Here is a 57,671-nt window from a genome sequence, read left to right on the forward strand (position 1 = left end):
GTTAAGATTTTATATAAATGTATTTTTTACACTTGTCAACAAAAATTTAGAATCGGTTAGAAACGGTTTTACAGAATGATTTTGGGAATTTATTTGTTGCCTCCACCTGATGAAATTACCAGTAAAAACATTAAATCAGTATGAACGCAATGTTAAAATTATGTTAAAGTTTAACATTTGAATATTTTAAAAATCAGCAGAATACTTTTGAAGCCTTAATCTTAAAAATACGATAAGTAATTCAGGTATTTTTTAAATATTTGAAAGCAATCTTCCGTATTCATTTTATATACAGTCAATTTTAGCTCATTACCATGATCTCATCATTGCTTTCTAATCTTATTTTTTATGATAAGGTGAAGCTGCAAAAATGCTGTTAACACCTTTTTTCGAGCCTTTAATTTTTCCTGTAACTAACAGAGATTAGTCTATTGTTTTGTATGTAGATTCTTTCTGCTATTTTTAGAAATGTTGAAATAACATTTATTTATGAACAAAAAAGCACTGATTTTATTCCTTGGTTACACTACATTTTCATTCGGTCAGGCAGGCCGTCAAGTCAGTTATTTTCCACTGAATACCGTGCAATTGACAGAAAGTGTCTTCAACAAAGCCATGCAGGCGGACAAAGGATACATCATGGCGATGGAACCGGACCGGTTGCTGGCGCCTTACCTGAAAGAGGCCGGCCTTTCTGCTAAAGCCGTGAATTATCCCAACTGGGAAAATACAGGACTGGACGGACATATCGGCGGGCATTATCTTTCAGCGCTCGCACTGATGTATGCTTCCACGGGCGATGCCAAAGTAAAGCAGCGTCTCGACTATATGATCGATGAGCTTGAACGTTGCCAGAAAGCTTCAGGGAACGGCTATGTTTCCGGGGTTCCGAACGGTAAAAAGATCTGGAACGAAATTGCACAGGGAAACATCCGGGCTTCCGGCTTCGGACTGAATGACCGTTGGGTACCTTTATACAATATCCACAAAACCTATTCCGGACTGCGGGATGCCTACTGGTATGCAGGAAGTGAAAAGGCAAAAGAGATGCTGATACGATCAACGGACTGGATGGCCAATGAAGTATCCGGCCTTTCCGACGAACAGATCCAGGATATGCTCCGAAGCGAGCACGGCGGATTAAATGAAGTCTTTGCTGATGTTTACGATATTACTAAAAATAAAAAATACCTTCAGCTGGCGCACCGGTTTTCGCATCAGGCGATCCTGAACCCTTTGCTGAGTGGTGAAGATAAACTCACGGGAATCCACGCCAATACGCAAATCCCGAAAGTCATCGGCTATAAACGCATTGCCGATCTTGAACATAATGCTTCCTGGAATGCCGCGACCGATTTTTTCTGGCACAACGTCACTGAAAAAAGGTCTTCCGTCATCGGAGGGAACAGCGTAAGCGAGCATTTCAATCCGGTCAATGATTTCAGCAGTATGATTAAAAGCATTGAAGGTCCTGAAACCTGCAATACTTATAATATGCTGAAGCTGACAGGACAGCTGTTTGCCACTCAGCCCAAATCCTATTATATGGATTATTACGAGCGGGCACTGTACAACCACATCCTGTCCACGGAAAATCATGACAAAGGCGGCTTCGTGTATTTCACACCGATGCGTCCCGGACATTACCGGGTGTATTCGCAGCCGCAGACCAGCTTCTGGTGCTGTGTCGGTTCGGGAATGGAAAATCACGCCAAATACGGCGAAATGATCTACGCCCATACGGATAAAGACCTGTACGTAAACCTTTTTATTCCATCCGTTCTGAAATGGGCGGAAAAAAAAATGGTGTTGAAGCAGGAAAACAGCTTTCCACAGAATCCTTCCACAAAATTAATCTTTGAAGTCGCTCCGAAATCCGAAATCAACCTTAAGCTGAGAGCGCCGGAATGGACGAATGCTTCACAGATCATGATCTCCGTCAATTCAAAGAATATAAATATACCTGTTGATGCCGACGGCTATATCAATATCAACAGGAAATGGAAAAAAGGCGATGCCGTAGAAATGAAAATGCCGATGCACCTTACCGCAGAGCAGCTGCCGGACCAGTCGGATTATTATGCTTTTAAATACGGTCCTGTAGTTTTAGCGGCACCTTACGGAAAAGAAAACCAGCAGGGACTTCTGGCTGATGACAGCCGCGGCGGGCATATTGCCCACGGTCCGCAGATTCCTTTAAACGAAATTCCTGTGATTGAAGGCAATGCTTCGGAAGTGCTCAATCACGTTCAGCCGGTAAACGGTACAAATCTTTCGTTCAGCATCAACGGATTATATCCTTCCGATAAGTTCGGGAAAGGGCTTCAGCTGGTTCCGTTTTACACCATTCAGGAAGAACGCTACATCCTTTACTGGCCGCAGGCAGACCGGGACAAGATACAGGCCGTACAAAAACAAAGAATGCAGGAAGAAGCCGAAACCAGAAAGCTTGACCTGATTACCGCCGATAAAATCCAGCTGGGCGAACAGCAGCCGGAATCCGATCATTTCTTTGAAAGCAAAGATTCCAACACGGGATATATGGAAGACCGCCATTTTCGTGATGCCAAAGGCTGGTTCAGCTACCGCATGAAGAATCCCGGAAAAAATGCAGCCTTCCTGTATGTTCTGTACTTCGACAACAATGCCGGACGTACACTGAATGCCGAGATCAATGGTAAAAAAATCGTCGTTAAAAAATTGGAAGGTAAAGCCGGGAATGCACCGCAGTATCTGCTTCTACCGGTACCGGATTCTGATAAAAACAAAGAAAGCCTCACGGTAAAATTCTCTGCAGATGATCAGGCCATGACCTCAAGGATCATTGAAGTCCGTCTTCTCACCCAAAACTATGAACCGATTAAGTAAATTGAATAACAGATCATATCTTCTATGAATATCCATAAGTCTAAAACCGCCTCTTTTCTGATTGTCAGTATCTTCAGTCTTTCCATGATGGAAGCCAAAGTGAAGCTTCCTGCCCTGGTTTCGGACGGGATGATCCTGCAAAGGAATATGCCACTGAAGATCTGGGGTTCTGCCGATGCAGGCGAAAAGGTAAATGTTAAATTTTTAAACAAAACCTATACCACCAGTGCCGACAAAAGCGGGAACTGGAACATCATGCTTCCCGAACTGAAAGCCGGCGGACCGTACGTCATGACCATCAACGAAATTACGCTGAAAGACATCCTGATCGGTGATGTTTGGGTGGCTTCCGGACAATCCAATATGGAACTTCCGATGCGCAGGCTGACCCCTTTGTACGGTGATGAAATAAAGAAGGCAAACAATAAAAATATCCGCTTTTTTACGGTACCGCAAAAATACAATTTCAAAGCACCACAGACGGAACTCGATGGCGGTAAATGGGAATCTACCGATCCGCAGACCATTCTTGATTTTTCAGGGGTAGCGTATTTTTTTGCCAAAGAAATCAATGCTGAAAATAAAGTTCCGGTTGGCATCATCCACACCAGTCTCGGCGGATCTCCGGTTCAGGCCTGGATGGATACCAATTCCCTGAAAAAATACCCCGAATATCTGGAAGAAGCCAGGAAATGGCAGAACGATGATCTGATTAAATCCACCGAATCCGGCGAGCAGGCAGCCAGTAGAGCATGGTATGCAGAGCTTGACCAGAATGATCCCGGATTGGCACAGCACTGGGAAAAAACGGACGTTGATGACTCCGGATGGAAAACCATGACGGTTCCGGGATCCTGGGAAGACCAGGAAGGGTCATTTGACGGAACGGTCTGGCTGAGAAAAGAAATCCATGCGCCGACCGGATCAGCCGGGAAACCTGCATTTTTAAATTTAGGAAGGATCAAAGATGCCGACATTACCTATATCAACGGCGTCAAAGTTGGAAATGTAACCTATGAATATCCGCCGCGCTGGTACGATATCGCGGCAGGCGTACTGAAGGACGGAAAGAATATGATCACCGTACGGATTACCAACGGAAGCGGGAGAGGGCAGTTCATTGCCGATAAACCCTATTACCTGGAAGTCGGAGGGCAGAAAATAGATCTTACCGGAACCTGGAAGTATAAAGTGGGTGCAAAAATGTCGAGAGTTGCTCCCGGACAGACTTTTATCCGCTGGAAACCGACCGGATTGTACAATTCGATGATCAATCCGCTGACCAATTATAAAGTAAAAGGATTCCTCTGGTATCAGGGCGAAAGCAATACCGGAAAACCGAAAGAATACGGCGATTTGCTCACGACAATGATCAACGACTGGCGTTCCAAGTGGCATGAACAAAATGCACCGTTTATGGTTGTTCAGCTCGCCAACTTCATGGAAACAAAAAGCCAGCCCATAGAAAGCAACTGGGCGGAACTGAGAGACCAGCAGCGCATGGTTTCCCAGACCGTTCCGAACACCGGACTGGCCGTAACCATCGACGTAGGAGAGTGGAACGACATCCATCCGCTGAATAAAAAAGCAGTCGGCGACCGGTTGGCGTTCCAGGCTTTGAAAATCGCTGATAAAAAGAATATCGTCGCAGACGGACCAGTGTACCAGTCGATGAAGACAGAGGGAAATAAAATCACACTTTCTTTTAAAACCGGGACAGATGATCTTGCACGGATTGCCGAACTTAAAGGCTTTGCCATCAAAAATTCAAACGGAAGCTGGGCGTGGGCTAAAGCAAAAATCGAAGGTAAAAAAGTAGTGGTCTGGAACGACCAGGTCAGTAATCCGGTAGCCGTACGTTACGACTGGGCAGACAACCCCGACGGAAACCTGAAAAACAAAACCGGACTTCCGGCTTCTCCTTTCACAACGGAATAATAAATTATCAATAATCATTTATCAATTATTAGAATGAACAATCATCCACAGAAAATATCCGTATCCGAAAAAATAGGCTACAGCTTAGGTGACCTTGCGGCCAATCTTGTTTTTCAGACCCTGGTTACCTACCTCGCTTACTTTTATACCGATATTTACGGACTGAAGCCGGAAGATGCTTCCATTATTACCCTGATTGTAGGCCTTATCGCAGGATTCGGATTTAATCCGGTAATCGGTGCGTTGGCAGACCGTACCAAAACCAAATGGGGGAAATTCCGTCCTTGGATTTTATTTACAGCCGTTCCTCTGGGAATTGCGGCATTGCTCGCATTCAGTACACCCGGTTTTTCATACAAAGGAAAAATGATCTATGCAGCGGTTACTTATTCCCTGCTTTTATTGCTGTATGCAGCCAACAACCTGCCGTACGCCGCATTGAGCGGGGTAATTACCGGAGACATGGGAGAGCGGAACAGCATTTCTTCTTACCGCTTCGTGGCGGTGATGTTTGCGCAGTTTTTTGTACAGGTATTCATGCTTCCGATCATTCTGTCTGCAGGGCATGGCGATAAAGCAGCGGGGATTGAAACGGTAATGACCTGGCTGGCTGTGATTGGCTCGGTGATGTTGCTGATTACTTTTTTCACTACGAAGGAAAGAATCATTCCGACTTCCGATCAGAAATCAAGTTTAAAAGAAGACCTGAAAGACCTTTCCAAAAATAAGCCGTGGATTATTATGCTTACCGTAACGGCATTGATCTTCATTACCCTGGCGATGAAAGGAGGTTCTTATGTTTACTATTTCAATAATTATGTGGATGAACCGGCTCTGGCTTCGTTCATTTCACCGATTACCAACTTTTTTAACTCTGTCGGGATGAATTTCTTCGGGGAAGACCCGCGGTCAGCAGGATTCGGTTTGTTTAATGCCGGCGGAATTATCATGATGATTGTCGGAATCACTTTCTCCAAAAGATTTGCCGATAAATATGGAAAGAGAGATGCGTTTATCGCTTCCCTGTTTATTTCCACTTTATTTATTGTCGCTTTTATATTCTATCCGCCGAAGTCGGTAGGCCTGATGTTTCTGTCTCAGATCGTTCACGGATTCTTCTATGGGATCAGCACGCCGCTGCTTTGGGCCATGATTGCCGATGTAGCCGACTATTCCGAGTGGAAAAACAACAGACGTGCAACAGCGATTATTTTCTCCGCCATGATGGTGGGGTTAAAAGTTGGATTAAGCATCGGAAGCTCGCTGGTTTCTTCCATCATCGGACATTACGGCTATATTTCTTCTGAAGGAGCCCAAAATGTAGTACAGCCGGAAACGGTGGCTGCAGGTGCCAAAATGCTGGTCAGCATCTTCCCGTCTATTCCGTTCTTCCTGTCCTGCGGCCTGCTTATGTTCTATAAGATCAACAAGAAAATGGAGGTACAGATCGAGCAGGAGCTTAAAGAAAGAAGGAAAAGAGAGAATTGATACTAATCCTTTTTATTTGAGCTCCGTAGGAGCGATCTGTTAATAGAAATAATATCAAACAACCCATCAAGCCTCGTAGAGGCGACCTGTTAATAGATAAAATATAAAAAATTGATTATGAAGAAAGCCATTGCAGTATTAGGAATTTTAGCCCTTACAGTTTCGTGTAAAACAGCACAGACTGCATCAGGCGATTCCCTGAAAGATGCCTTTAAAAATAAATTCTATATCGGAACCGCGATGAGTCTTCCGCAAATCGACGGGACTGACGTAAAATCTGACGACATCATTAGAAAACAGTTCAGCTCCATTGTGGCCGAAAACTGTATGAAATCCATGTTCATTCAGCCGCAGGAAGGGAAATTCTTCTTCGGCGATGCCGATAAATTCGTGGCCTTCGGAGAGAAAAACAAGATGTTCATCATCGGGCATACGCTGATCTGGCATTCCCAATTACCGAAATGGTTTTTCGTAGGCAAAGACGGCAAAGACGTTTCACCCGAAGTTTTGAAACAACGGATGAAGAGCCATATTTCCACGTTGGTAGGCCGGTACAAAGGCCGTGTAAAAGGCTGGGATGTGGTGAACGAAGCCATTATGGAAGACGGGACCTATAGAAAATCCAAATTTTACGAAATTCTGGGTGAAGAATTTATCCCTCTGGCTTTTCAATATGCACAGGAAGCAGACCCTAATGCTGAATTGTATTACAACGATTACAACGAATGGTTCCCGGAAAAAGTAAAAACCGTTAATAAAATCGTCAGAGATTTGAAATCACGAGGAATCCGGATCGATGGTGTCGGAATGCAGACCCACGTCGGACTGGATAATCCGAAACTGGAAGAATATGAAAAAGCCATCACCGATTACGCGGCCGCCGGCGTAAAGGTAAACGTTACCGAGATGGAAATCAGTGCCCTTCCTTCTCCGTGGGGAACCTCCGCCAACGTTTCTGATAAAGTGGAATACGAGGCGAAAATGAATCCGTATACCAAAGGGCTTCCGGAGAACGTTCAGAAAGAATGGGAAACCCGGTACCTGGATTTCTTCAGATTATTCATCAAACACCAGGACAAAATCAGAAGGGTAACCCTTTGGGGCGTTACCGACAACCAGTCCTGGAAAAACGATTTCCCGGTAAGGGGAAGAACCGATTATCCGCTTCTTTTTGACCGCAATGACCAGGCAAAACCTGTCGTTAAAAAAATCATTGAGTTAACCAAATAAATTAATTAACCACAAAAGCTACAAAAGAAATGCTTGAAAACAGAGTAGTTCAAAAGAACAAAAAAGCGATATGTTAATTTATTATTCTTCTTTGAACTTTGAAAAGCTTTATGCAGAATTAAATCTTTTGTGACTAAAAATCTAAAAGTTTAAACTATAAAAAATGAACAAAGCAAAATACCTTTTCCCAAAAGACTATATGGCCGATCCTTCCGTGCACGTTTTTGAAGGCAAACTCTATATTTATCCGTCCCACGACCGTGAAAGCGGAATTGAAGAAAACGATAACGGCGACCATTTCGATATGAATGATTACCATGTTTTCTCCCTTGATAATGTGGAAAACGGAGATATCACGGATCACGGGGTTGTTCTTTCGGTAAAGGATGTTCCATGGTCGGGGAGACAGTTGTGGGATTGTGATGTAGCATTTAAGGACGGAAAATATTATATGTATTTCCCTTTAAAGGACAAAAACGACATTTTCAGAATCGGGGTAGCGGTGAGCGATAAGCCTTACGGGCCGTTTGTTCCGGAAAAGCATCCCATGATGGGAAGCTACAGCATCGATCCTTGCCTGTTTGAAGATGAGGGGAAACATTATATGTATTTCGGAGGCATCTGGGGCGGACAATTGCAAAGATACCGAAACAACAAGGCTTTGGAATGTGCCGTTATTCCGAATGATAACGAACCGGCGATCCCGTCAAAAGTAGTAAAGCTGAGCGATGATATGCTGGAATTCGGTGAAGAACCAAAAGACCTTCTGATTCTTGATGAAAACGGAAATCCTTTATTGCATGGCGACAAGCACCGCTTTTTCGAAGCTTCCTGGATGCACAAATACAACGGGAAGTATTACTTCTCTTATTCAACGGGCGATACGCATCTGATCTGCTATGCGACCGGTGATAATCCGTATGGACCGTTTATCTTCCAGGGCGAAATCCTGACCCCGGTTGTCGGCTGGACCACCCACCACAGCATCGTGGAATTTGAAGGGAAATGGTACCTGTTCTTTCACGATTCCGTTCCAAGCGGCGGCAGAACGTGGCTGAGAAGCATGAAAGTCGTGGAAATCGAATACGATAACGACGGCAAAATAAAAACCATCGAAGGGCTGGAAGAAAATCAGTAAACCTAAGATCAGCCTTCCGGGTTTTCCGGCGATCAACTTTGTCAAAGTTCAGAGCTTTGACAAAGTTTGTTTCCAGCAGAACCCAAAGGGTTCAACAACAATAGCCATGGGTGAAACCTATGGGAAAAATCAAATAGTTGACATCAAACATAGGAAAAACCTAATAGTTGGAAACTCTTTTCAAATTCAAATTCAAATTCAAATCAAAATTAAAAATCCGATGCAGCATTTCCGAACTTATCTTATCTTATTCCTGATGGTTCCGATGATGATTTTCGCGGAAGACGGAAGTCAGCTCTGGCTCCGGTTTCCTTCAAAAAACGGAATATCCTCTGAAAAGATCATGGCTAAAGGTAACAGCCCGATGTTGAACATTGCCCGAAAAGAACTGGCCGGTCACTGGCAGGGACAAACGGTGGAACTCAGGCTGGAAAAGTCATTGAAAAACCTGAAAGACGGTTACCGGATAACCTCCTCGCCTGAAAAAATTATTGTTTCAGCACCGAGGGAATCAGGATTGCTGTACGGGGTGTACCACATGCTCAGGCTGCAGCAGACCAACTCGAACCTCAACAACCTGAATATTACCGAAAAGCCGTCTTATGATGTACGGATCCTGAACCACTGGGACAACCTGGACGGAAGCATCGAACGTGGGTATGCAGGGCACTCGTTATGGAAGTGGGAAGACCTGCCCAACACCGTTTCGCCGAGATATGAAGAATACGCAAGAGCAAATGCTTCCATCGGAATCAACGCCACGGTACTGAATAACGTGAACGCTTCTCCGAATATGCTCCGCGAAGATTACCTGAAAAAAGTAAAGGTACTGGCGGATATTTTCAGGCCTTACGGGATTAAAGTGTATTTGTCGGTAAATTTCTCTTCCCCGAAAGTATTGGGCGGAACAGAGAATTCGGATCCGTTGAATAAAGACGTTCAGAAATGGTGGAAAGAAAAGGCTGCCGAAATTTATAAAATGATTCCCGACTTCGGCGGATTCCTGGTGAAAGCCAATTCCGAAGGACAGCCGGGACCGCAGGATTACGGAAGAACCCACGCCGATGGCGCCAATATGATGGCCGATGTCCTGAAACCTTACGGCGGAATCGTCATGTGGAGAGCGTTTGTGTATAGTCCGAGCAAAGAAGACCGCGCCAAACAGGCCTACCTGGAATTTGTTCCGCTGGATGGAAAATTCAGGGACAATGTGATCATCCAGATCAAGAACGGTCCGGTAGATTTCCAGCCGAGAGAAGCTTTCAATCCTTTATTCGGAGCTTTGAAAAAAACGCCGGAGATGGTGGAATTCCAGATTACCCAGGAGTACCTGGGGCAGGCCAATCATCTGGCTTACCTGGCTCCGTTGTTTAAAGAAACCCTGGAAAGCGACACCTATTCCGACGGAGAAGGATCGACCATCGCCAAAATTACCGACGGTACTTTAAGACCCGGAAAAATCACCGCTATTTCAGCGGTGGCCAATATCGGAGAAGACACTAACTGGACCGGTCATCAGTTTGCCCAATCCAACTGGTATGCCTTCGGAAGGCTGGCCTGGAATCATGAACTGACTTCAGAGCAGATTGCCGACGAATGGATTAAAATGACGTTTACCGACAAGCCGGAGTTTGTCAATCCGGTAAAACAGATCATGCTGACTTCCCGCGAAACGGTGGTGGATTATATGATGCCTCTGGGACTTCACCACATCTTTGCCGGAAACCACCACTACGGCCCGGAACCATGGGGCGATTACAAAGGCGGAAGACCGGATTGGTCGCCGGTGTATTACCACCGCGCGGACGCCAACGGAATCGGCTTCGACCGCACCAAAACCGGAAGCAATGCCGTTTCGCAGTATTTCCCGCCGTTGAATGAAATGTACGGAAACATCGAAACCTGCCCGGAAAACCTGATCCTGTGGTTCCATCATGTACCGTGGGATTATAAAATGAAAGACGGCAAAACCCTGTGGGACGAGTTGTGCTACAAATACGATTCAGGCGTTCATCAGGTAAGGGAATACCAGAAAACCTGGGACCGGATGCAGCCTTATATTGATGAGCAGCGTTTCTCCGAGGTTCAGTCCAAACTGAAAATCCAGGCTAAAGATGCGGTTTGGTGGAAAGATGCCTGCCTGCTGTATTTCCAGACGTTTTCTAAAAGACCGATTCCATATGACATCGAACGTCCGGTGAACGAGCTGGAAGACCTGAAGAAGATCAAGCTGAATATGGGACACCATAATTAATAAAAAAATGAGGCAACTCTTTCTCCGTGATTAAAAGAAGAGTTGCCTCAAAACTTGACTGTACGTAAAATTTTGTCCTGTTGTATCAAGAACGAATGTATATAATAATAGTTATGGACTATCTGAATGAAATGATCTTATTGAATACATTGCCGTTTTCCTCCACCCGGATGGTATAGGATTCGGCAATCTGCGGATTCAGGTCGAAGGTTAAGTCCACCGATCCGTCTTCAGCAACTTTGCTTCCGCTATAATGGATGTTGTTGGATGAATCGGAAACCGAAACGTTAACAGGATACTTCGGTCCATCCATATGCAGCTTCACCATATGTCCGGAAACGGTAAATTCCGGTTTGGTAATACTGCTTACCGGTGTCTTATCCATATCAATAATATTCGCTTTACTGATGGTAAATTTATATTTTTCAACCTTGGATTCAGATTCAGCAACCAGGTAATAAGTTCCCGGAGCCAAAGCCTGGAGATCATATGATTTGGCAACCTGGCCTTCATCACTGAGGTTCTCAGCATACAGTTCCCCTTCGGAATCATTATAAATGAACAGGGAAAGGTTTTTTGCATTCGATACTTCAAAGTGCAGCGTCTTGGCTTCTGCCTTTTTTACCGACAGGGAAAAATCTCTGTCTTTACTCATTAATCCTGCTGACATCAAAGAAAAAGCAAGAAGAAAACCGGATTTTAAAACTGCATTCATGATTATATTTTTTATATCGGTTAATATGGTACAAATGTACAGCGGTAAAATAAGGTAGCCTACCATACAATTTTCACATATATGCTTTATATTAACCTATATTGTGTGTTAATTAAATATTAATTGTTAATTTTGTGCATTATTTGATCAATATACCATAATTGTAGAGGTTATGAAACATTCACATCCTTCATTTGAAGCCATAAAACCCAATATCGGAAGCAGCTTTACCAGCCTGAAATTCCTGACCAATGAAAACATCAAATCGCATGTATGGCATTACCATCCGGAAGTAGAACTGATTTACGTCTGCAAAGGTTCTGGAAAAAGACAGATCGGGAGCAATATTTCCTATTTCTCTGATGGAGACCTGGTGCTCATCGGCAGCAATCTGCCGCATTGCGGGCTTACCAATGAGAATACCAACAATGAATATGAAATGGTTATCCAGTTCAAACCGGATTTTTTAGGAGAGGCCATCTGGGAAACCCCGGAAATGCAGCGTATTGTCAGCCTGCTGGAAAAATCAAAAGCGGGAATTGTATTCGGCGACCATATAAAGAAGGAAATTGGGGAAAAAATTCTTGACATGCATGAATCCTCATCCCTGGACAGGCTGATCAGGTTCCTGGGAATCCTTGATGAGTTAGCCCTTACCCAGGACTTCCGGATCCTGAACGCAGGTAAATACTACCTTCAGACGCAGGTGGAGGACAATGACAGGATCAATGTGATTTTCAATTATGTAAAAGACCATTTCAGGGAACAGATGACCCTGGAGGAAATCGCCGATCTTGCCAATATGAAAGTGCCTTCTTTCTGCCGGTATTTTAAGAAGATCACCAATAAGACTTTTACCCAGTTTGTCAATGAATACAGGATCACCCATTCTCTAAAGCTGCTGGCGGAACAGCCGTTAAGCATCACAGAAGTCTGTTTTGAAAGCGGGTTCAATAACTTCAGCTACTTTAACAAGACGTTTAAAGAATATGTAAAGAAAAGTCCGTCACAATACAGGAAAGAGTTCAATTACTTCATTGAATAAATGATCTGTAGTTGTTTTACATGTAACGCACTGATGTGTTTACCTGTACATTCACTGGGCTGCTGATTCAAAGTGACTGCTGAAACTGTAAAAATTTTGCTTTACCGTATACGATCGGCAATGATGGATTATAAAGCTTTCAATTGAACGGTACCATAGTGTAAATCCCGGAATTTAGCTGTATTTTTAACACTTAAAAATGAAAAGATTTAAACACATCAGTGTATGCAGAGAAAGTTAATTGAGAATACCAAAGCAGCGTTCCGGAAAGCATTTCATACAGAACCGGAGCATCTGTTTCTGGCTCCCGGCAGAGTTAATATCATCGGTGAACATGTGGATTATAACGATGGTTTCGTCCTTCCGGCTGCCATCGATAAATACATCTGTTTTGCGGTTAAAAAAGAAAATGACTCAGATATCTGTACATTTTTTGCTGCAGACCTTGATCAGTTTTTCAGCTTTAATACCAAAGAAAAGCAGGTGCCGGTTGAAAAACAGTGGGCAAATTACCTGCTGGGTGTTTTCAATGCCATTCAGGAGAGCGGTAGGGATACCGGAGGACTTCGGATTGCTTTCAGCAGCACCATCCCAATGGGTTCCGGGCTGTCCTCATCTGCTGCGCTGGAATGTGGGTTTGCCTACATCCTGAATACCTTATTTGATCTCAGGCTTTCAAAAAGTGAAATGGCCTTGATCGGTCAGAAATCCGAGCATACTTTTGTCGGGGTAAACTGCGGGATCATGGATCAGTTTGCATCGGTATTCGGTAAAGAAAATAAAGTCATCATGCTGGACTGCAATTCTCTGGATCACCACTATTACGATGCAAAGCTGGAAGGGTATGCCTGGGTGCTGTTCGACAGCTGTGTCAAGCATACCCACCTGACTTCGGGATATAATGACCGCAGAAGAGATGTAGACAAAGGAAAAGAAGTATTGCATAAAAAATTTCCGCAGGTACAGAAGTTCAGGGATTTTACTTTGGCAATGCTGGAGGAATGCAGGGAAGACATGGGAGCTGTACCGTATATCCGGTGCCGTTATCTTTTAAAGGAAATCAGAAGGGTAGAACAGGCCGTTCAGGCGCTTTCTGAAAGCCGTCCTGAAGAGCTCGGCAGGCTGATGAACGAAACCCATAACGGACTTTCCCGTGAATTTGAAGTCAGCTGTGAAGAAATTGATTTCCTCGTTGAAGAAACCCAGAAGGAAAAAGGAGTATTAGGCGCAAGGATGATGGGAGGAGGTTTTGGTGGCTGCAGCATCAACCTTATCAGGGAAGACAGCGTGGAAGATATTACCGGTAAAATCAGCAAAAAGTATCAGGACCGGTTTAATATTCAGATGAAGATATACTCCGTTAAAATTTCAGACGGAATCCAAGAATATACAAGTGATGAACACATTCAATCCTAAGAAAAATCCGCACAGGCGCTACAATCCGCTTCTGGATGAGTGGGTCCTTGTTTCGCCGCAGCGTTCCGACAGGCCGTGGCAGGGACAGACTGAAGATTCCGGCCATGATCAGCAGCCTTCCTATGATCCGGGCTGTTACCTTTGTCCCGGCAATCTGAGGATCAGTGGCGAAAAAAACCCTGATTACAAAGGTGTTTATACCTTTGATAATGATTTCGGATCATTGATGAAAGAAGAGGTCGGGCAGCCTGACCAGACAGCTGACTTTTTTGCCATGAAGCCGGAAAGAGGAATCAACAGGGTGATCTGTTTTTCGGATGATCACAGCCTTACGCTCCCTGAAATGGAGGTGAGCGATATCCGTAACGTAGTGGAAATGTGGCAGCAGCAGTACAGGGAGCTGGGTACGATGGATTTCATCAACCACGTCCAGATCTTTGAGAACAAAGGCCGGATCATGGGGTGCAGCAATCCGCATCCGCACGGACAGATCTGGGCACAGTCATCAATTCCGACGCTGGTCCAGAGGACCCAGAACAACCTTAAAAAGTATTTGGATACCCATGGAAAATCCCTGCTGGAAGATTATATTGAACAAGAACTTAAAACCGGTGAACGGGTAATTCTCACTAATGAACATTTTGTGGCATTGGTTCCGTTCTGGGCATCCTGGCCTTATGAAACCATGGTGGTCAGCAGGCGGAAAATTTCTGATATCAGCCAGTTTTCCGAACCTGAAAAAACAGCAATGGCAGAAATCCTGAAGGGGCTTACAGTGAAATACGATAATATATTCCAGACTTCATTTCCGTATTCGGCAGGAATCCATCAGGCCCCTACAGACGGGAAAGATCACCCGGAATGGCATTTCCATATGCATTTTTACCCGCCCCTGTTAAGGAGTGCAGAAATCAAAAAATTTATGGTGGGATATGAAATGCTGGCAGAGCCGCAACGTGACCTTACACCGGAGCAGAGTGCAGCTGTCCTGAAAAGCCTTCCTGCCATACATTATAAGGACAAAGATCGATAGGGACCGGGATTTGGCAAGGTTTTAGGATCCCTGTAAACCGTCCCGCAAACGGGAACAACCAAGAAATCATTTATGAAAGACATCAGACTTATAGTAACCGATATGGACGGGACCTTCCTGAATTCCAATTATGAAATCAGTCCCGAATTCCCTGCCATCTACAGCGAACTGAAAAAGAAGAATATTTTATTTGTCCCTGCAAGTGGAAGGCAGATGCCGGGCATTACCCAATACTTCGGCGATATCGAAAATGAAATAGGATTCATTGCAGAAAACGGTGGCTATGTCATTTATAAGAATGAAGAGCTGTTTGCCGACCGGCTGGAGCATAAGCATATTGTGGATATCATCAAGACTGTTCGTGAAATTCCAGGGGCTAAAGCAGTTCTGTCTGCAAAAAAGACGGCTTACTATGAAACGGATGACAAGGAATTTGTAGACTTCTTTTCAAAATACTATACGAAGAACCAGAAAAAGGATGACCTTACGGAAGAGGTCAATGACAGTGCGTTCAAAATTGCGGTTTACCATCCGGATGGTGCAGAAGAGCACCTGTACCCTCATGTGAAAAAGTTCGAGCAGTATGACCTTGAAATCGTTATTTCCGGAAAACACTGGCTGGATATCATGAACAAGGACATCAATAAGGGAAATGCGTTGGAGAAGCTGCAGCAGGCCCTCAATATTTCTCCTGAGCAGACCATGGCTTTCGGAGATTATATGAATGATATTGAGATGCTGAAAAACGCACAATATTCTTACGCGATGAAGAATGCACACCCTTCAGTTAAAGAAGCGGCAAGCTTCGAAGCGTGTTCCAATGATAATTTTGGGGTACTGGAAACCATTAAAAACCTTCTGAATCAGTAAAGTACTCATTTACCTACCACAAAAACACCCGTGTCATTTTGCAGATATCGTAATTTTACTACCTAAAATGTAGAAAAAATTCTACATTTTTATTTGAAGGTTATAAATATTTGTATTTTTTCATGAATTTATAGTTAATTCTTACATTATTTTTTGCGTGTCTGCGAAAAATAATTACCTTTGCACCGAATTTATTAACCCGTTTGTTCTAATCTAAAAACCAAATATGGAAATGAGAATTTACCGTATTGCGGCATTTCTTCTATGCAGCATTGCCAATGCCCAAGTAGGGAATGTTGGCATCAATACAACCACCCCAAGAGTAAAGCTTGATGTTAACGGAACGTATAAATCTCAGGAAATTATTTCAGGAAACATTTCTAACATAAGTTCCACTGAGAAAAACCGTTATCTGTTATTAAGCCAGAGCACTATTGATAACAGTGTGAGAAAAGTAGACCCCAGCCAGGGAAATGCTCCCGGCATCGCCAGCATTATTACGTATAAACTGACCAACGCCAATCTGGACTGGGTGGAGAGTTTCAACACCAAAATCAATTCAACGGATTATTCATTAATGGTTTTGTCTGCTTATTTTGACAGGGACGTAGTAGGAACCGTTACGGCTATTCCTTCTTACGGGGTTAAAAGTGTAAACAATGAATGGATTATCTATGCCGATTACTCACAGCTTGCTTCCAACAGTAATGGCACATGGACAATTGTTTGCGCAGTCTATCCTAAAACCTATGTTAAAATATATCCTGAAAAGGGACCTTTCAACCTGAACGGTACTTCAACAGGAACTGATTCTTCTCCAATCCTTCAATAATACAATCATGAAAAATATTCTTTTAATGGCAATTCTGGGACTTGGATCCCAGATGCAGGCACAAATAGGTATTGGAACTACCACGCCTTCACAGAAACTTGAGGTAGCAGGAAGTACAGCAGTGAAATCCTCGGTTTACTTGGATCCCGTAGATTATGTAAATAATTCCTCAGGCTTTACCATTCTGGGGACAGATCCGCAATCCAGCGTGGTGAACGGGAAGGTTCTTGCAGTAGAAAACCTGTACACCCCACTGGTCATACAGCCGTATTCCGTAACCAATATCTACAGGGATGATCTCACGGATCTTAACCTGAATATCTCTACTGATAATTTCTTTATTACGGTCGCTAATTTTGAGGCTATCCCAAGCAACGGCAACAATGGTATTTATACAGATACTTCGGCTAATCCTGTTAATAAAGGGCATTTTGTATTCAATATTTTTGAATCCGGAGGATCATGGCACATCAACATATCTTATCCAACACTGAATACGCAGAATACTACCGACAGGTACACCTATAATTTTGATGTGGTAATGTATTCAAAAAGATTTTACAAAAACCTGGGTACGGTTACCTATGACCTCGGAGGGAACAATAGTGGGAGTGCACCGGCTGCACCTAGTGGAATTTAATGATTTAAACACATGAAAAATATTATAACTTTAACTGCATTGATCTTTGCTGCATTCACCGGCAAGGCGCAGACCAACGGGGTAGGCATAGGAACCAGTACTCCTACGCACACGCTTGAAGTAAATGGGAATATGAAGCTGAGCGGTGACCTTTATTTTGAGAATCCCGGGAATCATACCGGTAATTCTGCCGACTCTTACCTTCTGGTAAGGGATAACAGCGATAAAGTCCTGAAAAGATATGTGCCTGCTACATCAAAGTACAGTGCGATCAACAGTACCGTGTACTTTATCAGCAATATCAATACACAGGGGCTTTCCAATTTTGATACCGGCGTTTCTGCTACTGATTATTATATGGTAATCGGTGGATTCATCATCCGTGGTGTTAACAACAACTCCAATATTAACCTGACACAACCGGGAAATACCAATCAGTATATTCCGCAGTACTCATGCCGCGCATTTGTACAGAACAATACTTGGCGTATCGAATTCATGCCCAATAACGGCCGTGTATTTGATCAGAATCCTGAAATAAGGCTCAGTGTAAGTGTGTACAGGAGAGATATGCTTACCACTGTCAATAATACCATTACGGTAGATATGGGCGCGAATACGGCAGGAACGGGTTCTGCACCGGCTCCATTATTACCATAAGGACAATTGTTTTATCAATATAAAGAATCCGGAATAAGGCTATTATTCCGGATTTTTATATGGGTTCCTCAAAGGATCAGATTAAACTTTTTTCACGATTCACTGTCTGAAAGCCCCAGCTGCTTAATGGCTGCTGAATTCAGGTAAATTCTGTCGAAATAGAGCAGCGATTCCACATCCCTGAATGTTTGGGATAGCATATCCGATTTATTGAATGACAGCTCAATAGACTCGTCATACGAGGCCGTAATCCTGACCACGGAATAACCATTGTATGCAATGGTAAAGCCATGAAAAAAGCACCGGCGTTCTGCTTCCCGGTAGATCCTGTATTCCCGGAATGCGGAAGTCTCAGGTTCCGTACCGGAAGGTGCTTTATTATGTTCAAGGGTTTTCCATGCAGAATAATTCTTCGGTTCTTTCAGGATGTTGCCCTCGGTATCTACCGGAACAAACATGCCGAGCAGCAAAGGTTTTTTAAGGAATACCGCATAATTATTCATCAGGTTCAGGGTCTGAAGATCGGCATAGCCTTCATTGGCATAATATTCAATGACGAAATCGGTCATAGGGATCAGCTTGTGCAAGGAATCGTCTGGCATACGAAGGTTATTGGTTTGAAGTCATTATGAAAGGGACAAATATACGGATTTCCCGTTTTTGAAAATATATGAACATGATGTAAAATTTCGCCTCTGCGTATAATGGTTTCAGCGCGTGTTTAAGATTCCGTTTTCAGCCTTCTTCCGTTTTGAATATCCGGTCCAGAGCCATATGCAGAAAAGTCCGGCAATGAGCTGTGCCGGAAGGAATACTGCCCGGACGAAATCGCTGAAATCATTGGAAGTCTTGTAAATATACGGTACGAAGTGAACCTCCGGTTCGCTGTACCAGTACAGGTAGTAATCCAGGAAAGCCCGTCCGGCAGTCATGAGTGTTATCAGGCTAATGACTGTTGCAGGCTTTTTATTTTCCGTATTCAAAAGCATCACCAATCCAAGCGTGAGTGCTGTAAAAACGATCAGTTCAACCATAAAAAAAGCCACATGCACGATATCATAGGTAGGATGGGTTCCCGGATCCGGAGTGTGGAGCATGGCCAGGAAATCAATGCATTCTATAAGAAGGAACACGGCATACAGCCCATACAGATAGGCACACAGTTTAATGGCATTATTTTCAGAACCGTACAGGTTATAGAGAAATGTCGTTAAGTTTTTCATAATCTGCTTTAGATAAAGGGTGTTACCGGTATTGCTTTAGTCTAAATTACAAAAAATGGGCAGATTATGGAGAATGGAGCAGTTTTCAGCTGTTAATTTTTTTTGATCTTTGATGGGGAGTGGGAGATTTAAGAATTTAAAGAGTTGAAAGTTAAGGATTTAAAAATTTAAAGATTTAAAGATTTAATGATTGGTATAAACTACAGATTTTGGGTTTGATAGGGTGATGGGGTGATATTTCGAAGGCCATTGGTTATTTATTTCTGACACGAAAAGTTTTTGGGGAGATCTTCATTTTTTTCTTGAAGAATTTCCCGAAAAAAGACTGGTCACTGAAATTCAGTTCTTCCGAGATCTGGGCAACCGAAAGGCTTGAATTGAGCAGCAGGTCCCTGGCTTCCATAATCACAGAATTGGTAATGATCTCACGTGTAGAATCACCCGATGCTTCCTTGATCACCCGGGTCAGGTAGCTTGGGGTTACAGACAGCTGCTCTGCATAGAATTCTACGGTACGCTCTTTTCTGGAATGTTTGGAAAGCAGGTCCAGGAACTGATATACAATTTCCTTTCTCCGGGAAGTCGTAGGATCAATCATTTTCTTTTCTGTGTAGCGGTAAATCGTCATGATTTCGAGGACGATCGAATTGAAATAATGATTGATCAGGTCTTTTGAATAATAATCATCACGGTCATCCGCTTCATCGATCTGGCGGATTAAAAATTTGAAAGTCTCCCGGTCTCTGTCTGTAGGATGCAGGACCGGAGTATTTTTTTCTGAAAAAAATATGATCTCGTTGACGTAATTCATATACCGGATATTTTTCTGGACGAAAATATCACTGAATACAATGCCGCTTATCTTAACATTTTCTTTATTGTCACTGGGATAAATGGTCGCATTGGCCGGAATAATCAGCATATCATTCGGCTTCAGAGCAAGGGTTTCGAAATTGATCTGTAATTCAGAATTTCCTTCCATAATCAGGATAATGGCAGAATTATCCGTTCTGAAGGGATACGGATAGGGTGTAGTACAGAAATCTGAGGTTTCATCAATAATGAAAAAATCATTTTTAATATGCTTGTGATCTGTATTTTTATTCAGCGTCTTCAGCAGGTCGTTAATGTTATGAAAAGCAACAGGACTGTTCATCATAGCTGTTTTTTGGATAAATGGATATAAAGTTAAAAAATAAAATGGGATAAAATTCCATGCTCATAAGATCATCATATTCTTGCCGGGTTAAGGAGCAGTCCGAGGAACCTTTTTACATCCGGCCCGGTTTGCTTTTCCGCTGTCAGGTACTCCTGCTTTTTTCTGAAGAAATCCAGAGAAATGTAGTATCCGCTGATCATTGACATCAGATGGGCCAGGAAATCGGCAGGGTCTGTATACTCAGTATTGTTTTTCCTGATCCAGATCATGATGTCAGGAATCAGGTCCTCAAAGGGATATAACATCTTTTCTGCAGATTCACTCTTATCATGATGAGTGATAAGATAAACATCCAGGTAAGGGTATTTTTTATATTTTGCCGAATAATAATCAATATACCGTTCCAGTTTTGTTTCAAACGCAAGGCCTTCCATACCGGACAAAGGCGGAGGGAATTCCTGCATAACTTCTCTGATAACCGTATCGATCAGGTTTTTCCTGGAATGGAAGTAATAGTGGATGGCAGTCCGCTCAATCCCTGCATATTCAGACAGCTGTTGCGTGGTTACCTTAAACACGCCTTGCCTGAACAGCAGATGCTTGGTAACCTCTTTGATCTTATCTTCTGTTTTCAAGGGGGCAGCTTTTGAATCGTCAATGACTGTAATGGAAAACCGGCAGCCCTGTTGGTCCCGTTTGGTCAGGAATCTTATTCAGAATAGAAAATTCAGTCTTATAGAGCTCGAAGACCGGTCGGAGTTCATTAACCGAAAACAGCGTTTCAGATGATACGTTCAGGCATCTGAAATCATTGTCCATATATTCGCATTTGCAGTTCGGAATCAATTCCAGGATATCTTCCCTGAGCCAGAAAGCATCCATAATCTCTTTGAATTTCAGCTTAAATAGGATTGTTTTTTTCATGTATGATTTATTGTATTTTTATACGTTGGGCGTGGTGCATGATCAGCGACAGGTCTTCAGGAGTATCGTCCAGGATTTTGTGCATGACTACCATCCTCCAGAACCAGGAAAGCATTCCTGTTATAGAAGTGGATATGGTCACTTTCAGTCCTCCTTCCGTTTCTTCAAGGATAAATCTCCGGTCCATGGTGGCCAGTAGAAACCTGATCCTGAATGCAAATGACCGGTACCGTTCCAGTTCCGTTATCATTGCTCTGGTTTCTATAAAATCGCGGTGCTTCACGGAAAACAGGGCTCCGGGAACCAGTTTCCTTTGCAGCAGGGAAGAACGCAGGATATTGAAATCCCAACGGCTCCAGTGGTTAAGATCCGTGATCAGTGTCCAGGCCTGCTTCCTATTGACCTGGTTGCTTGTGCTGGAAAAAGACAAAGTTTGCATCATCACCCGTTAATATTGGTTCACAGGGCAAATTTCAACAGTATATCTTCAGGTTCAAAGGTCTGTTTTGTGCTGAAATTGGTCTGTATCGTACCTGATCTGCCGTATTGCCTGAATTGGTAATGAACATTTTTTGGAGGGCAAACATTGCGGCCCCGTCCGTTCGAGTTTTTTTCGCAGCAAAGCGGAGAAAAATGTATCGAGAACCGGTGAATAACAAACAAAAGTGTCATTATTTTCAATAAGTTCTCGATACGCTGCACTGCGTTTCGCACTCGAACTGACGAAGGCGGGAATTAATCTCTGACAAACATTGCGGCCCCGTCCGTTCGACTTTTTTTCGCAGCCAAGCGGAGAAAAATGTATCGAGAACCGGTGAGTATTAAACTAAAAAGTGATCCTTTTCAACAAGTTTCTCGATACGCTTCACTTTGTCTAGCGCTAGAATAGACGACAACAGAAATCAATATCTGACAAACACTACAGTACCGTCCGTTCGAGTTTTTTTCGCAGCCAAGCGGAGAAAAATGTATCGAGAACCGGTGAATAACAAACAAAAGTGTCATTATTTTCAATAAGTTCTCGATACGCTGCACTGCGTTTCGCACTCGAACTGACGAAGGCGGGAATTAATCTCTGACAAACATTGCGGCCCCGTCCGTTCGACTTTTTTTCGCAGCCAAGCGGAGAAAAATGTATCGAGAACCGGTGAGTATTAAACTAAAAAGTGATCCTTTTCAACAAGTTTCTCGATACGCTTCACTTTGTCTAGCGCTAGAATAGACGACAACAGAAATCAATATCTGACAAACACTACAGTACCGTCCGTTCGAGTTTTTTTCGCAGCCAAGCGGAGAAAAATGTATCGAGAACCGGTGAATAACAAACAAAAGTGTCATTATTTTCAATAAGTTCTCGATACGCTGCACTGCGTTTCGCACTCGAACTGACGAATGCAGAAATTAATCCTTGACTAACACTGCGGCACCGTCAGTTCGAGTATTTTTCGCAGCAAAGCGGAGAAAAATGTATCGAGAACCGGTGAGTATTAAACTAAAAAGTGATCCTTTTCAACAAGTTCCCGATACACTCCATGGCATTCTGCACTCAAACCGGCATGAAATACGATCTGCTCAAAACACTGCTGGAAAATACCAATTAAGAGCGGGTTTAAACCTTTTATTTTATATAGATGTTGACGAATTTTGTTGTGTAAATAATAGCATTAGCAAACAATAGTGTAGGATTGTTTTTTTTCATTAATTTGGGAATCGGTCACCTCGAAAGATGTGGCCGATTCATATATACGGATATTCATATAAGTATTCTACAAAATTATGACATCGCCTCACTAACCATCCGCAGACAGAGTAAATAATGGTCTGAGGCAGGGGATTTTACCAGCATTAATACATACCACCGGCTGTTTTTCAGCCGTCCGTCATGTACAGGTTGGTATTCTTTTCTACTATTCATCTGCATCATTCCTTTAAAATTCCTATGGCAGATACTGAAAGGAGTGGATACGTAATTTGCATTTGAGGTCATTTGTATCATTTTAGACCATTTTCAGACGAAAACAGACCTTTGAACCGGACTGTTCTTATTCCAAATTTGCACTCACAAACAATAAGTACTCCATAGGGAAATCCCTACAACTTCAAATGGTAGATTTATGAAGAGAACAAAAAAAAGCTCTATTCTTTTATTAGGAACCGTACTGCTGCTTGCGTCATGCGGAGGCAAAGACAAAAAGGAAACGGCTGTAAAAACGGATCCGGTAAAGGTCTCGGTACAAAAGACAGAACTTTCCTCCGGACCGGAAATACTAACCTACAGCGGAAGCATTGAGGCGGATAACAGCGTAAGCATCGGTTTCGGAGTTTCAGGGCGGGTAACGTCGGTTTCCGTCCAGGAAGGGCAGAAGGTTTCGAAAGGCCAATTGCTGGCCTCTATTGAAACGAGCACCTATCAGAACGCTCTTGCCGTGGCAGGTGCCGGCCAGGAACAGGCGCAGGACAACTTCAACAGGCTTAACCAGCTGTATCTTAAAAACAGCCTGCCGGAACGCGATTATATTGCAGCGAAGGTGGCATTGGCACAATCCAAAGCCAACCGCGAAATAGCCGCAAAAAACCTGCGGGATACCCGGCTGTATGCCTCATTCTCCGGGATTGTTTCCCAGAAACTCACGGAAGCCGGGGCAACAGCGGCACCCGGCGTTCCGGCATTTACCATTGTCAAGACAGATCAGGTATATGCAGTAGCTTCCATTACGGAAAATGAGATCAGTTCTTTAAAGATCGGGGATGCCGCTGATGTTTCGGTACCCAGCCTGAATCAGACCATCCACGGACGCGTGACCATCATCAATCCTCAGGCGGATAACAATTCCAAAACCTATACAGTGAAAATCAGGCTGAACAATTCCGGCGGGCAGATGCTTCCGGGCATGATTGCGGACATCAGCATCAATACCGGCAAGAGCCGCAGTGCACTGACCGTCCCTGCCCAGGCAGTCCTTAAAGATCCCTCAGGCACCAGTTATGTCTATGTCCTGAAATCTGAAAAGGGAAAAACCACCGCCTTTAAAAAACGGGTGGAAATGGAAAGCATGGCAGGCACCAGCAATGTAGTGATCAAAAGCGGACTGAACCCGGATGATAAGGTCATCATCTCCGGGCAGACAAAGCTGGAAGACGGGAAAGCCGTTACGTTATAATTCAAAAATGAATAAAGAAATGACGAATAAAAAAGTGCATTTTCTGGAGGCGGCAATGAAGCATAAACAGGTGGTGATTGTACTGGTTGTATTGCTGATGATCATGGGAATCAACTCACTGGTAAATATGCCGAGAAGCGAAAACCCGAGGATTGATATGCCGGTTGCTGCGGTATACGCCTTTTATCCCGGAGCAGATGAGCATCAGGTGGAAGAGGAAGTAGCCAAAAAAATAGAACAATATCTTTTCTCCTTTGAAGAAATCAAAAAGAAAAAAGTAAAAGCTGAAGTTAAAGAGGGACAGGTATTTTTTACCGTTGAAATGAATGCCGATGTCAAAGACCGTAAAAAATTCTGGCATACCCTTCAGCTCGATATGGATGCCAACCTTCGCCCGAAGCTTCCGGCAGGTGTGGTAGGCCCGTTCATCAACAGTAACTTTGCGAATGTGACCGCCATGATTATCTCCGTATCCTCAAAGGACAGATCATATGCCGAGATTGAGAATTATGTGGATAAACTGGAAGACGGGCTGAAGGTAATTCCCACCGTTTCAAAGATCAACCGTTCAGGCGGTCAGAGGCAGCAGATTTACATCAAAATCAATGACCGTAAGCTTCAGCAGTACGGGTTCGACGTCAGTACGCTGGTGGCCGCCATCCAGCAGCAGAATATTACCGGATATAACGGTGAGATTTCCGGAGGCTCCAATGCCATCATCCCTATTTATACCAACAGCCGTTACAGGACTATGGCCGATATCGGTGAGCAGATTGTCTATACCACGCCTGCGGGCAATGTAGTCCGACTGAAAGATGTAGCAGAACCGGAACGACGTTCTGAAGAACCTGCCTCCTATGTTAAAGTAGGGAATGAGAAGGCGATGGTCCTTACAGTGGATATGCAGCCCGGAAACAATATTGTGGCATTCGGGAAAGAAGTGGAGCAGAAAATTCATGAAATACAGAAAGATTTCCCTTCCGATATCCATATGAAGACCATTGTAAACCAACCCGAAGCCGTTGGAGAGAGCATCAGCCATTTTATGCTGGAATTTGCTATGGCTATTGGTTCGGTGGTATTAGTTGTGATGCTGCTGTTGCCTGTAAGGGTAGCGGGTGTAGCTTCAGCGGCGGCGCCTATTTCCATTATCATCACGTTCGGAATTATGCAGATTGTAGGCCTGGAACTTCATCAGGTAACTCTGGCTGCACTGATCATCGTTCTCGGAATGGTGGTGGACAATGCCATTGTGGTCGTCGATAATTATATCGAAAAACTGGATGAAGGCCTTACCCCATGGACAGCCGCCTGGCAGGCTGCACAGCAGCTTTTTGTGCCGATTTTCACGGCAACCATGGCCATTATTTTTGCCTTTGCTCCGTTAGCGTTGTTTATGGAAGGCATCGCCAAGGACTTTATGGTATCGCTGCCGATAACCGTCGCTATTGCCCTGATTACTTCCATGCTGGTGGCGCTTTTCCTGACCCCTTATACCTGTTATGTCTTTATTAAAAAAGGACTGAAGCATAAGGTGTCCAACCGGCCTATAAAGAAAAATATGCTGGACCATCTTCAGACCGTATTCGATAACGGCGTGGGGCAGGCATTCAAATGGCCTAAAACAACCATGCTGATAGGGTTGCTGTCCGTAGTCTCCGCCATTTTCATCGCGACCAAAGTAGACCCGGAATTTTTCCCGCTCAGCGAAAGGAACCAGTTCAATATGGAAATCTGGATGCCTAACGGTACTTCACTGGAAAAGACAGGGGAAAAAGTAAAAGAGCTGGAAAACATCCTTAAGAAAGATAACAGGGTAGTGGATATTACCAGTTTTGTAGGCATGAGCTCTCCGCGGTTCCATACGACCTATGCGCCTGAGTCCCCCAAAAAATATTTTGCCCAGGTTTTCATCACGACCGTCGGCAATGATGCGACGAATGAAATGGCTAAAGAATACCTGGTAAAGCTGAAAAACTTCCTGCCTGACGGATATGTCAAGGTTAAGCAGCTCAGTTTCCAGGAAGGTTCGCCGATTGACATCCGGGTAGTCAGCGATAATGAATCTGATCAGAGAAAGATCGCTTTAGAGGTAAAAAAGATCCTGGAAAATACACCCGGAACCAACAATGTCCGGCTGAACAGCGAATACGATTACATGGCTGTAAAATTGAATGTGGATGATGTAAAAGCCAACCGCCTCGGCGTTACCGGGCAGGCCATCACCCAAACCCTCGGCGCCGGCCTGAAAGGATATTCCGTTTCCACTTTATGGGAAGCAGATAAGCCGGTAGATATATTCGTGAGGTATGACTCCGTAAGCCGGAAAGATATGAGTGCCCTGGAAAACCTTCACATTCAGTCGCGTTTTGGAGGTAAAGTTCCGCTTAAGGAAGTCGCTACGTTACAGCCGGAATGGCATACGGGCGTAATTTCCAGGAAAAACGGGATCAAATATACCAGTGTGCTTGCAGAAGCCCAGCTTGGCCCTAAACCGTCCAGGATCCTGAAAGAGGCCCAACCGAAGATTGACGCGCTTGCTTTACCTGCGGGAACCACCATCCAGTACGGAGGCGATGCGGAAGCCACGCTGGAAAACACACCAGGAATGATGCTGTCACTTTCCGTGAGCCTGATCCTGATCTTTCTGACCCTGCTGTTCCAGTTCAAGAGCCTGGGAAAAGCCCTGATCATCCTGTGTACGTTCCTGTTAAGCCTTTTCGGAGCCTTCTTTGGATTGTTTATCACTGGAAATCCATTGGGAATGACCGGCTTTATGGGAATTATCAGCTTAATCGGTATTGTGGTGAGGAACGGGATCATCCTGGTGGATTATGCGGATGAGCTGATCCGGGAACACGGATACACCCACAAAGCGGCGGCTATGGCAGCAGCAAAAAGAAGGATGCGCCCGATTTTCCTGACTTCAGCAGCGGCTGCCGTTGGAGTAGTGCCTATGATCGTCGGCAAATCCCCGATGTGGGCTCCGTTGGGAAGCGTACTCGCATTCGGGCTGATCTTCTCCATGATCTTTACGCTCTTCATTGTTCCGGTCATGTACTACAAGCTGCTCAAAGACCCTGTTGCCAAAGATGAAACGCCTGAAGGCCAGGCTGATGATGAAGTGATTTTGTACAAGCCCAAGCCCCATCATTAAAATTTTCCATAATCAATTTTTTAATCGATTGTCCTGTATGCATCCCCATTCAATAGAGTTTATAGTTATCACTGACCGCTGCAGGACAATTTTTATACAGAAAAAATGAAGATCATATACGATACGATATCCAAGATAGTTCTGGTGCTGGTATTGTCCGCCGGAGTTCATTTCCGGGCACAGGAAAAAGTGGTTTCCGTTGACGAAGCCAAAAAACTCGCCCTGGAAAACAATAAAAAGATCAAGAGGGCCCAGCAGAATATAGAAGCGGCAAAAGCCGCACAGGCAGCGGCTGAAGCCGGCGGGAAACCTACGCTGGACGGAAGCCTGGGAGGCTATTACTTTTCCAAACCGCTGTCTGCCCTGATTCCTGAGGTATTGGGCAGTGCCAGCCTGAATGCCACGCAGGTGCTGTATGCCGGCGGCAAAGTGGAAACCGGTAAAAAACTTTCGGCTGCGGTACTGGATCTGCAGTTTGCCCAGAAAGACCTCACCGGCGAAGAAGTAAAGCTTGCTGCGGAAACCGCTTACTGGCAGATTGTGAATGCGAAGGAAAAAACGGCCTTGGCCAAAGAATACATCCGCCTGCTGGATGAACTCCATACCAATGTAAAAAATGCGTTTGATGCTGGGCTCACCTATAAAAATGACCTGTTAAAAATAGAGGTCCGGCAGAATGAAGCGCAGCTCAACCTTAAAAGGGCAGAGGACGGACTGGCCATGGCTAAGTTAAACCTGGCACAGATCACCGGTATCACCGGTTCCGGTTTTGATGTGCAGGACTCTATGGACGGGAATTTTACCGATGTCCTTTCGGACAACACGCTGAGACCCACGCACCGCCCGGAGCTTTCCATTCTGGCAAAAGCGGTGGAGATCAACGAGCTTCAGGAAAAGCTGCTGGACGGTGACCGGAAGCCAACCGTAGCCCTTTCCGGCATCGGATTCTCCAGTTTCGGGAAACAAGTCAATCCGGTCAACAGGAAGAATGAAATGCTGGGATTCGTCGGTATGCTGTCGGTCAATATCCCTATTTACGACTGGGGAGCGAGAAAAGAAAAAGTAAAGGAACAGCATTACAAGACGGCCGCTCAGAAGCTGGAAATGGAAGAAACCAGCGAACTGCTGGTGCTGGAACTCCAGAATGCGGCCATGCAGCTCAACCAGTCCCTGAAACGCATTGAGCTCTCTGAAAAATCGCTGGTGCAGGCCACCGAAAACCTCCGGCTGAACCAGGACCGGTACGATGCCGGCACCGTGGTTGCTGAGGAAGTGCTGAAAGCACAGGTCTTATGGCAGCAGGCAAAATCCGAGATCCTGGATGCCAAAGCGGAATACAAAATCAATGAAGCGAAGTATAAAAAAGCGGCAGGCAATAACACGGATGCTTAATTCACGGGAACGGATTTCCCCAACCGGACCGGCTCTAACAGCCGGTCTTTTTGATCATTCCATACAGGTCCCGGTTTGGGTTCCGGACCTTACATGCACCGGTAATTTCTGAATTTTTCCCTTCCGGATCTGTGTATGGTTCGGATCATCAGAAAATAATCTGTCTTGAAATCAATTTGTAAGCATAAAATTTAAGGCAGCACCGGTAAGGTATTGGTATTTTTCAATTAAAATTAATATCTTTGAGCTCTCAAAAAGAGGCCTCATAGTTCAACGGATAGAATAGAAGTTTCCTAAACTTTAGATCCAGGTTCGATTCCTGGTGAGGCTACACAACAGGAGAAGTGATTCATATCGCTTCTCCTGTTTCTATTTTGGAATAGGTCCGGCAGAAATCGTATATAGCCATATATTGTATTTTAACTTAAAATTGATAACTATTAAATCCTTTGTATAAGCCAAAAGGAAAAGATGAACGGCAATTCTTTTTTGTAAGTGATTATTATTTCGGACATTTGAATAATGTGTAATTAAATCTATGAGAAATAATATCCGACTGAAAATGTTCTTCATCAGTGCCTTACCTAATGTCTTTTTGGGGATGATTTTCTCCTGTTCCGCTACCAGGCCTTCACAGGATGCGGTTCTTCATCAGGCAGATCCGCTGTATATGGAAATTGAAGCATCAGGCCGGGAACTTACTCAAAAGAACCATGTTCCGGGAGTTGCCGTTGCTGTGATCCGGGATGGAAAGATGGCCTGGATACAAACGATAGGTTATGCGGATCTTGCAGCCAGGAAACCCGTAACGCCCGAAACGATTTTTAACATTGGTTCTATCTCTAAGCTGGTTTCTGCATGGGGCTTTATGCAGCTCACAGAAAAAGGCCTTGTAAAATTAGACGATCCCGTTGATCCGTATCTCACCCGATGGCATCTGCCGAAATCCGAATTTGACCAGTCAAAAGTAACACTGAGACGGATCTTAAGCCATACCGCGGGACTTTCAGTACACGGCTATGGCGGATCAGATCAGGGTACGGCTCTGCTCAGCCTGGAAGAATCTCTGAATGGTAAAACCAAACGGAACGGTGAAACAGTGCATCTGATCAGTGATCCGGGCACCAAATGGGAATATTCAGGAGGAGGCTATACGCTGGCACAACTGCTTCTCGAAGAAAAGACCCACCAAAGTTTCGCCACCTATATGAACCAGAATGTTTTCCTGCCGCTTGGAATGAAACATACCAGTTATGAATGGACTGCCGATATGATGGCGACCTCAGCAACGGCATACGATGAAGAGGGCAGGCCTATAAAGAAGAGGATTTTCACTGAAAAAGCAGCGGCAGGGCTTCAGACCACGATTAAAGATCTGGCTCGTTTTGCAGAGCTGTCTATTACCCCGGATTCCCATCAACTGAACAAAGTCCTGAAACCAAATACCATAACATTGATGGAAACGCCCGTTCTTCCATCCTCAGACGAAGGCGGAAGCGGTCTGGGATACCGGTTGATGAATTACGAAGGCTTCAGAACCATAGGCCATACCGGTGAAAATGCAGGCTGAAGTGCGGCTCTATTCATGGATCTGCCCACAAAAAGCGGCATTGTTATCCTGTGTAACGGATCCAACGGTGATCGGGTTTGGTTTCCCATCTATCAAAGCTGGTTAAAGACGGTTAAGACAAAAGGCGGGTCTTTCAGGTAATTCCCCGCAAAAATAATTTTATATTACAGTAGACACATCTTATTATCCATTTTATCCCATGCCTTTGCATGAACGTTGTTATCTGTATCAATATAGCTAGAGATTTGAATAAGACTTCCCGGAACTGCCTTGTAATGGCAGGGCATCATAAAAAACATCAATAATTAGATCAGCAGGATACCATTTTTACCGGATATTTTTTACCTTTACGGTTTAGCTTACAATCTAATAATTAACCTCAATTGATACTCATGGAAAAGAACATACATCAGGGAAGAAATGTAAAACGCTTCAGGGAAATGCTCGGCATCAAGCAGGAAGCCCTGGCCCTTGATTTGGGCGACGAATGGAACCAGAAAAAAGTATCCATGCTGGAGCAGAAAGACGTGATCGAAGATCACCTGCTTAAAAAGATCTCAGGAGTGCTGAACATCCCCGTTGATGCTTTTAAGAATTTTGATGAGGAGCATGCGGTTACTATTATTTCCAATACCTTTAATGATGAGGCTTTTATTGGCAATTATGGAGGTACATACAATATTAATCCAATGGTAGAAATAATCAAACTTCACGAAGATAAGATTGCTTTGTATGAAAGAATGCTCAAGGAGAAGGATGATATGATGGGTAGATTGGAAGGTTTGATTAAGAATAAAAAGGAGTGATTTTAAAAGATTGCTATTTATAGATACGGCTCAACTTTTTTGGTTGAGCCGTTACTATATGCAGCTGAATTTGATTCCTTTATAAAATATAATCACTTTCAGTGAACCAATTTTTTATTGCTTCTAATGTTATATAATAGATTCGTATACAATTATTTTAGAAAGTACTAAGCATCAATAGCAACTCTTACAATAACTTTTATCCACATATACCTTTTTGCTTCCTGAGTAATAATAACATCCTCCTTTCTCACCTGTATGCAAACTATGACCATTATAGGAACAATAATCAGAACTTCCAGATCCTTCACATGAACAAACTGTCATTGCCAGCACAAATAGTAAAAGTAATTTTTTCATAATTCAATAAAATAATAAGTTTAACTTTTTGTAAAAGTAGACGATGATGGCTGTTAAAAAATACAGATTCCCGTAGTGTAAAAGTTTATAATAAATCTTCGATAACCACAATATCTGAGAATATATAATGGAGTCTGGTGGCAATTTAGATATAGAAGAAGTTTAGTGTTAGATAATTAAGATTCACCCATAAAAGAATCCGCCCTTTAGAGGCGGATCCAGTAGATAAAAACATCTCATTTTTTTAATTAGACAACAATAAAAAAGCATAGCCGACAATGCTATGCTTAAATTTTTATAAATTTAATTGCAATTTCAGGAATGAAAAAGGCAAAATATGTTTTCACTTCAGTTGTATTACATAGTAAATGTAGACAATAATTTTCAAATTCCATATAAACGGAATGTTAAAATTCACACGTAATCCACAAAATAAAGTGGGTAACTGCATTAAAATCAGCAGAGCACCCTGAAGGTGCTCTGTGTTTTTATTGTTCCAGCTTTTCTTTGATGTAGAAAGCGGTATGGGATTTCTTGTTTTTGGCAAGCTCTTCCGGGGTTCCGGTAAAGACGACTTCGCCACCGTGTTTCCCGGCTTCTGGACCGATATCGATGATGTAGTCCGCGCATTTGATGATGTCCGGCTGATGCTCGATCACAATTACCGAATGCCCGAGGTCAATCAATGCCTGAAGCGATTTAAGGAGCTTTTGGATGTCATGGAAATGCAGCCCCGTAGAAGGCTCGTCAAAGACAAACAGGGTTTTCTCCGTCGTTACGCCTTTTACGAGGAAAGAAGCCAGTTTTACCCGTTGTGCTTCGCCGCCGGAAAGGGTAGAGGAGCTCTGCCCGAGCTGAAGGTAGCCCAATCCGACTTCCTGTAACGGCCTCAGCTTGGTCACGATCTTGTCTTCCTTATTATCCCCGAAAAATTCCAGTGCTTCATCCACCGTCATGTGGAGGATATCCGAAATGTTTTTCTCGTCATATTTGATTTCCAGGATCTCATTCTTGAAACGGGTTCCTTTACACACCTCGCATTCCAGCTCGATGTCCGCCATGAACTGCATGGATACGTTGATCACCCCTTCGCCTTTGCATTCATCGCATCTTCCGCCGTCTACGTTGAAGGAGAAGTGCTTTGGCTTGTAGCCCATCATCTTGGCGGTTTTCTGCTTGGCAAACAGGTCGCGGATATCGTCATAGGCTTTAAGGTAGGTAACCGGATTGGAACGGGAGGATTTCCCGATCGGGTTCTGGTCGATCAGTTCGATATTTTTGATCAGCTTTTTAGGGAATTCCACGGAATCATAATCGCCTTTTTTACCGCCGAGTCCGAGCTGGATCATGATGTCATTCGTCAGGATCTCCTTCATCAGCGTTGATTTTCCGCTTCCGGAAACCCCTGAGATCACCACCAGGCTTTCCAGCGGAATATCTACGTCAACATTTTTAAGGTTGTTCTGCCGGGCTCCTTTGATATGGATCCATTCTTTAGCCTTCCTCCTTTTTTCAGGGACTTTGATTTCCAACCGGCCGGTCAGGTATTTTGAAGTCAGCGTATCGGCGTCTTTCAGTTCTTTGTAATCTCCGGCAAAAACCAGTTCACCACCCAGGTAACCGGCTTCCGGTCCGATGTCGATAATATAGTCGGCCGCCCGCATGACGTCTTCATCATGCTCCACCACAATCACCGTATTGCCCAAATCTCGGAGGTTCTTCAGGACTTCAATTAAATTCTCTGTGTCCCTGGAATGCAGGCCGATAGACGGTTCATCTAAAATATAAATTGAACCTACCAGAGAACTTCCCAGGCTGGTCGCCAGGTTGATCCTCTGGCTTTCCCCGCCGGAGAGCGTGTTGGAAGTCCGGTTCAGGGTCAGGTAGCCTAAGCCGACTTTCAGCAGGAATTCAATCCTGGTCGTGATTTCGTACAGCAGCCTTTTGGCAATTTCCTGGTCGTGGTCGGAAAGCTTTAATCCGGTGATCAGCGGGAAGAGCTCATCCAGCGGAAGGTCGATCATCGACTGGATATTGTGCCCGTCTATTTTTACCCAGCTGGTTTCCTCACGCAGCCTCATGCCTTCGCAGGTTGGGCAGAGCGTTTTGCCACGGTACCGGGAAAGCATCACACGGTACTGTATTTTGTAGAGGTTCTCTTCAAGCATCTTGAAGAAATTATTGATGGACGGGAAGTTCCTGCTTCCGTCTCCTTTCCAGAGGAAGGTCCTCTGTTCTTTGGTTAACTGGTGATATGGTTTGTGTACCGGAAAGCCTTTTGCTTCCTTAATGAACGACTTTTTCCATTCACTCATGCTTTCGCCGCGCCATGACACCACCGCGTCTTCATAGATGGAAAGGGTTTTGTTCGGTACTACAAGGTCTTCATCGATCCCGATCACCTTTCCGTATCCTTCACAGGTCGGACAGGCTCCGTAAGGGTTATTGAAGCTGAAAAAATGCACATTCGGTTCCAGGAATTCCATGCCGTCCAGCTCGAACTTATTGGAGAATTCCTTTACTTTTCCGGTTTCGGTATTTTTTAGTGCACAGTATCCTCTTCCTTCATAAAATGCCATCTGGATAGAATCGGCAAGCCTCTGGAGGAAACTTTCGTCTTCTTCATAGGAAAAACGGTCGATGACCAGATTTATGGCCATGCCTTTTTCAGGGGTAAACCCGAAGCTTTCCAGATCTTCGATCCCCGCGACATTGCCGTTGATCTCCAGCCTGGTAAAACCGGCGAGTTTCAGCACGTTCAGCGTTTCACCGAATGCTTCGGAATCATAGTCCAGCGGAGCAGTCAGCAAAAAGGAAACCTCTTGGTCAGAAGCCTTGATGAAATCCACCACATCCGATACCGAATCTTTTTTTACTTCCTCACCGGAGACCGGGGAATAGGTTTTCCCGATCCTGGCGAACAGCAGCTTCAGGTAATCGTAGATCTCAGTGGAAGTCCCTACCGTAGACCGCGGATTGGAAGAAATCACTTTCTGCTGGATGGCAATCGAAGGGGCAAGGCCCTTGATGTCGTCCACTTTGGGCTTTTCCAGCTTACCGAGGAACTGACGGGCATAGGAGCTTAAACTCTCCACATACCTTCTCTGGCCTTCCGCATAAATGGTATCGAAAGCCAGGGATGATTTGCCGCTTCCGGATACTCCGGTGATGACGATCAGCTTGTTTTTCGGGATGAGTACATCGATGTGTTTGAGGTTGTTGAGGTGTGCGTTCTTAACGAAAACCTGCTTTTTTATATCTATATCTTTAATTGAAGCCATAGTAAAATTGAGACTAACAAAGTTACGAAATTTTAGCGGAAAAGATGCATGTGTACAATTCATGGACCATGGATAAGAACTAAGGAAATCATAATTAAATTATCAAATTGAGATAATAGATAATTTGTTTCATATTAATTTGATATTCAATATTTTAAATATGCTTTAAACATCATCTTCAAAAGATTAATCTTATGAAATTTAACAGATTTTGGCTGTGTGGTATTGTTTTATATCATAATTTTTAATAAAATTGTAACAGTAGATAAGTAATTAAGCCATGGTAAAGTTATTTAGAGATTTGATTACACATCTGATGAGGAAAAGATAAATTTTTCCTGTTCCCATAGAAGATGCAGCCGCTGCATCTTTTTTTATGATATCCGTCATGGATTCATCCTGTTTTACTTCTTACATTTGCGCCTGCAAAAGATTAAGAACATCCGGAATATGATCAAAAAAATACTTCCTGTATTTTTCCTCGGTGCCAGCCTGTATGCAGGAGCCCAGGAGAAATCCGCTGATATTGAAAGCATAGAAGTTCAGGGGAAAATGATTTCAACGCCTTTCAAAAATGCCAACCAGAACATTACACTGATTACCCGCGAAGACATTGCGCATTCTCCGGCCCAGAGCATTGACGAAGTACTTCAGCAGATCCCGGGAATGGATATCCGGAGAAGGGGAGCCAACGGCGTGCAGAGTGACCTGGGATTCAGGGGAAGCTCTTTTGAACAGGTGCTGCTGCTTCTGAACGGCATCCGGATGAATGATTCGCAGACCGGGCACAACACCATGAATATTCCGGTGGACCTGGACGATGTGGAAAGGATTGAAGTAATCAAAGGCCCTGCAGCCAGGAGGTTCGGGCAGAATGCCTATGCCGCGGTCATCAATATCATTACTAAAGTCAGCCTGGGAAAGAAAGTAAAGATCAGTGCGGAAGGCGGCGATTTCAGTATGTATGGACTGGGCATGAATGCGCAGGCCGGCAATGAGAAGTTTTCCAATTCCCTCCAGGCCAATACTTCAGGCTCGGAAGGCTATATGCATAATACGGACTACAAGATCAGCAATGTGTTCTATCAGGGCAGGCTGGCCATCCGTAACGGGGATCTGAGGCTTCAGGCAGGGTTTTCGGAGAAGAAATTCGGGGCTAATGGATTCTATTCTTCCCCAAAAGCTACGGAACAGTATGAGGAAACGCAGGCTTCCGTGGTCAGTGTAGCGCATCACCAGACATTTGGAAGATTCAAGATCAATTCAGACGTCTATTGGAGAAGAGGGCAGGATATGTACCTTTTTAACCGCGAAAAGCCGGAGATCTACCGGAACATGCACATCGGGAATAACGTAGGCGGTGAGGTTAATTCGAGCTACCAGTGGGCTCTGGGAACCACTGCACTGGGTGTGGAGCTGAGGAAGGAATTCCTGGCCAGTAATAATCTCGGGAGCAGGGAACGTTTCGTATCGCAGCTGTTCTTTGAACATCATTTTTCCCTGTTAAACAATAAGCTGAATATTGCCCCGGGTATTTCATGGGCCAATTATTCCACGCAGGGCAATTTCTTTTATCCCGGACTGGATGTAGGGTATCATTTCAATGCTTCCAATAAAGTATACGGAAATATTGCCAAAGTGTACCGGGTGCCTACGTTCACTGAACTGTATTATTCCAGCAAAACAGAGCAGGGGAACGCCAGCCTGCAGCCTGAAGAAGCCGTTTCAGCAGAGATCGGCTACCAGTTCCAGAATTCCGTGGTCCTGGCTAAAATCAGCGGTTTCATCCGGAATTCTGACCAGCCTATCGACTGGATCAAGAATACCCTGAACGATCCGATCTGGTATGCGCGCAACGTCAATCAGATCAATACCCGCGGGATTGAAATGGAAGCCGCACATCAGGTGACGCAGTGGTTTAAATATTCCTTGGGATACACTTATCTGGATACGACATTCAGGGAATCCGACGAGCTGGTTTCCAGGTATGTGCTGGACAACCTGAAGCATCAGGTGATTGCTGGCGCAAATGTTACGTTCCTGCGGAATTTTAATGCCCAGGTCATGTACAGGTATAATGAACGGCTGAATCTAGGAAGCTACCATCTGCTGGATTCAAGGTTAAATTTTATTCAGAAAGACTTTACGGCATATATTGCTGTTAACAATATCACCAATGCCCGGTATTCTGAAACCTTTGGTGTTCAGATGCCTGGAAGATGGTTCCGGGTAGGGATTTCCTACAATATTAATGTTAAGTAAACTTAATATTACGGAATTGTTAAAAAAGATATTTTTGCAAAAATTTTCTATGAAACGTTTCCTAGGTCTGTGCCTTCTGGCCGGCATAAGTTTGTTCAAAGCACAGGATCATATTTCCAGCTTTAATGCCGTAACGCTTACCTACAAGTTTCATCCCAAATTTTTCCTGTATGCGGAGGGACAGCTCCGTGGCAATGAAGATTATTCCTATCCGGATTATTACGAAATCAAAGGAGGGGTAGGATATAACCTTACCAAAAACCATAAGCCCTTTATCGGTGCCGGAAGGTACGTGAATTACAAAAACCATGACCTGGGCAGGGAAGAGCTGAGAATATGGCTGCAGGACGTTATCGATGTCAAAAAAGGGATCGTCAAGTTCGAGAACCGTTTCCGGGCGGAAAAAAGCTGGTTCTATGAACCCAATACGGATAAAACGTTCCAGAGGATGCGGTACCGCTACCGGCTGAATATTACCGTTCCGCTCAATTCCAAAACGGTTAAGAAAGGAACGGTGTTTACCAATGCTTATGATGAAGTTTTCTTTGTCAGCCCTATGAAGCCTACATTTGCGAGGAACAGGGTGTATGGCGGATTCGGATACCAGATCGATGATTATTTCGGGATCCTGACAGGCTATTTATGGCAGCGGGAATTTGAAGCTACCGGAAACAGGAACCTCCATTTTATCTATCTTGCACTGAACGTCAATATCGACGGGACCAACCATCACGTCAAAACGTTTGATTTTCCGGGAGCGGATTAAGGTTTTTAATTCTTAAAAAAATCAAGGGCAATTTCAATTCAGATCTTTGTCTGGCCGATTCATAAATTACTGCACCTGGTATTTTAGCGGTTACAACAGTTGTTAAATGGGTATGAAGCATTGGCCAGGTGTGATCATCAGTATTTTTCAATCAGGTACCGGTAGGCCTTTAGATATTTATTGAATCTCTTGATGTCTTTCGGCGTGAGTTCACGGTTAACCCTGCGCAGGTCCATATTGTCACGCAGGTCATTGAGCTTTACCGCAACAGCCAATGGCGAACGCTCCGTCCTGCGTACGAATTCTTCATAGTCTTCCTCAGGATCAAGCTTGGTAAGGCAGTTAACGGCAAACAGGATGTATTCGGGAAAGCCTTCACTCCGCAGGTATTCTATGCTGAATTCTTCGGGATGGTCTTCTACCACATCATGCAGTACGCCTACAATTTTTTCATCCAGCGTTTTGCCGTACTCCATAACACGCATAACGTGGGCAATATACGGAGCGTGGTATTTGTCGGTCTGGCCTTTATGGGCTTTATCAGCAATCTTAATGGCTTTGTTCAGCAGGTCTTCTTTTGTCATTCAGATGGAAATAGTGGTACAAAAATAAAAAAAATGACTCCAAAGAAGACATGTTCCGGGTCATTTTATTATACAATTTCAATGTTGTTTCAGGGCATCATGATCTGGTTGTGATCTAACGCTTTTATTTAGACTTTTCAGGCTCCTTTCTTATTTCGGGTTTTACCTGCTTTTTAGGTTCCATACCATTCAGGATGCGGTATTGCTTTTCATTCTTCACCGGGGCATTCAATCCGGAATACACGGAAGTATCCGGCTTCGCAACAGGCATGCCGTCCATAGATCGGGTTTCCTTCTTACGATTGGCGGTATCTTTCGGACTGAACAGCCTGACACTGTCATTCTTTCTTTTCTGTCCCGGATTCTTCTGAGCAGAAACCATGGCAGTACTGAGGCTTAGGATTAATAATAGTATTTTCATTTGTTATATTTTTCATCAAATATAGAAATATTCCAACAAAAAAGCGCCCCTAATGGGGCGCCGGAATGAAATATCCCTTATATAAAAGACTAATAATTTCCTTTTTCAATGTAGTGGGCTGCGATTTTTTCTGTCAGTGCCACAACATTCGGATGGTTGGTATATTTGGTAAATCTTCTCAAACCGGAAAGCATCATTCTCTGCTCGTCGCCTTCTGCAAAGGATACAATACCTTCCTTAGCTGCTGAGATAATTTTTTCTACGGCCTTATAAAGGTTCAGCTGTGCCATTGCCGCTTCCACGGAATCCGGTGAGAAATGCTTCTCAGCTCTCAGTACAGCAGATTCTGCCATATAAATCTGGTTAAGGATTTCAGAAGCGTTCAATAACAGATGCTGCTGCTTTTCGATTTCCATCATGTATTTCTGAAGCGCTGCGCCGGAAACCATCAGGAATACTTTCTTAAGGTTGGCAATCAACGCCTTTTCCTCGCTCATGAATGCGGAATAATCAGGCACATCGAAAGAAGGGATGCCCATGAGTTCCTTGCTGATCGCCATTGCCGGTGACAATAAGTCAAGTTCACCTTTCATTGCTCTCTTAATCAACATTCCAACTGATAACAGCCTGTTGATTTCATTCGTTCCTTCATAGATCCTGGAAATCCTGGAGTCTCTCCATGCAGATTCCATCGGGGTGTCTTCAGAGAATCCCATTCCGCCGTATACCTGGATCCCTTCATCAGCGGTATGCTGGGCAAGATCCGATACGAATACTTTCAGGATCGAACATTCCACGGCAAATTCCTCAACACCTTTCAGCTCTGCCGCTTGGTGGTCCAGTCCGCCGGCTACCAGTTCGTCGATCTTATCCTGGATATCTTTGGCCGCCCTGTATGATCCGGCTTCACTTACGAAAGTCCCGGTTGCCATTTCAGCAATTTTTTTTCTGATGGCTCCGAAAGTTGAAATGGATACCCCAAACTGTTTCCTTTCATTGGAATACTGGATGGAATGGTTCAAGATCCTTCTCTGGGCATCCAGGCATGCTGCTGCAAGCTTGATACGGCCTACGTTCAGGGCATTCAGCGCAATTTTAAACCCGTTGTTCCGTTCTCCCAGAAGGTTTTCAGTGGGGATCTTCATGTCATTGAAGAATACCTGTCGGGTAGAAGAGGCACGGATACCCAGCTTATGTTCTTCCTCTCCGAATGTCAGGCTGTCCGGGTTTTCCAGTTCAGACCTGTTGATCACAAATCCGGTGATGTTTTTGTCATCATCAATTTTAGCAAACAAAGTAAAGGTATCTGCAAATCCCGCATTGGAAATCCACATCTTCTGTCCGTTGATGATATAATGTTTTCCGTCTTCCGAAAGCTTCGCTCTCGTCTTCCCGGAATTGGCATCAGATCCGGCATCCGGTTCCGTCAGGCAATACGCCCCGAATTTGGTTCCGCCGGCTAAATCCGGAAGGTATTTTTTCTTTTGTTCTTCAGTACCGTACAATACGATCGGCAGGGTCCCGATTCCGGTATGCGCTCCGTAAGCCGTAGCCAGGGAACCTGTAGCTCCGGAAAGGTAGTCACAAGCCAGCATCGTCGTTACAAATCCCATTCCCAGGCCTCCGTACTCTTCCGGAACGGCAATGCCCAGCATCCCCATTTCTCCCAGTTTACGCATTACCTCTTCCGTCAATGCATAGTCTTTCTTTTCGAAACGTTCTTTTTGCGGGACCACTTCCCGGTCAATAAACTCCTTGGCAGAATCCCGGAGCATTTTCTGTTCTTCGTTCAGTTCTTCAAGACTGAAAATTTCGTTTGCAGGAACTTCCTTGATGAGGAATTCACCGCCCTTTGTTATATTTCCCATTTAATACTGTTTTACTAATTATTTAATTTTGAGTTTTGAATTATGGATTTTGAATCCTGTTCTTTTTTTTTCTTTCCTGAACCGTTTTAACTATAGAGGTCAAAATATTCACAATACTTTTAATTTCTGTTTTGTATTTAGCCTCATCAAATTTGACTAATTGAGATTCTGATAATAAATCTATCCAATATTGTGTTTCTCTGGCTTCTTTACTCGCAATAGACATCTTATGCAAAAAATCCTTTTCAGAAAATCCAGCTAGAGCTTCCTGAATATTAGCACCTATTGAAGTCCCGCTCCTTAAAAGCTGTTTAGAAAGTATAAACTCATTTTGGAGTTTGCATATTTTGTAAAGTTCAATAATCAGCAAAGCAAAATGAAATGATTTTTCTTTGATTATGTTATCTTTCTGCATAAATCCAAAATTTAAAATTCAAAATCCAAAATCACTATAAAAGTTCAAAAACACTTGCTGCACCTTGTCCTGTTCCTACGCACATGGTGACCATGCCGTATTTGCTGCCGCGTTTTTTCATTTCGTCAAGCAACTGTACGGTGAGTTTGGTACCGGTGCAGCCCAGCGGGTGGCCGAGGGCGATAGCGCCTCCGTTGACGTTCAGGATGTCAGGATTCAGATCCAGTTCTTTTTTGATGGCGACGGATTGGGAGGCGAAAGCTTCATTCATTTCAATGAGGTCGATGTCTTTCAGTTCCAGCCCGGCCTGCTTCAAGGCTTTCGGGATGGCGTACAGAGGTCCCATACCCATGATCCTCGGCTCCAGTCCGGCGGCGGCGTAGGAGACCAGTCGGGCCTGCGGTTCCAGTCCGAGTTCCTTCACCATTTCTTCGCTCATGACAATCACGAAAGCGGCTCCGTCGCTCATCTGGGAAGAGTTTCCTGCGGTTACACTTCCGCCATTGGCAAAAACAGGCTTCAGCCTGGCAAGGCCTTCGAGGGAAGTGTCTGCCCTTGGGCCCTCATCAACGGAGAAATCAAACTTTTTGGTCTGCATTTTCTGGTTTTCATCCAGGAAATTGTATTCCACCGGAATCGGGACAATCTGGTCGGCAAAGCGGCCTTCAGCGTTGGCTTTCAGGGCTTTCATATGCGATTCGAAGGCAAACTGGTCCTGCTCTTCGCGGGTGATTTTATACTGCTTGGCAACCTCTTCTGCGGTGTATCCCATGCCCCAATAGTAATCCGGATTGGTTTTGGCGATATCCGTTTCCGGAACCGGCTTATAACCGCCCATTGGAATGAATGACATGGATTCCGTCCCTCCTGCAATAATGCAGTCGGCCATTCCGGCCTGGATCTTAGCGGACGCAATAGCTATGGCTTCGCTTCCTGACGCACAGTACCGGTTTACGGTTACACCGGGAACTTTGTCGGTATTCAGTCCCATCAGGGAAATCAGACGGGCTACATTCAGTCCCTGTTCTGCTTCCGGCATGGCATTGCCTACGATAAGGTCGTCAATCCTGTTTTTATCCAGTTGCGGTACATCAGCCATCAGCTTCTCGATGACCGTTGCCGCCATAACGTCCGGACGGGTAAATCGGAGCGATCCTTTAGGTGCTTTACCTACCGCTGTTCTGTATCCTTTTATGATGTATGCTGTTTTCATTTTTTTGTATTAACGTATTGATGTAAAATGTATTAATGGTTTAAAATGTTTGAGTATTAATTTTATGTTTCAATTTTGCAAGCATATTTTGAATATATTTTATTTCAGAATAGATGAAATTGAAATCATTGTCCTTAAGAAAGCCTAAATCCTGAGCAATCAAAAGCTGAGTTTCAAATTCAAAGGAAGATCCTAATGCAATATTCAGAAAATGTGAAAATTGATTGTTGGTATCCCGGCCTGCACCTTCTGCGATATTTGAGGGTATGGAATATAGGCTTCTCCTCGCCTGTGATGTTAGTCCAAACAGTTCATCCCTTGGAAAATCAGCCGAAACGGTGTAAAAAATTTTACATAGTTTCATAGCTTTCGTCCATACTTCCAAATCTCTGAAATTGTGCATCGTGAATACATTAATACTTTTTACATTTTACAGAAATCTAATTCCTTAGCGGTTTCCCTTTCTGCAACATATACTGAATTCTTTCCAGCGTCTTCCGTTCTCCGCAGAGGGACAGGAAGGTTTCGCGTTCAAGGTTCAGCAGGTATTGCTCGGTGACTACGGTTTCTTCAGACAGGTTTCCTCCGACCATCACATAAGCCAGTTTATCGGCAATCTTTTTGTCGTGTTCGGAGATGTAGTTTCCGGTGAGCATCTGATCGGTTCCTACATAGAACATTCCGAGGGCATCTTTTCCTAACACGCGGACCTTTTGTTCGATTGGCTGGGTATATCCGTGTTCGGCAAGGCTCTTGGCCAGCATTTTTGCGGTCATGATCTGGGTTCTTTTGTCTACGGCAACAATGTCTTTGCCTTTTTCCAGGATTCCCATGTCATAGGCTTCATACGCTGAAGTGGCTACTTTACCCATGGCGATGTTCATGAAAGCTTCACGGAGCCTGTTGTTTTTAACGTCGTCTTTATGGAATTCCCTGGACGTTCTGAGGGTAAGCTCTTTGGTTCCTCCGCCACCGGGAATAACGCCGACTCCGGTTTCCACCAGTCCGATATAGGTTTCGGCGGCTGCTACGACGCGGTCTGCGTGCATGGTCATTTCACATCCGCCTCCGAGTGTCATGCCGTGTGGAGCAACGACTACCGGAACAGAGGAGTACCGTACCCTCATCATGGATTTCTGGAAATAGGCGATGGCCATATTCAGGTCATCCCAGTCCTGCTCGATGGCCATCATCAGGATCATGGCGAGGTTGGCACCAACCGAGAAATTGGTTCCCTGATTGCCGATGACCAGTCCGTCATATTCTTTTTCGGCAAGGTCGATAGCCCTGTTCAGGCCGTCCAGGACTTCGCCGCCTAAAGAATTCATTTTGGAACGGATCTCAAAGTTGATGATGCCGTCACCCAGGTCTTCAATAGCGGAGCCTGAATTGCTCCAGAGTGTTTTATTTTTCCTGATGTTATCGAGGATAATGAAAGAATCCTGTCCGGGAATGGTATTGTACTCACCGGAATCTTTGCTGTAGTAAATGCTTTGTCCTTCATCATTCACTTTATAGAAGGTGCCGCCCTGTTCGGCCAGCTGCTTCGCCCAGTCTGAAACTTCGTAACCGGCATCTTTAGCCAGCTCGACCCCTTTGGCTGTGCCGACAGCATCCCAGATCTCAAACGGACCGTTTTCCCATCCGAATCCCGCTTTCATAGCATCATCGATCTTATAGATATCGTTGGAAATTTCCGGTACTTTATGGGAAACGTAAGCAAACAGGGAACCCAGTGATTTCCTGTACAGCTCGGCAGCTTTATCCTTACCGCCGATCAGAACTTTAAAACGGTCAATAGGCTTGTCAATATTTTTGGTCAGTTCCAGGGTAGGAAAGGATGACTTGCCCTGAAGTTCATATTCGAGAGTATCCAGATTCAGTCCCTGGATCTCAGATTTTCCTTCAGCATTCTTTACTTTTTTATAGAATCCCTGTTCTGTTTTGGAGCCCAGCCATTTGTTATTCACCATGGTCTGGATATAATCCGGAAGCTCGAATACATTGTAGAAATCATTTTTTTCCACGCCGCTTTCACGAACGCCGTTGGCAACCATAACCAGGGTGTCAAGGCCTACCACATCGGCAGTCCTGAATGTAGCTGATTTCGGACGGCCGATGACCGGACCGGTAAGTTTATCAACATCTGAAACATTCAGTCCCAGTTTCTTGACATTATGAAGGAGGTCCATGATGGAGAATACGCCGATCCTGTTCGCAATGAACGCCGGGGTATCTTTGGCCTCTACAGTTGTTTTGCCAAGGAATTTAGCGCCATAGGACATATAGAAATCCACCACTTCAGGAAGTGTATCATTCGTCGGAATGATCTCAAGAAGCGGCAGGTATCGTACCGGATTGAAAAAGTGGGTTCCGGCAAAATATTTTTTGAAGTCGTCGCTCCTTCCTTCAGTCAGAAAATGGATCGGGATCCCAGAAGTATTGGAAGAAATAAGGGTACCCGGTTTCCTGAACTGTTCGATTTTTTCGTATACCGATTTCTTGATGTCGAGCTTTTCAACAACGACTTCAATAATCCAGTCAGTATCCTTTATTTTAGGAAGGTCATCATCAAAGTTCCCTGTTTTGATCCGGTCTGCAAACTTCGGCGAATAGAGCAGGGCAGGGCTTGCTTTTTTCAGTTTCTCAAAGTTCTCCGCTGCGATACGGTTTCTTACCGCCTTGTCGTCTTTGGTCAAACCTTTCTTCTGTTCTGCTTCCGTAAGTTCAAAAGGGACGATATCCAGCAGCGACACCCGAACGCCAATGTTGGCAAAATGCGCAGCAATACCGCTTCCCATGATTCCTGAACCGAGAACCGTAACATGTTTGATTCTTCTTTTCATTGATAATAATTTATTGATTTAATTTTCTAAGTATAATGTCTTGACTGCCGGTTATTTCCTGTTGAGGTCTCCGGCGATTTTCATGATTTCATGCATGACTTCCTTAAAAGTATCCAGCTTCTCAGGTGAGATCTTTTCCATGACCTTCTTATTGAAGTTCACCACTACCTCTTTGGAAAGATTCCTTGAATTCAGCCCCTTATCAGTAAGCTTGATGATCACTTCACGCTTATCGGTTGTGGTCTTTTCCTTATAGATATATCCGTTATCTTCAAGAAGCTTGATAATCCGGGTAAGGGAGGTAGGTTCTATGGCCATCTTGGGACCTAAATTCGTACTTCTGGTTCCTTCTTTCGGGTCGATCTTCAAAAGTGTAAGTGCCTGTACGGCAGTGGAATCATGTTCCTGTGCCATTTCAGTATACATCTTAGAAACCGCTAACCAGGTCTGCTTCAGTATTAGGTCTACATTTTCTATTTTGTCTTTGTGATCCATGAGTATTATTTTGTTCAATGGTTTATACCAAATGTAGTAAATATTATGCATGCATAGCATTTATTTCTGTTAAATTTTGTTAACGGATTGATAATAAAACAATTAAATTATATGACAAGCATAATACTATGCATGCATAGTATATGGAAAAGATAACAAATGGGAGTAATCAGTGAAATGTTTTAATCAAAGAAAGGATTTCTTCAAAAGATTCGCATTGGTAAAGACTTCCTTTTACATCAATATTCCATCGGTTATCCCTGAATTCAAAGTCCAGATGGGACAGATCGGCGGTGCTGTTTTTCTGAAGCAGGGAATACAGCATTTCTTTGTGAATCGGCGGAGCTGTGATATGGGGTGCTTTAAAATGTTCATTGACATTGAACATAGATGGATCAGTAAGCTCATGGTGCTGAATTAGAACATCTTCTACCATTCCGGCATGCAGTTTCCGGTCTTTGATATACCAGATCTTATCTGCAAATTCTTTAGCCAGCCTCCAGTCATGGGAAGAGAACAGGATCAGTTTATGATTCTCCCGCGCTAATTTCCTCAGGGTTTTAAGGATGATGATCTTATTTTTTTCGTCGAGGTGGGTCGTTGGCTCATCCAGGATAATCACGGGCGAGTTCTGGGTCAGAGCCCGTCCGATAAACGCTTTCTGAAGATTCCCGTCCGACAGGTTCTTAAGCAGCGTAGTATCATATTGTTGAAGCCCCAGGTCTTCAATGGTTTCCCGCACTTCTTTTTTGTCTTCCTGGCTAAGCTCAAAATAAAAAGGGTAGTGGATGTACTTCCCCAGTGATACCAGGTCGGTGACCGTATAGTTCTGTGGGATCGCTGATTTAGAAAATACCACGGCTATATGCTCGGCAATTTCTTTAACGGAAAGCTCTTGTACATCCTTATTACCTAGGGTGATCGTTCCGCGTAAAAGAGGGATCTGGTGCAGGACAGACCGGATGAGCGTGGTCTTTCCCACGCCATTATTACCGATCAGCAGGCATACTTCTCCTGACTGAAGCTGCGCATCCGCCCCGGAGATCAGGATTTCTTCATAGCCTATATCTGCCTGGCTTATTTTTAACTGCATCGGATGAAAAGTATCGGTGGTATTTTTATTCATACAATATACAGTTTTATCCCTGGAATGAAGTGTTTCTCTGTTTCAGTACCATAAAGAGGATGACCGGGATCCCGAAAACCGAGCTGATCACATTCAAAGGAATCTGGGTAATTTCTCCGGTTACGGAAAAAAGCATCATCATCAGCATTCCCAGCAGCATATTTAGAATCCATTGCTGCCAGAGCTTTGCCGGATTATAGATCATCCTGCAGAAATGCGGAACAATAATCCCGATGAACAGGATAGGGCCCAGAAAAGCCGTTACAGAAGCGGAAAGCAGTGAAGACGCTACGATGATCAGTAATTTCAGGTGCTTAAGGTTGACCCCGAAACTTTGTGCATAAGAAGTTCCCAAGGCATTTCCGATCAGAGGTTTGATCGCTTTAAAGCAGATGGCCAGTCCAAAAGCTACCAGTACGGCAAGCACACAGATCTGGTTTCTCGTCACCATATTATTGGCCCCGAAAGACCACAGGACATAATTTTTCAGGCTCTGGTTTTCCGCGTACAGCTGGAGCAGGGAAACCACTGCACCTGCCAGTGCAGATACCAGGAATCCGAAAATGATGAGATAAGACTTGTCCTGGAATTTCCCTGAAACAGATAACAGGACCAGCATCAGGAGCAAGCTTCCGGCAATGGCCGATAAGCTCAGGAACCCGTTCTGGAGAAAATCGGGCAGGAAAATATTATGGGAGAAGAAAATGTAAAAAGCGACGGAAAGGCTTGCCACCGAAGTGATGCCCAGTATGTCCGGGCCAGCAAGAGGATTCTGGAAATATTCCTGCATCAGGAATCCGGAGCTTGGAATGGAAACACCGGCCAGCAGCATAACCAGGACCCTGTTGATGCGTATTTCGGCAATCTGGCTGTTCTGTGAATCCGAAAAAAAATCTTCTAATGTAAGCGGTAAAAATCCTGTGTTCAGGTTGATGATGGCAGTAATGACCACAGCCACTAAAAATACCGAACACAGGACTCTAAAATGTTTTGACATTCCGGGAAAGCCTGGATTTATTTGATCAACATAGTATTGATTTTAGAGGTCAGTTCATCCTCCGACATATTTCCCAGGTATTCGTCTGTTTTATCGCCTTTTCTCATATAAGTAAAAGGAATAGATCCGCCATCCCATTTCTGGAAGTTTTTGGGAAAGAAATTTTGATCCAGCTTTTTGCCGTCCAGCAGTACAATATGGTCGGTAAGCCCGTTTTCTTCCCCGAATTTTTTTACGGCACCGTTCCATTCGGAGGAGTCATCCATATCTACAAAGGTAAACTTTACAGGTTGTCCCTTCAGTTCTTCTATTTTCTTTTTGAAATGTGGAATCTCCTTCATGCAAGGTCCGCACCAGGTGGCGAAAAAGTTGGTGACATACAGGGTGTCGTTCTTTTGTGCCAGGTACTGTCTCATATTTTCAGGGGCTACCTCTTTAGACGCATACGATGCCGCCGGTTCTGTATTGTTTTCTACAGCCATTGAATCTGCCGCCGGAGCTGCAGGATCTGCCTCTGCGGTTTTGGTTTCTTTTTTGCAGCCGGAAAGGGCAACCAGGATGGTCGTGGATAAAATTATCTTTTTCATAAGTGATATTTTGTCTATTTTTGACTTGCAGTATGAAACAACAAATCTATAAAGGTAAACTTACACAGTTTTACCGGTTAAAAATAGCGAAAAAGCAACAACTGACCAAAAATACTTTTTCCCTGGAGCTTGAAGTTCCCGGTGATTTGCAAAAGAATTTTGAATTTGAAGCAGGGCAGTATGTGAGCATACAGTTTGATCATCAAGGAGAAAAAGTCATCCATGATTATTCCATGACTTCTGCTCCGTATGAAAAGAAAATCTGCCTCGGTATCAAAGCCGGATCTCCCGACGGAGGTACAGCCTATTTTTGCAGTCATTATAATGAAGGGGATGAAATATGGGTAAGTGAGCCTGCCGGAAGATTCACCCTGGTATCTAAACCCAGCGAATTCCGGACTATCGTGGCATTTGCTGCCGGCATCGGGATAACCCCTATATTAAGCCATTTTAAAAATATCCTGCACCACGAACGCAGGACCAGGCTTTTCCTGTTTTTCGGAAACAAAAGCACGGAAGAACTGGCATACCGCGAACTTCTGGATAACCTGGCACGCAGGCATGGAGACCGGCTGCAGGTCTTTTATTTCTTTTCCCAGGAAAAGCCCGCTGACCGCTTTTTCTACGGAAGGCTGGACGAAAAGAAGCTGAGCCTGATCATCAACCAGATCCTGCACCTGGATGATACGGATGAAGAATCAACAATCTGGGATGCTGTGGACGAAGTGCTGATCTGTGGGAAAGGCGAAATGATCAAAGGACTGGCCAATGCATGCTACCATCACGGCATTCCCAAAAAGAACATCCATTTTGAGCTCTTTGAAGAGTTCAACGACGATATATATCCGGTAGAGAAAGAATTTCCGCTGGTGGAAAATATCAAGCTCGAATTTAAAAGCCTGGGACAAACCTACACGGCTAAACTGCCTGATAACCGGGATAAAATCCTTCAGCAACTGCTGGTAGCCGGCTATCCCGTACCATATTCCTGCAAATCCGGAATATGCGGCAGCTGCGAATGTATCCTGGAAGAAGGTGATGTTGAGCTGCTGGAAAATGAATACCTTACCGAAAAAGAAGAAGCAAAAAATCATATTTTAGCCTGCATGTCAATTGCCAAAAGCCCGAAAATAAAGCTTAACTTTGATCTGAGTTGAGAATTCTGAGAAACATATTCAATCTTATTTTTATATCGGCAGAAATCGGGGTATTGCTGATATGTCTTGCCAATGCCTGGGTATTTGCCCTTACGGACGGCAGGACGTATACCAAGATATCCAAGATCCCGCCGCGAGAGGTGGCCTTGGTGTTGGGGACTTCGCCCAGGATGAGATCCGGAATGTCCAATCCGTATTTTACCAAAAGGATGGATGCGGCAGCATTATTGTACCATCATGGGAAAATCAGGAAAATTTTGGTGAGCGGAGAAAAGAGCAAAGGCTATGATGAACCTGCTGCGATGAAGAATTACCTGATTTACCAGGAAGGTGTGCCTGAAGATATCATCATCGAAGATCCGAAAGGATTCAATACTTATAAGAGCATTCTGCGCTGCAAAGATGTCTACAAAAAAGACAATGTCATTATCGTTTCACAAGGTTTCCATAACTTACGCGCACTGCTTTTTGCGAGAAATAACAATATGAATGCTCTTGGTTTCGATGCCCAGGATGTTACGAAGCCTGAAAGCTATTACCGCAACCAGTTCAGGGAAATCCTTGCCAGAACGGTTGCGGTAGTCTATTTTGCGCTGGGAATATCTCCGGATTAGAACGGATACCCGAAAGCAATATTAAGCGTCGGTTTGAAAGGCTGGAAATTGCTGAACCTCCATTTTTCCCCGTCCGGTTTGTTTGGGTCATAGATTTTGTAAGCAAGATCAAGCCTTAATGTAATATATGCCACGTTAACCCTGAGCCCCACACCACTGCCGACCCCCATCTGTCTGATAAACCTGTTGAATTTAAACTGGTCATCCACATATTTTTCCTTATTTCCCCGCAGGCTCCATGTATTTCCGATATCGGTGAAGATAGCCCCTTCGTACATGTCATTAAAAGGGATTCTGTACTCAATATTCGTCGTCAGCTTCATATTATCGGTCATGTAAGTTCTCACCCGTTCATCTACTTGGGAATCTGCCGGTCCAAGGCCACCGAAGGCCACCCATGCACGGATATCGTTGGATCCTCCGTTGAAGTAAGAGCGGATCACCGGCATATCAGAAGAATTTCCGTAAGGAATACCCAATCCTACAAACTGTCTCAATACGAGCGTCTGGTTGTTGAATACCCTGAAATATTTCCTGACATCAAAATCGAACTTCACAAACTGGGCGTACGGAACACCGAAGATGGTCCTTTGCGGGCTTGTAATGATTCCTCCGCCATTATCATTGCGCTGATTGAATGCGCTGAGGATATTTCCTGCAAGTTCAACTTTACCATTGAAATAGAAGGCGTTCGGATAATCCTTTTTCCCGATCTCGTTATAGATGAAATTATAGATCATGGATGAAATGAGGACATCCTGGGTCTGGCGGTCTTTATTCACCAGAGTTCCCACAAATGCGGAATACCGCCCGAATCCTTCCGGGTTCAGGTTTTGCTGGTAGGCAAGATCCTGGGTAATGCGCTGCGAAACTTCATCGGAAGTCAGCTGTCCTGCTTCGTACTGTTGCCCAATGCTTGTGTGAGACTGGAAGTAATCAGCAAAGACTTCATCCCGGATCCGTCCGTCGTTCACAAAATAATCGTAATAGGCTTCTTTATTCTTTGTTAAACTCAGCTGGGTATTGAACAGGGTTAAGCGGTGCGAGACCTTGTCGTTTACCGTAGCAAAATAATTCAATCCGGTAGTAAAGTTTGTCCTTCCCAATCCTATATTATTCTGAATACCTGCTCCAAGTATAATGGATGAAGTGGGGCTGTACCGTTTCGGGATCAGCTTATAATAATTAAATGGCAATAAAAGCCTTGGAAAATTCAGCGAGGCCTGTGCAGATATTTCATAAGCGAGCACCCTCCTGTTGATGTCTTTGGTACTCCTGATGGATCCGAAAGTACCGGAAACACTTGTGGAAAGGTTTTCCGCTCCGTTGAAGACATTCCTGGTGATCAGGTCAACGGAAGGGGAGACTCCCAGGTTCAGCAGCTGTGAATAATTGATATCCGTTCCTATTTTAAGGTCATATTTGGGAAGCGGTTTCAGCAGATACAGGACATCGATAATGCTGTCGTTAGGAGCTGCATCACCGCCTCTTCTTAAGGAATCCCTGGCTTTCAGGATGCTGAAATTGTTCATGGCAATAAGGTTCCTTTTCGTCAGGTCAAGCTTTTTCTGGTCGTACACCTGTTTGTTGGCTACAATGATGGCCCTCCACAGTGCGCGCGCCTTATACTGGTCATCTACCTTATGGAACCTGATGCCTCTCAGGCTGTCTTTCTTTGTGTTTTTAGGATAATCACCGGCCCTGTCAACAATCGCTACATCAATATTTCCGATGGTAGCCACTTTGTATGGCGAGTCAAGAGAATCTTTATGGATTTCCAGCGTCAGAGGAACCTGCTTCCTGCTTTTAAGGGAATCGGCAACAAAGAAAATTTCATCATTCAGGTTATTGAACCGGTAATATCCGTAATCCCTCATGATGTCATTAAGCCGGGTTACCTCTTTTTCCAAAACGGTCTGGTCGAGGATTTGTCCTGAGCGGATCAGTGTCGCGTTGATTTTTTGCTGGTAAATATTTTTAATGCGCTCATCCGGAATATTGTAATAGTATTCTTTGATGTACGTAGGGTCTTTATGGGTAATAAAGTAATCTACGGATGCTTTTTTAGCCGCGGAATCCAGTTTATGGCTGAATTTCACCTGTCCATCCCAAAACCCCCGGTAAACGAGTCTTTTTTTAATGGACTCCGCACTTTTTTCCGTTCTTGCCTGATCCAGGATCACCGGCGGAGATCCCCAGCTGTGGAACAGCCTGTCCATAAACAGGCTTTTGCCTACGCTGCTTTTCATATTGTATTTCACGAATAATGAATCCCTGAGTTTCTGGTTCCTCATTTCGTTAGGATAGGTCATATATTCGTTAAGGATCGTATCGTATTTAGGATTGGCTGCATTGTAGAACAACAGGCCCAGCGGTAAGAATAACAGCTGTTTCTTATTGGGCTTTTGCTGGACGTAGCCTTTAAGTTCACTATCGAAAGGTTCTTTCTGATCTTCGAATTTAAAGTTGTTGGCCGTCAGCAGGTATTCACCGTCCGGAACTTTTTTAGTAGTACTGCATGCATAAAGAAGACCGACAAATGTTGCAAATGAGATAATTTTATAATATTTTTGAGGAGAATTCTTATAATGCTTACAGCTCATACAATAAAAGTTTTACAGTCTTTGGATAAAAAAAAGTTCAGACAAAAATACAATTTGTTTTTGGTTGAAGGTAATAAAATTATCGCTGAACTTCTTGATTCTGAATTTAAAATTAAGGAAATATTCTCAACGGATCCCCAAAAAACAGGCCGTACGGATGTTCCGGTAACCCATATCTCTGAAAATGAGCTTAAAAAAATAAGCTTCCTGAAAACCCCGAAAGACAGTATTGCCGTATGCTATCTGAATCCTGAAAAGAAAGAGGAAGATAAAGAGGTACAGCTGGTACTGGATGGCATACAGGACCCTGGAAACCTCGGAACAATCATCCGGCTGGCGGATTGGTTCGGGATTGAGCAGATCATCTGCAGTGAAGATACGGTTGATTTCTATAATCCGAAAGTGATCCAGGCAAGCATGGGTTCTTTTACCCGTGTCAATATGGTATATACGGACCTTGTAAGTTATCTTTCCGAAACAAAAAATTCCAATATCGGGACCGATATGGAAGGGGAGAGCATCTATGATTTTGAAAAGCCCGGAAAACTGAACCTTATTCTCGGAAACGAGGGTAACGGCATGCGCCCGGAAACTGAACAGCTGCTTGATAAAAGCATTAGCATCCCGCGTTTCGGAACATCGCAGTCTACGGAAAGCCTTAATGTTTCTATGGCTGCAGGGATTATTCTGGGCCAGCTGTATTCGAAATAGATCAATTTATTCAGATCATTGCGTTTGCAGATTCAGGATTCAGCAATACCACTCTGTCAGAATATCGACTGCCGCACTGCTAAATCCTGCTGTCCGCAAATTATATAAGCTGTTCCATACTGGAAACGCTTTTGTTTTTCTGGTAGTTTTCCAGTCTTTTCCTGACAAGTTTCAGGGCTACCGGAGCCAGATATACCAGGGCAATGCCGAGTACTTTTTTCTTCCAGTTGGAGCTTTTGATGTTTTTCTTCACCACATTTCCCACAATGGCAGTTACGGCCAGCTTCAGGAGGGCATCTACCGCATTCCCTTTCAGAGCGGATCCGGCAATACCCATAGCGGTGTTTTTACTGATCAGGAGATCTTTAACTTCAGAAGTCACCTGTTTGGCAATGACATCTTTTCGGATCACTACTTTTTCATCTCCGTTTTCATCTACTTTCTCCTGAAGATACTGATCCGTAAGCCCGTTTGTAAATGCACTCAGGCTTTCTTTTGTATTCTTAAACGTCAGAAGTTCTTCAAGACTGCTGATCTCACTTTTTAAAAGGTTCTTTTTCCTTCTCAGTTCCTCAAGGCTGTCGTATTTTCTTCCCATGGCTTAATGATTTAAAAAATTAATGACCTGATCCGCAACAAAATTGACGATTTTCTTTTTGAAAACAGCCACAAATGCCATGATTAGAAAATAAAATCCGGCTACGATCAGAAATCCGTAAGAGGTATTGTTGAGCGCCTTACCGATCAGGTAAGCCAGTCCGAAATTGAACAGGACAATAAAGAACGTGAAGGAGACCAATATCAAGATAAAATACGTAATCAAGCCTGCTGATAAAGAAGACTTTTCGGTAGCTTCAATCTTCAGAAGATCAATTCTTTTGGAAGCATATTCTTTAATAGTTTCTATCATTGTTTTTCCTTTGAAGTTACAAAAAAAGGAACTTTAATACGCAAAGTTCCTTTAATATTTACTTTATAGAGCGGTCTTATTTAAGATCATTCAGTTCAGATTCTACATTTTTCACCATATCCGTTGTTTTGGATACAATCTGATCTTTGTACTTGTCATATCCGTCTTTTACGGTAGAGGCTACATTTTCAGCCGTTTCCTTAAAAGTGGAAGAGATGTTTCCGTACTGGTCTTTTACTTTTTCAGAAACTTCATCATACTTAGACTTAGCCTGATCCTTAAAATCGTTGGCTTTCGTCTTGATTTTTTTTCTTGTTTCCTTACCTTCTTCAGGAGCATAAAGCATTCCTAAGATTACACCTGCAGCGGCACCTGCCAAAAGACCTGCTAATACGCCTGCTGTATTGTTTGATTTTCTAGACATTTCTTGATTTTTTAATAGTTAATAAACACTAGTTTTTACACTATACAAGGCTACAATTAACATACCAAAAAGTTAAAAGGCAGGTAAAAAAAGAGTCAATTCTTATTCAGATAGGATAAAATTTCATCAATAGTTTCCTTTTTATTCAGGAATGTATTATCTATGACAATAGCATCATCAGCCTGTCGGAGGGGTGAAATTTCCCTTTCGCTGTCGATCCTGTCACGCTGGATCAGGTTTTCCTTTACCTGCTGTTCATCGGCTTCTATTCCAAGGCTGAGAAGTTCCGTATACCTTCTTCTGGTACGTTCATCTATACTGGCGGTAAGGAAGAATTTATAATCGGCATTGGGAAGTACGACGGTCCCGATATCGCGCCCGTCCATAATGATCCCGCCTTTTTCAGCCAGGGAACGCTGGGACTGCAGGAGGAAATCCCTTACTTCTTTCTGTTTGGCCACCAGGCTCACATGGTCCGACACCTCATTGGTACGGATTTCCTTTGAAATATTTTGATCATTAAGATATAGGATCAGTTCACCATCATCATTTTTGAATTCGAGCCTGATCTGTGGAAGAGCGGAAAAAAGCCTGCTGAGATCAATCGCACGGTCCTCTCCGGTACAGTTCTGAAGAGCAAACCAGGTAATCCCCCGATAGAGGGCACCGGTATCCAGATGGATGATGCCGAGTTTTTGGGCAATAACCTTGGAGATTGAACTTTTTCCGGTAGACGAGTAGCCATCTATAGCTATTACAGGTTTTTTCATGCCGCAAATTTCAAGAAATTTTCTCAAAAATCAAGCAATCTGTCTTAAAATTTATGGTAAAATGGAGAAGGGCGGGAATTATTATTCTCCCCTGTGGCCGCTCAGGTCAACAGAGATACCGATCTGGTTGACGTTAGATGCGTTATGGTACCGTACGTGGGCATAATCCAGGCGGAATTTCGAGATCTTGATTCCGAAGCCTCCTGAAATTCCTGAGAAATTCCTCTGGTCGGCAATGGCCATTTCGTTTCCTCTCCTTACATTATACCCGAGGCGTATGTTGAAACCTTTGTCCGGGAACAGCTCGGCTCCCAAAGAAAAATGGTCAGCGATCTTTCTCCCGACATTCACTTCCTGTCCGTTGACATTGTACTGAGAGGAAATATCAAACTGCTGGAGATCATGTGCAGTGATGGTGATAGCCAATGGTATCGCTGTCAATGTCCGTGTGTATCCGAGATCGATCCTGAACGGAAGGTTTTCACGGATTCCGTTAAAGGATTTGAACTGATACCCGAAGTTCCGGAATACCACCGATGCAACTTCTCTGTTCTTTTTATTATGATAGGTAACCCCTGCAGTTCCCGAAATGGCTGAAGAGGAGAAATTATCAATTTTTGAAGTAATAAAATTAATGCCTCCCCCGATGGTCCAGTCTTCCTCAAACTGGTAGGCGTATCCGGCACCTACAGCCACATCGGATGCAGAGAATGATCCGTTTTCAAAACCGCTTTCATCTGTTCTGGGAATGTCGCCGTAGTTCATGTACCGGGCATTTATCGTAGCCATATGGCCATTCTCAAAATCCTTTGCAAAAGCAATCGTCCCGTACTTGGAATCTGCAAGATACGATGCTGCATTCACGGAAAGCTGCTTGTCTGAATCCCGGTTAAGAAGGGCCGGGTTGGCAATGGCAAATGAAACGTCATAGTCCCGGATGGTGATAGCGTCGCCGCCAAGAGCTGCCTGCCGTGCAGAGACAGGGATATTTAAGAAAGGATAGACATTTGTTCCTGTTTGTGCATAAGAAACAATTCCTGACAGAAATAATGAAAAAAAGATAATTTTCTTCAACGCAATTTATAATTAATGCAAAAATAATCCTTTTTCGTACTTTTCAAAATATTTCTCCTATTATTTCTGCTCAAATATTTTCTTTAACCATTATTTTTAATGATTATATTTGCAAAATCAAATTTCAGGAAACTTAAGCCCTGATTAAAAAAGTTATTACATATACAAGATGAAATACAAAAGAATCCTTCTGAAACTGAGTGGTGAAGCGTTAATGGGAAACCGACAATACGGTATTGACAATGACAGGCTACAGGAATATGCGGCGGAAATAAAAAAAGTTGTGGACAAAGGCTGTGAGATAGCCATCGTAATCGGAGGAGGAAATATATTCCGCGGTGTAGCGGGAGCAGCCAAGGGAATGGACAGGGTACAGGGTGATTATATGGGCATGCTGGCTACCGTGATCAACGGAATGGCATTACAGGGAGCCCTTGAAGATGCCGGAATCAAAACCCGCTTACAGTCTGCCATCGAAATGGACAAAGTAGCTGAACCGTTCATCAAAAGACGTGCGGTAAGACACCTTGAAAAAGGAAGAGTGGTGATTTTCGGAGCCGGTACCGGGAACCCGTATTTTACTACTGACACGGCTGCAACACTGCGTGCTATCGAGATCGATGCCAATGTCATCCTTAAAGGAACCCGTGTGGACGGAATCTATGACA

Annotated in this window: 49 protein-coding genes and 1 tRNA gene (1 of these 50 running past the window's edge); 25 read left to right on the top strand and 25 right to left on the bottom strand. The window is 43.9% G+C overall.

Translation table 11 applies throughout. The annotated features are described in order from the left end of the window. The first annotated feature begins 489 nt into the window (after window positions 1-489). From CGB83_RS01250 to CGB83_RS01275, 6 genes are all read left to right on the top strand, one after another. Window positions 490-2,868 (top strand): glycoside hydrolase family 127 protein, encoded by a 2,379-nt coding sequence (locus CGB83_RS01250; RefSeq protein ID WP_100074135.1) that lies wholly within the window; start codon window positions 490-492, stop codon window positions 2,866-2,868. Between the two features lie 24 nt (window positions 2,869-2,892). Beyond that, window positions 2,893-4,806 (top strand): sialate O-acetylesterase, encoded by a 1,914-nt coding sequence (locus CGB83_RS01255; RefSeq protein WP_100074136.1) that lies wholly within the window; start codon window positions 2,893-2,895, stop codon window positions 4,804-4,806. A 33-nt stretch (window positions 4,807-4,839) separates the two neighbouring features. After that, window positions 4,840-6,294 (top strand): MFS transporter, encoded by a 1,455-nt coding sequence (locus CGB83_RS01260; protein WP_100074137.1) that lies wholly within the window; start codon window positions 4,840-4,842, stop codon window positions 6,292-6,294. A gap of 117 nt (window positions 6,295-6,411) precedes the next feature. Then, a complete protein-coding gene (locus CGB83_RS01265; RefSeq protein ID WP_100074138.1) occupies window positions 6,412-7,524 on the top strand; it encodes an endo-1,4-beta-xylanase in 1,113 nt (370 codons plus the stop codon). A 163-nt stretch (window positions 7,525-7,687) separates the two neighbouring features. Continuing rightward, window positions 7,688-8,662 (top strand): glycoside hydrolase family 43 protein, encoded by a 975-nt coding sequence (locus tag CGB83_RS01270; protein WP_100074139.1) that lies wholly within the window; start codon window positions 7,688-7,690, stop codon window positions 8,660-8,662. Between the two features lie 220 nt (window positions 8,663-8,882). Continuing rightward, on the top strand, window positions 8,883-10,916 hold the full coding sequence (locus tag CGB83_RS01275; RefSeq protein WP_100074140.1) for an alpha-glucuronidase: 2,034 nt from the start codon (window positions 8,883-8,885) through the stop codon (window positions 10,914-10,916). 118 nt (window positions 10,917-11,034) lie between these two features. Here the strand turns inward: CGB83_RS01275 and CGB83_RS01280 are convergent, their stop codons facing one another. Then, window positions 11,035-11,631 carry a hypothetical protein gene (locus CGB83_RS01280; RefSeq protein ID WP_100074141.1) on the bottom strand — a complete coding sequence of 199 codons (597 nt, stop codon included), beginning with the start codon at window positions 11,629-11,631 and terminating at the stop codon, window positions 11,035-11,037. Between the two features lie 172 nt (window positions 11,632-11,803). On the opposite strand from CGB83_RS01280, the gene CGB83_RS01285 reads away from it, so the two are divergent. The 7 genes from CGB83_RS01285 (at window position 11,804) to CGB83_RS01315 (ending at window position 18,127) form a co-directional block, all read left to right on the top strand. Continuing rightward, window positions 11,804-12,676 carry an AraC family transcriptional regulator gene (locus CGB83_RS01285; RefSeq protein ID WP_100074142.1) on the top strand — a complete coding sequence of 291 codons (873 nt, stop codon included), beginning with the start codon at window positions 11,804-11,806 and terminating at the stop codon, window positions 12,674-12,676. 225 nt (window positions 12,677-12,901) lie between these two features. Then, window positions 12,902-14,092, top strand: a complete 1,191-nt coding sequence (gene galK, locus CGB83_RS01290) for a galactokinase (protein ID WP_100074143.1) — start codon at window positions 12,902-12,904, stop codon at window positions 14,090-14,092. Beyond that, a complete protein-coding gene (locus CGB83_RS01295) occupies window positions 14,073-15,125 on the top strand; it encodes a UDP-glucose--hexose-1-phosphate uridylyltransferase (RefSeq protein ID WP_100074144.1) in 1,053 nt (350 codons plus the stop codon). Before galK ends, CGB83_RS01295 begins: the two co-directional genes overlap by 20 nt. Window positions 15,126-15,197: 72 nt before the next feature. Continuing rightward, a complete protein-coding gene (locus CGB83_RS01300) occupies window positions 15,198-15,995 on the top strand; it encodes an HAD family hydrolase (protein ID WP_100074145.1) in 798 nt (265 codons plus the stop codon). A gap of 226 nt (window positions 15,996-16,221) precedes the next feature. Beyond that, on the top strand, window positions 16,222-16,827 hold the full coding sequence (locus CGB83_RS01305; protein ID WP_100074146.1) for a hypothetical protein: 606 nt from the start codon (window positions 16,222-16,224) through the stop codon (window positions 16,825-16,827). Between the two features lie 7 nt (window positions 16,828-16,834). After that, entirely contained in the window at window positions 16,835-17,467 is a 633-nt protein-coding gene (locus CGB83_RS01310) for a hypothetical protein (RefSeq protein ID WP_100074147.1), read from the top strand. 12 nt (window positions 17,468-17,479) lie between these two features. Next, the gene (locus CGB83_RS01315) at window positions 17,480-18,127 is read left to right on the top strand and encodes a hypothetical protein (RefSeq protein ID WP_100074148.1); all 648 of its coding nucleotides are present in this window, start codon (window positions 17,480-17,482) and stop codon (window positions 18,125-18,127) included. A 92-nt stretch (window positions 18,128-18,219) separates the two neighbouring features. Here the strand turns inward: CGB83_RS01315 and CGB83_RS01320 are convergent, their stop codons facing one another. The 6 genes from CGB83_RS01320 to CGB83_RS01345 form a co-directional block, all read right to left on the bottom strand. Beyond that, window positions 18,220-18,729 carry a hypothetical protein gene (locus CGB83_RS01320; protein WP_157761263.1) on the bottom strand — a complete coding sequence of 170 codons (510 nt, stop codon included), beginning with the start codon at window positions 18,727-18,729 and terminating at the stop codon, window positions 18,220-18,222. 108 nt (window positions 18,730-18,837) lie between these two features. After that, window positions 18,838-19,350 carry a hypothetical protein gene (locus CGB83_RS01325; RefSeq protein ID WP_100074150.1) on the bottom strand — a complete coding sequence of 171 codons (513 nt, stop codon included), beginning with the start codon at window positions 19,348-19,350 and terminating at the stop codon, window positions 18,838-18,840. Between the two features lie 253 nt (window positions 19,351-19,603). Continuing rightward, complete coding sequence (locus tag CGB83_RS01330; protein ID WP_100074151.1) at window positions 19,604-20,509, bottom strand: AraC family transcriptional regulator; 906 nt, start codon at window positions 20,507-20,509, stop codon at window positions 19,604-19,606. A 71-nt stretch (window positions 20,510-20,580) separates the two neighbouring features. After that, window positions 20,581-21,144, bottom strand: a complete 564-nt coding sequence (locus CGB83_RS01335; RefSeq protein WP_157761264.1) for a TetR/AcrR family transcriptional regulator — start codon at window positions 21,142-21,144, stop codon at window positions 20,581-20,583. A 19-nt stretch (window positions 21,145-21,163) separates the two neighbouring features. Then, window positions 21,164-21,433, bottom strand: a complete 270-nt coding sequence (locus CGB83_RS01340) for a hypothetical protein (RefSeq protein WP_100074153.1) — start codon at window positions 21,431-21,433, stop codon at window positions 21,164-21,166. A 7-nt stretch (window positions 21,434-21,440) separates the two neighbouring features. After that, window positions 21,441-21,875, bottom strand: coding sequence for an SRPBCC family protein (locus CGB83_RS01345; protein WP_100074154.1), 435 nt, complete (start codon window positions 21,873-21,875; stop codon window positions 21,441-21,443). 1,672 nt (window positions 21,876-23,547) lie between these two features. Between CGB83_RS01345 and CGB83_RS01355 the strand changes: the two genes are divergently transcribed. From CGB83_RS01355 to CGB83_RS01380, 6 genes are all read left to right on the top strand, one after another. After that, window positions 23,548-24,594, top strand: a complete 1,047-nt coding sequence (locus tag CGB83_RS01355) for an efflux RND transporter periplasmic adaptor subunit (protein ID WP_100074156.1) — start codon at window positions 23,548-23,550, stop codon at window positions 24,592-24,594. A gap of 19 nt (window positions 24,595-24,613) precedes the next feature. Beyond that, window positions 24,614-27,751, top strand: coding sequence for an efflux RND transporter permease subunit (locus tag CGB83_RS01360; protein ID WP_172954670.1), 3,138 nt, complete (start codon window positions 24,614-24,616; stop codon window positions 27,749-27,751). A gap of 105 nt (window positions 27,752-27,856) precedes the next feature. Beyond that, entirely contained in the window at window positions 27,857-29,143 is a 1,287-nt protein-coding gene (locus CGB83_RS01365; RefSeq protein ID WP_100074157.1) for a TolC family protein, read from the top strand. Between the two features lie 259 nt (window positions 29,144-29,402). Continuing rightward, window positions 29,403-29,474 (top strand) — tRNA-Arg (locus CGB83_RS01370). Window positions 29,475-29,681: 207 nt separating this feature from the next. Further along, window positions 29,682-30,713 carry a serine hydrolase domain-containing protein gene (locus CGB83_RS01375; protein WP_100074158.1) on the top strand — a complete coding sequence of 344 codons (1,032 nt, stop codon included), beginning with the start codon at window positions 29,682-29,684 and terminating at the stop codon, window positions 30,711-30,713. A gap of 392 nt (window positions 30,714-31,105) precedes the next feature. Beyond that, a complete protein-coding gene (locus CGB83_RS01380) occupies window positions 31,106-31,519 on the top strand; it encodes a helix-turn-helix domain-containing protein (RefSeq protein ID WP_100074159.1) in 414 nt (137 codons plus the stop codon). 848 nt (window positions 31,520-32,367) lie between these two features. Here CGB83_RS01380 and uvrA read toward each other — a convergent pair. Next, window positions 32,368-35,160, bottom strand: coding sequence for an excinuclease ABC subunit UvrA (uvrA, locus tag CGB83_RS01385; RefSeq protein ID WP_100074160.1), 2,793 nt, complete (start codon window positions 35,158-35,160; stop codon window positions 32,368-32,370). A 450-nt stretch (window positions 35,161-35,610) separates the two neighbouring features. Between uvrA and CGB83_RS01390 the strand changes: the two genes are divergently transcribed. Both CGB83_RS01390 and CGB83_RS01395 read left to right on the top strand, forming a co-directional pair. Beyond that, the gene (locus CGB83_RS01390) at window positions 35,611-37,422 is read left to right on the top strand and encodes a TonB-dependent receptor plug domain-containing protein (protein ID WP_100074161.1); all 1,812 of its coding nucleotides are present in this window, start codon (window positions 35,611-35,613) and stop codon (window positions 37,420-37,422) included. Between the two features lie 49 nt (window positions 37,423-37,471). Next, on the top strand, window positions 37,472-38,188 hold the full coding sequence (locus CGB83_RS01395; protein WP_100074162.1) for a DUF2490 domain-containing protein: 717 nt from the start codon (window positions 37,472-37,474) through the stop codon (window positions 38,186-38,188). 137 nt (window positions 38,189-38,325) lie between these two features. Here CGB83_RS01395 and CGB83_RS01400 read toward each other — a convergent pair whose 3' ends face one another. From CGB83_RS01400 to CGB83_RS01450, 11 genes are all read right to left on the bottom strand, one after another. Then, window positions 38,326-38,772 carry a phosphohydrolase gene (locus CGB83_RS01400; RefSeq protein WP_100074163.1) on the bottom strand — a complete coding sequence of 149 codons (447 nt, stop codon included), beginning with the start codon at window positions 38,770-38,772 and terminating at the stop codon, window positions 38,326-38,328. Between the two features lie 124 nt (window positions 38,773-38,896). Then, a complete protein-coding gene (locus CGB83_RS01405) occupies window positions 38,897-39,193 on the bottom strand; it encodes a hypothetical protein (RefSeq protein WP_100074164.1) in 297 nt (98 codons plus the stop codon). An 89-nt stretch (window positions 39,194-39,282) separates the two neighbouring features. After that, window positions 39,283-41,061 carry an acyl-CoA dehydrogenase family protein gene (locus tag CGB83_RS01410; RefSeq protein WP_100074165.1) on the bottom strand — a complete coding sequence of 593 codons (1,779 nt, stop codon included), beginning with the start codon at window positions 41,059-41,061 and terminating at the stop codon, window positions 39,283-39,285. Between the two features lie 40 nt (window positions 41,062-41,101). Then, window positions 41,102-41,476, bottom strand: a complete 375-nt coding sequence (locus tag CGB83_RS01415; RefSeq protein ID WP_100074166.1) for a four helix bundle protein — start codon at window positions 41,474-41,476, stop codon at window positions 41,102-41,104. Window positions 41,477-41,510: 34 nt separating this feature from the next. After that, window positions 41,511-42,689, bottom strand: a complete 1,179-nt coding sequence (locus CGB83_RS01420; RefSeq protein WP_100074167.1) for a thiolase family protein — start codon at window positions 42,687-42,689, stop codon at window positions 41,511-41,513. A gap of 40 nt (window positions 42,690-42,729) precedes the next feature. Beyond that, window positions 42,730-43,074: a four helix bundle protein gene (locus tag CGB83_RS01425; protein ID WP_309871442.1), complete on the bottom strand. Its 345-nt coding sequence runs from the start codon at window positions 43,072-43,074 to the stop codon at window positions 42,730-42,732. 55 nt (window positions 43,075-43,129) lie between these two features. After that, entirely contained in the window at window positions 43,130-45,535 is a 2,406-nt protein-coding gene (locus tag CGB83_RS01430; RefSeq protein WP_100074169.1) for a 3-hydroxyacyl-CoA dehydrogenase/enoyl-CoA hydratase family protein, read from the bottom strand. Between the two features lie 51 nt (window positions 45,536-45,586). Further along, window positions 45,587-46,030 (bottom strand): MarR family winged helix-turn-helix transcriptional regulator, encoded by a 444-nt coding sequence (locus tag CGB83_RS01435; protein ID WP_100074170.1) that lies wholly within the window; start codon window positions 46,028-46,030, stop codon window positions 45,587-45,589. A 169-nt stretch (window positions 46,031-46,199) separates the two neighbouring features. Continuing rightward, on the bottom strand, window positions 46,200-47,156 hold the full coding sequence (locus CGB83_RS01440) for an ABC transporter ATP-binding protein (RefSeq protein WP_228420043.1): 957 nt from the start codon (window positions 47,154-47,156) through the stop codon (window positions 46,200-46,202). A gap of 13 nt (window positions 47,157-47,169) precedes the next feature. Next, entirely contained in the window at window positions 47,170-48,153 is a 984-nt protein-coding gene (locus CGB83_RS01445; protein WP_100074171.1) for a FecCD family ABC transporter permease, read from the bottom strand. Window positions 48,154-48,170: 17 nt separating this feature from the next. Further along, window positions 48,171-48,740, bottom strand: coding sequence for a TlpA family protein disulfide reductase (locus CGB83_RS01450; protein ID WP_100074172.1), 570 nt, complete (start codon window positions 48,738-48,740; stop codon window positions 48,171-48,173). 32 nt (window positions 48,741-48,772) lie between these two features. On the opposite strand from CGB83_RS01450, the gene CGB83_RS01455 reads away from it, so the two are divergent. Together CGB83_RS01455 and CGB83_RS01460 are read left to right on the top strand one after the other, a co-directional pair. After that, entirely contained in the window at window positions 48,773-49,897 is a 1,125-nt protein-coding gene (locus CGB83_RS01455) for a flavin reductase family protein (protein WP_100074173.1), read from the top strand. Further along, window positions 49,894-50,511: a SanA/YdcF family protein gene (locus tag CGB83_RS01460; RefSeq protein ID WP_100074174.1), complete on the top strand. Its 618-nt coding sequence runs from the start codon at window positions 49,894-49,896 to the stop codon at window positions 50,509-50,511. The genes CGB83_RS01455 and CGB83_RS01460 overlap by 4 nt, the downstream gene beginning before the upstream one ends. Here CGB83_RS01460 and tamL read toward each other — a convergent pair. Beyond that, entirely contained in the window at window positions 50,508-53,114 is a 2,607-nt protein-coding gene (gene tamL / locus CGB83_RS01465) for a translocation and assembly module lipoprotein TamL (protein WP_100074175.1), read from the bottom strand. The two genes, CGB83_RS01460 and tamL, sit on opposite strands and share 4 nt — an antisense overlap. Here tamL and CGB83_RS01470 point away from each other — a divergent pair. Continuing rightward, window positions 53,100-53,825, top strand: coding sequence for a TrmH family RNA methyltransferase (locus CGB83_RS01470; RefSeq protein ID WP_100074176.1), 726 nt, complete (start codon window positions 53,100-53,102; stop codon window positions 53,823-53,825). The genes tamL and CGB83_RS01470 overlap by 15 nt on opposite strands. Before the next feature lie 100 nt (window positions 53,826-53,925). Here the strand turns inward: CGB83_RS01470 and CGB83_RS01475 are convergent, their stop codons facing one another. From CGB83_RS01475 to porQ, 5 genes are all read right to left on the bottom strand, one after another. Beyond that, window positions 53,926-54,423 carry a phosphoribosyl-ATP pyrophosphatase gene (locus CGB83_RS01475; RefSeq protein WP_100074177.1) on the bottom strand — a complete coding sequence of 166 codons (498 nt, stop codon included), beginning with the start codon at window positions 54,421-54,423 and terminating at the stop codon, window positions 53,926-53,928. 3 nt (window positions 54,424-54,426) lie between these two features. Then, entirely contained in the window at window positions 54,427-54,735 is a 309-nt protein-coding gene (locus tag CGB83_RS01480) for a phage holin family protein (RefSeq protein WP_100074178.1), read from the bottom strand. A gap of 76 nt (window positions 54,736-54,811) precedes the next feature. Next, on the bottom strand, window positions 54,812-55,159 hold the full coding sequence (locus CGB83_RS01485) for a YtxH domain-containing protein (RefSeq protein ID WP_100074179.1): 348 nt from the start codon (window positions 55,157-55,159) through the stop codon (window positions 54,812-54,814). Between the two features lie 95 nt (window positions 55,160-55,254). After that, window positions 55,255-55,929 carry a (d)CMP kinase gene (gene cmk, locus CGB83_RS01490; RefSeq protein WP_100074180.1) on the bottom strand — a complete coding sequence of 225 codons (675 nt, stop codon included), beginning with the start codon at window positions 55,927-55,929 and terminating at the stop codon, window positions 55,255-55,257. An 81-nt stretch (window positions 55,930-56,010) separates the two neighbouring features. Next, entirely contained in the window at window positions 56,011-57,003 is a 993-nt protein-coding gene (porQ, locus tag CGB83_RS01495) for a type IX secretion system protein PorQ (protein ID WP_100074181.1), read from the bottom strand. 169 nt (window positions 57,004-57,172) lie between these two features. Here porQ and pyrH point away from each other — a divergent pair, with 169 nt between their 5' ends. Then, window positions 57,173-57,671, top strand: the 5' portion of a protein-coding gene (pyrH, locus tag CGB83_RS01500) for a UMP kinase (RefSeq protein WP_100074182.1). It continues 209 nt past the right edge of the window; only the first 499 of its 708 coding nucleotides appear in the window; its start codon is at window positions 57,173-57,175; the stop codon falls past the right edge of the window.

This window comes from Chryseobacterium camelliae, assembly GCF_002770595.1.
Taxonomy (GTDB): domain Bacteria; phylum Bacteroidota; class Bacteroidia; order Flavobacteriales; family Weeksellaceae; genus Chryseobacterium; species Chryseobacterium camelliae.

What these genes read in the sequence shown, in the direction of transcription:
- CGB83_RS01250 (WP_100074135.1), top strand. Translation starts at nt 490, where the DNA reads ATGAACAAAAAAGCACTGATTTTATTCCTTGGTTACACTACATTTTCA.
- CGB83_RS01255 (WP_100074136.1), top strand. Translation starts at nt 2,893, where the DNA reads ATGAATATCCATAAGTCTAAAACCGCCTCTTTTCTGATTGTCAGTATC.
- CGB83_RS01260 (WP_100074137.1), top strand. Translation starts at nt 4,840, where the DNA reads ATGAACAATCATCCACAGAAAATATCCGTATCCGAAAAAATAGGCTAC.
- CGB83_RS01265 (WP_100074138.1), top strand. Translation starts at nt 6,412, where the DNA reads ATGAAGAAAGCCATTGCAGTATTAGGAATTTTAGCCCTTACAGTTTCG.
- CGB83_RS01270 (WP_100074139.1), top strand. Translation starts at nt 7,688, where the DNA reads ATGAACAAAGCAAAATACCTTTTCCCAAAAGACTATATGGCCGATCCT.
- CGB83_RS01275 (WP_100074140.1), top strand. Translation starts at nt 8,883, where the DNA reads ATGCAGCATTTCCGAACTTATCTTATCTTATTCCTGATGGTTCCGATG.
- CGB83_RS01280 (WP_100074141.1), bottom strand. Translation starts at nt 11,631, where the DNA reads ATGAATGCAGTTTTAAAATCCGGTTTTCTTCTTGCTTTTTCTTTGATG.
- CGB83_RS01285 (WP_100074142.1), top strand. Translation starts at nt 11,804, where the DNA reads ATGAAACATTCACATCCTTCATTTGAAGCCATAAAACCCAATATCGGA.
- galK (WP_100074143.1), top strand. Translation starts at nt 12,902, where the DNA reads ATGCAGAGAAAGTTAATTGAGAATACCAAAGCAGCGTTCCGGAAAGCA.
- CGB83_RS01295 (WP_100074144.1), top strand. Translation starts at nt 14,073, where the DNA reads ATGAACACATTCAATCCTAAGAAAAATCCGCACAGGCGCTACAATCCG.
- CGB83_RS01300 (WP_100074145.1), top strand. Translation starts at nt 15,198, where the DNA reads ATGAAAGACATCAGACTTATAGTAACCGATATGGACGGGACCTTCCTG.
- CGB83_RS01305 (WP_100074146.1), top strand. Translation starts at nt 16,222, where the DNA reads ATGGAAATGAGAATTTACCGTATTGCGGCATTTCTTCTATGCAGCATT.
- CGB83_RS01310 (WP_100074147.1), top strand. Translation starts at nt 16,835, where the DNA reads ATGAAAAATATTCTTTTAATGGCAATTCTGGGACTTGGATCCCAGATG.
- CGB83_RS01315 (WP_100074148.1), top strand. Translation starts at nt 17,480, where the DNA reads ATGAAAAATATTATAACTTTAACTGCATTGATCTTTGCTGCATTCACC.
- CGB83_RS01320 (WP_157761263.1), bottom strand. Translation starts at nt 18,729, where the DNA reads ATGCCAGACGATTCCTTGCACAAGCTGATCCCTATGACCGATTTCGTC.
- CGB83_RS01325 (WP_100074150.1), bottom strand. Translation starts at nt 19,350, where the DNA reads ATGAAAAACTTAACGACATTTCTCTATAACCTGTACGGTTCTGAAAAT.
- CGB83_RS01330 (WP_100074151.1), bottom strand. Translation starts at nt 20,509, where the DNA reads ATGATGAACAGTCCTGTTGCTTTTCATAACATTAACGACCTGCTGAAG.
- CGB83_RS01340 (WP_100074153.1), bottom strand. Translation starts at nt 21,433, where the DNA reads ATGAAAAAAACAATCCTATTTAAGCTGAAATTCAAAGAGATTATGGAT.
- CGB83_RS01345 (WP_100074154.1), bottom strand. Translation starts at nt 21,875, where the DNA reads ATGATGCAAACTTTGTCTTTTTCCAGCACAAGCAACCAGGTCAATAGG.
- CGB83_RS01355 (WP_100074156.1), top strand. Translation starts at nt 23,548, where the DNA reads ATGAAGAGAACAAAAAAAAGCTCTATTCTTTTATTAGGAACCGTACTG.
- CGB83_RS01360 (WP_172954670.1), top strand. Translation starts at nt 24,614, where the DNA reads ATGACGAATAAAAAAGTGCATTTTCTGGAGGCGGCAATGAAGCATAAA.
- CGB83_RS01365 (WP_100074157.1), top strand. Translation starts at nt 27,857, where the DNA reads ATGAAGATCATATACGATACGATATCCAAGATAGTTCTGGTGCTGGTA.
- CGB83_RS01375 (WP_100074158.1), top strand. Translation starts at nt 29,682, where the DNA reads ATGAGAAATAATATCCGACTGAAAATGTTCTTCATCAGTGCCTTACCT.
- CGB83_RS01380 (WP_100074159.1), top strand. Translation starts at nt 31,106, where the DNA reads ATGGAAAAGAACATACATCAGGGAAGAAATGTAAAACGCTTCAGGGAA.
- uvrA (WP_100074160.1), bottom strand. Translation starts at nt 35,160, where the DNA reads ATGGCTTCAATTAAAGATATAGATATAAAAAAGCAGGTTTTCGTTAAG.
- CGB83_RS01390 (WP_100074161.1), top strand. Translation starts at nt 35,611, where the DNA reads ATGATCAAAAAAATACTTCCTGTATTTTTCCTCGGTGCCAGCCTGTAT.
- CGB83_RS01395 (WP_100074162.1), top strand. Translation starts at nt 37,472, where the DNA reads ATGAAACGTTTCCTAGGTCTGTGCCTTCTGGCCGGCATAAGTTTGTTC.
- CGB83_RS01400 (WP_100074163.1), bottom strand. Translation starts at nt 38,772, where the DNA reads ATGACAAAAGAAGACCTGCTGAACAAAGCCATTAAGATTGCTGATAAA.
- CGB83_RS01405 (WP_100074164.1), bottom strand. Translation starts at nt 39,193, where the DNA reads ATGAAAATACTATTATTAATCCTAAGCCTCAGTACTGCCATGGTTTCT.
- CGB83_RS01410 (WP_100074165.1), bottom strand. Translation starts at nt 41,061, where the DNA reads ATGGGAAATATAACAAAGGGCGGTGAATTCCTCATCAAGGAAGTTCCT.
- CGB83_RS01415 (WP_100074166.1), bottom strand. Translation starts at nt 41,476, where the DNA reads ATGCAGAAAGATAACATAATCAAAGAAAAATCATTTCATTTTGCTTTG.
- CGB83_RS01420 (WP_100074167.1), bottom strand. Translation starts at nt 42,689, where the DNA reads ATGAAAACAGCATACATCATAAAAGGATACAGAACAGCGGTAGGTAAA.
- CGB83_RS01430 (WP_100074169.1), bottom strand. Translation starts at nt 45,535, where the DNA reads ATGAAAAGAAGAATCAAACATGTTACGGTTCTCGGTTCAGGAATCATG.
- CGB83_RS01435 (WP_100074170.1), bottom strand. Translation starts at nt 46,030, where the DNA reads ATGGATCACAAAGACAAAATAGAAAATGTAGACCTAATACTGAAGCAG.
- CGB83_RS01440 (WP_228420043.1), bottom strand. Translation starts at nt 47,156, where the DNA reads ATGAATAAAAATACCACCGATACTTTTCATCCGATGCAGTTAAAAATA.
- CGB83_RS01445 (WP_100074171.1), bottom strand. Translation starts at nt 48,153, where the DNA reads ATGTCAAAACATTTTAGAGTCCTGTGTTCGGTATTTTTAGTGGCTGTG.
- CGB83_RS01450 (WP_100074172.1), bottom strand. Translation starts at nt 48,740, where the DNA reads ATGAAAAAGATAATTTTATCCACGACCATCCTGGTTGCCCTTTCCGGC.
- CGB83_RS01455 (WP_100074173.1), top strand. Translation starts at nt 48,773, where the DNA reads ATGAAACAACAAATCTATAAAGGTAAACTTACACAGTTTTACCGGTTA.
- CGB83_RS01470 (WP_100074176.1), top strand. Translation starts at nt 53,100, where the DNA reads ATGCTTACAGCTCATACAATAAAAGTTTTACAGTCTTTGGATAAAAAA.
- tamL (WP_100074175.1), bottom strand. Translation starts at nt 53,114, where the DNA reads ATGAGCTGTAAGCATTATAAGAATTCTCCTCAAAAATATTATAAAATT.
- CGB83_RS01475 (WP_100074177.1), bottom strand. Translation starts at nt 54,423, where the DNA reads ATGGGAAGAAAATACGACAGCCTTGAGGAACTGAGAAGGAAAAAGAAC.
- CGB83_RS01480 (WP_100074178.1), bottom strand. Translation starts at nt 54,735, where the DNA reads ATGATAGAAACTATTAAAGAATATGCTTCCAAAAGAATTGATCTTCTG.
- CGB83_RS01485 (WP_100074179.1), bottom strand. Translation starts at nt 55,159, where the DNA reads ATGTCTAGAAAATCAAACAATACAGCAGGCGTATTAGCAGGTCTTTTG.
- cmk (WP_100074180.1), bottom strand. Translation starts at nt 55,929, where the DNA reads ATGAAAAAACCTGTAATAGCTATAGATGGCTACTCGTCTACCGGAAAA.